This window comes from Cellulosimicrobium sp. E-16, assembly GCF_049913115.1.
Lineage (GTDB): Bacteria > Actinomycetota > Actinomycetes > Actinomycetales > Cellulomonadaceae > Cellulosimicrobium.
In genome coordinates, this window is record NZ_CP183974.1 from 282456 (window position 1) to 337633 (window position 55178).

The following is a 55178-nucleotide window of genomic DNA, read 5'->3' on the forward strand; positions in this document are numbered from 1 at the left end:
TCCTGGGAACACTCTTCGAATCGCTCGTCACGCTCGACGTCAATGTCTACGCAACGCACTCGGAAGCAACGGTCAGCCACTTTCGCGACCTCAACGGTCGCCACGAGATCGACCTTGTCGTGACGGGCAACGACGATCGTGTCGTGGCCATCGAAGTCAAGCTGACCGCGGTACCCACGGACCGGGACGTCCGACACCTTCTCTGGCTCCGCGAACAGATCGGTGACCGGCTTGCCGACATGCTCGTCGTCACGACCGGGGAACATGCGTACCGGCGCCGGGACGGGGTCGCCGTGGTCCCGGCAGCGTTGCTCGGACCATGAGGGCACGATGTCACCCCGAGGTGGTCGCGGTGACGCCCTCCAGCGCGTCGAGCGCCGCGAACGGGTCGTCCGGGCGGGAGGGGTCGGGGCTCGTCGCGACGAGCACGACGCTCGACACCCCGCCCGCGCCGAGCTCGGCGAGCCGGGCGCGGAAGGCGTCGGGCGGCCCGACGATGGCGAGCGCGTCGACCCAGGCGTCCGGCATCGCGGCGGCGAAGGCCCCGGGGGAGTCGCTCGCGTCGCGCACTGCGCGGAAGTCGTCGGCGAACGGCAGCGGGTCGATCTGCGCCGACCAGTCCGCCTCGCCCAGGACGGCGAGGTGCGGCCGGACGATGGCGCGGGCGGTCGCGACGTCGTCGTGCACCGCGCCGAGCGAGAAGGCGACGACGCGGTGCTCCGGCGGGGCGGCGTCGCCGGCGCTCGCCCGCCCGGCGTCGATCGCGGCGCGCGCGACGGCCAGGTACTCCGGGGTCACGGGCATGTCGAGGATCGTCCCGTCAGCGACGCGGCCCGAGACCTCGAGCGAGCGCGGGCCGCGCACCCCGGCGAGCACCGGGGGCGGCGAGGCGGGCGGGGCGTGCAGCGCGAGGTCGTCGACCGACACGTACCGGCCGGCGACGGTGACGCGCTCGCCGTGCAGCAGGGCGCGCACGGCCGACGTCGTCTCCTCGAGCATCGCGAGCGGGCTCGCGGGCCAGACGCCGATCTGCCGCATCCACGCGGGCATGCCGTGCCCGATCCCCAGGTGCAGGCGGCCGGGGTGCAGGGCGGCGAGGGTCGCGGCCTCCATCGCGGCGGTCGACGGCGCGCGCGTCGCGGCGGGGAGGATCCCGATGCCCACGGTCAGCCGCTCGGTCGCGGCGAGGACGGTCGCGGCCTGCGCGATCCCGCCGTGGAACGTGAGGTCCTCGACGACCCACACCTCGTCGAGGCCCACCTCCTCGGCGCGCCGCGCGAACGGCACGATCTGGTCGGCGGGCAGCTCGCGCGGCAGGATCACGCCGAGCGCGGGGGTCGTCGAGGTCGCCATACCGCGACCGTACTCTGACAGCGCTCCCACCTGCGAGGCCGCTCGGGGACGACCCGCAAAGCCCTGGCCGTCGGCGGGGCGCGGCGCCTACCGTCGAGGCATGACCGCGCTCGACGACGCCGCCCTCACCGCCCTCGACGCCCACCTGCGGGCGGCGGCCGACGCCGACGCGTTCTCCGGAGTCGTGCGGATCGAGTGCGACGGAGAGCCGCTGTTCGAGCGCGCGTACGGCGTCGCGTCGCGCCGGTGGGGCGTCCCCGTCCGGACGAGCACGCGGTTCGACGTCGCGTCCGTGACCAAGCTCTTCACCGCCGTCGCGGTGCTCCAGCAGGTCGGGGAGGGGCGGCTCGGGCTCGACGACCGCATCCACGACCACGTCGACCTCGCGGGCACGACGATCCCGCGCGAGGTGACGATCCGGCACCTGCTGACGCACACGTCGGGCATCGCGGACGACGCCGACGAGGAGGCGGGCGAGTCGTACGAGGCGCTGTGGGTGGACCGGCCCATGTACTCCGTGACGCGCACGGAGGACTTCCTCCCGGGGTTCGTCCACAAGGACCCGAACTTCCGGCCCGGCGAGGGGTGCCGGTACTGCAACGTCGGCTTCGTCCTCGCCGGGCTCGCGCTGGAAGCCGTCACCGGCACGACCTACCGCGAGTACGTCCGCGAGCACGTGTTCGCCCGCGCCGGCATGGACCGCTCCGGGTTCTTCCGCATGGACGAGGCCGAGCCCGACGTGGCGGAGGGCTGGGAGCCCGTCCGCGAAGGCCCGGAGGACGAGGGGCCCGTCACCGGGTGGCGGCAGAACATCTACTCCTACCCGCCCGTGGGCTCGCCCGACGGCGGCGCGCACGTCACCGCGCGCGACCTGGCCCGGTTCTGGGCGGCGGTCCGCGGCGGTGAGCTCCTGCCGCCCGACCTCACGCGCGCGTTCCTCACGCCGCAGGTCAAGCACGACGACGGCGACACGGACGAGACGGACGACAAGGACGCGGAGGGCGTGGAGCGCGCGGCGAGCGTGCACTACGGGTTCGGGCTCGAGTTCGAGCTCCTCGCCGACGGCGCCGTGCGCTCCGCGTACAAGGAGGGCATCAACACCGGGTCGAGCGCGATGCTGCGCCACTACCCCGACCCGGTGCCCCCCACGGACACGACCGACGCGCTCCCGCCGGCCGGGGCACAGGGCGTGACGGTCGTCGTCGTGTCCAACGGCGAGGCCGGCGCCTGGGAGCCGGTCCGACGGATCGACGCGCTCGTCCGCGGCTGACCGGGCCGAGCCGGCCGACCGGGTGACGGGCAGCGACGGCACCGACGCCGTTCACGAGAGCGCGGCGACTGCCTTCTCGATGCGGCGCTGCCTGGTCTCGGCGGCCTTCGCCGACTCGACGGGCTCCACGATCGCTCGCTGCCGCGAGAACGAGAGGGCGTCGAACGACTCCCGAACGCCCGCCGCGTCGAGCGCGCGAGCGAGGTCGTCCGGGACGGGCAGGCCCGTCGTCGTGCCGCCGCTCGCCTCGACCGTCGTGGTGATCCGCATGCGCTCCTCCTCGGGGTCGTCCGGGCGCTCCCGGCGCCCCCACGAGACCTCCACACGGTCTCGAACTCATCGGCCCTCGGCCACCCGGTCGCTCGCCTAGGCTCGGGGACCATGCCCTCCGGACTCTCCGCCGCCCTCTCGGCCGCCCTGCCCGCCGCGTCGACGGCGGAGCCCGCGCTCGACGGCGTCGCCGGATGGGCCGTGAACCTCATGGAGACGCTCGGCCCGGTCGGGGCCGCGATCGCGATCGCGCTCGAGAACCTGTTCCCGCCCTTGCCGAGCGAGATCATCCTGCCGCTCGCGGGCTTCACCGCGAGCCAGGGCAGCTTCGGGCTCGTCGAGGCGATCGTCTGGACGACGGCCGGCTCGATCGTCGGGGCGCTCGCGCTCTACGCCGTGGGAGCGATCATCGGGCGCGAGCGCACGCGCTGGGTCGCGGAGCGGCTGCCGCTCGTCAAGGTCGCGGACGTCGACCGCACCGAGCAGTTCTTCCTCAAGCACGGCGGCGCGACCGTCTTCTTCGGCCGCTTCATCCCGATCTTCCGCAGCCTCATCTCGATCCCGGCCGGGGTCGAGCGCATGCCGCTGTGGAAGTTCACCGCGCTCACCGCAGCGGGCAGCGCGGTGTGGAACACGATCTTCGTCTACGCCGGGTACGCGCTCGGCGAGCAGTGGCACGTCGTGGAGGAGTACGCCGGCGTGCTCCAGAAGGTCGTCATCGCGGTCGTCGCGGCCGCCGTCGTGTGGTTCGTCGTGACGCGCGTCTGGCGCTGGGTGCACGACGACGAGCGGCCCGCCCACGCGCGTGGCGGACGGTCGTCGGCGCCGGCGCGCGACGACGCCTGAGCTTTCCCGCCGCCTGAAGGCCCGACGCCCGGCCCTTCGGGGCGGGCGCCCCCGCTGCGTCCCGAGGCCGGTCGCCCGCGCGGTCGGGCTGAGCCTGACGGATGATCGGAGCGTGCCCGACGAGACACCCCGCCCGAGCGCGCCGCCGAGCCAGTCCTCGAGCGCGTCGTCCGGCGCGTCCCGGGGCGCGCCGCGTGCCGCGCTCGTCGCGACCGGTCGACACTCCCCGCTCGCGGCCCAACGTCACCGCGTGCGCGTCCGCCGGGTCGCCGCGACCGTCGTCGTGGTCCTCGCGGTCCTCTCGCTCGTGGGCCTCGTCGCGCGGCGGTTGTGGGTACGGCTCTCCCTCTACCAGGACCTGATCCCGGGGCTCGAGGCGAGCAGCCACGCGTCGAGCATCCTCCTGGTCGCCGTGGTCCTGTTCCTCACGGCGCGCGGGCTGCGCAACGGGCACCGGCTCTCGTGGCTCGTCACGTGCGTGGTCCTGGGGGTGACGGCGGTCGTCCACCTGCTGCACCACCGGCACGCGCTCCCGGCCGTCGTCGTGCTGCTCGCCGTCGGGTGGCTCCTCACCCAGTGGCGCGCGTTCCCCGTGCTGCCCACGCGGCGCGCGGTGCGCCGGGCGGTGCTGCTCCTCGTCGCGATCGGCGTCGCGCTCGTCCTGGTCGTCGTGGGCGTCGCCGTCGTGCTCGCGGCGCGCGACGCGGGCGACGCCGAGCTGGAGAGCGCGGCGCGCGTGCTCGCCGCGGTCGCGACGGTGCTCAACCTCGTGCTCGTGGTGCTCGTGCTCTGGTGGCTGCTCTCCCCGCGGTCGCCCAGGCCCGCGACGCCCGCCGAGCACCTGGCCGAGCGGGAGAAGGCGCGTGCCGTCGTGGCCGTGCACGGTGGTGGCACGCTCGACTACTTCGCCCTGCGCGACGACAAGGACTGGTTCTTCGTCGGCCACGGGGTCGTCGCCCACTCGGTGCGCAACGGCGTGTGCCTCGTCTCGCCCGACCCGGTGTGCCCGGCCGACGAGCGCGAGCTCGTCTGGGCCGAGTTCCTCGACCACGTGGGGCGCAACGGGTGGAAGGTCGCGGTCGTCGCGGCGGGGGAGCCGTGGCTGCCCGTGTACGAGGCGTCGGGTCTGCTCCCGGCCTACCTCGGCGACGAGGCGACCGTCGACTGCCCGTCGTTCTCCCTCGAGGGCAAGGCCCACAAGTCCTTGCGCCAGGCCGTGAACCGCGTCGCACGCGCCGGCTACACGACGACGTTCCACGACCCCACGACGCTCGACCCTGCGCTGCGCAGCCAGATCGTCGCGATGAGCGACGAGTCCCGGCGCGGCGAGGACGAGCGCGGGTTCTCCATGACGCTCTCGCGCCTGTTCGACCCGCACGACGCCGGGCTCATGCTCTCCGTCACCCGGTCCTCGGAGGGGCGCGTGGACGCGTTCTGCCAGTGGGTGCCCGCGAGCGACATCGACGGCTGGTCGCTCGACGTCATGCGCCGCCGCCTCGACGTGCCCGACCTGCCGAACGGCCTCGTGGACGCGACGATCGTCGCGACGATCGCGGGGCTCGTCGCGCGGGGCCAGCGCGGGCTGGGCCTCAACTTCGCCGTCCTGCGCGAGCTCATGGAGGGCGAGCGCGACTCGCGGCTCGACCAGCTCGTGCGTCCGGTCGTCAAGAGGTTCTCCGAGGGCACCCAGGTGGAGACGCTCGCGACGTTCAACGACAAGTTCGACCCGGGCTGGACCCGCCGCTACGTCGTCCTCGACTCGGCGGAGCAGGCGGCCGCGCAGGCGCTCGTCATGGCCGGCGCGGAGGGCGTCACCGAGATCCCCGTGATCGGTCGGTTCCTGCGCGGGGTGGGCGCCGCCCCGGCAGAGTCCGCACCCGCCGCGACGACGGCCGCACCCGCGGCACCCGGGAACGAGGCCCCGTGATCCTGTCGCTGCTCGCCGCCGTCGCCGCGAGCGTCCTGTACGCGGTGAGCACGATCATGCAGGCCGTGGCGACGCGTCGGGCGCACGGCCTCGCGGCCGTCGCGCAGCCGCTCGTCATCGGCGGGCTCGTGGTCGACGGCGTCGCGTGGCTCCTCTCGCTGCTCGCCCTCGACCATCTGCCGCTGTTCGTCGTGCAGGCCGTCGTCGCGGCGTCGCTGGTCGTCGTCGTGCTGCTCGCCCGGCTCGTGCTCGGCGCGACGCTGCGCCGCACGGACCTCGTGGCCATGGGTGTCGTGGTGGCCGGGCTCGTCGTGCTCGCGCTCGCCGCGGGCGAGCAGCCCGCGACGCACCCGCCCGCGGGGTTCGCGACGTGGGTCAACGTGGCCGGGGCCGCCGTCGCGGTCGGAACGGCCGCCGCCTACCGGCGCGGGCACCCCCTGCTCCTCGCCGTGCTCGGCGGGCTGGGCTACTCCGTCGCCGCCGTCGCCGCGCGCGGCGCCCACGCGTCCGGCGACCTGCTCGACACGGTGTTCCAGCCGCTGGCGGTCGCGATCGTCCTCGGCGGCGTCGCGGGCGCGCTCGCGTACCTGCGCGCGCTCGAGCGCGGCGCCGTGGGCACCGTCGCCGCGACCGTGTCCGTCCTCGAGGTGCTCGTGCCGGGGGTCGTGGGGCTCGCGGTGCTCGGCGACGTCGTGCGGCCGGGCTGGGCCGTCCCCGCGGTGCTCGCGACGCTCGCCGCGGTGGGCGGCTGCGTCGTCCTCGCGACGAGCCCGGCGAACGCCGCCGCGGAGGAGTCGGCCCCCGCTGCCGCGACCCCGGAGACGACCTAGGGTGGGCCGGGTCGATCCGCCGAGCTCGGGTTCGCTCCCCACGCGCACCGCTTCCTGAGGAGACGTCCCGGGTTCGGCACCGAGGGAGGAGCACGATGCGCACACCCCTGGACGTCCTCACGCTCGACGAGCTGCGCCGTCGGACGTCGGTGAAGTGGCGGGCGTTCGACCCCGACGTGCTGCCGCTGTTCGTCGCGGAGATGGACGTCGCGCCGTGCGAGGCCGTGGTCGACGCCGTGACGGCGGCGCTGCGTGCGGGCGACACCGGGTACGACGTCGGCGCCACCTACGGCGAGGCGTACGCGCGGTTCGCGGAACGCCGGTGGGGCTGGTCGTTCGACGCGTCGACGTCGCGCACGCTGCCCGACGTGATGCTCGCGATCGTCGAGGTGCTGCGCGTCCTCACGGCCCCGGGCGACGCGGTCGTCGTGAACCCGCCCGTGTACCCGCCGTTCTACGGCTTCACCGCGAACGAGGGACGGCGCGTCGTCGACGCGCCGCTGGGCACCGACGGGCGGCTCGACCTCGACGCGCTCGAGCGCGCGTTCGCCGACGCGACGGGCGCCGCCGCGAACGGGCGTGGTCCCGGGAGCGGGCGTCGCGCCGTCTGGCTCGTGTGCAACCCGCAGAACCCCACCGGGACGACGCACACGCCCGCCGAGCTCGAGGCGGGGCTCGCGCTCGCCGCGCGGTACGGGGTGCGCGTCGTCGCGGACGAGATCCACGCGCCGCTCACCCGCCCAGGGATCGACGGGCGCCCCGCGACGACCCACACGCCGCTCCTCGCCGTCCCGGGATCGGAGCAGGCCGTGGCGATCGTCTCGGCGTCCAAGGCATGGAACCTGCCGGGGCTCAAGGCCGCGGCCGCGGTCGCCGGGCCGGGCGCCGCCGACGACCTGCGGCGGATCCCCGAGGAGGCGAGCCACGGCGTGCAGCACGTGTCGGTGCTCGCCCACGTCGCCGCGCTCGACCGCGGCGAGGCGTGGCTCGACGCCGTCCTCGCGGGCGTCGAGCGCAACGCCTGGCTCCTCGCCGACCTCCTCGCGGAGCACCTGCCGCAGGTCGGCTACCGCCCCGGAGAGGCGACCTACCTCGCGTGGCTCGACTGTCGAGGGATCGACGACGTCCCCTCCTCCGACGGCGTCCCGGCGCCTGGGCAGGACCCGCGCGGCTGGTTCCTCGACCGGGCGCGCGTCGCGCTGGAGGACGGGCGCCGGTTCGGCCCCGGCGGCGAGGGGCACGTGCGGCTCAACCTCGCGACCGGCGTCGACGTGCTCACGGAGGCGGTCGGGCGCATGGGGGAGTCGGTGCGCGCGGCGGTCTGAGCGACGTGCCGGCCTGCCGAGACGCAACCGCCCGATGACTCCGCGCCGCCCGACCGGTCAGCACACCGACCGACGACCCACCACCCTTCCGGAGGACCGCATGCCGTTCGAACCCGTCGCTCTCGACCGCACGTTCACCGCGCCCGTCGGCGTCGACGTCAAGGGCGACACGTGGCCCTGCGTCGAGGTGCCGGAGGCGCGCGAGCTCTTCGGGACGCTGCGGTCCGTGCGGGTCGACGCGACCGTCGACGAGGTGCCGCTGCGCAACGTCGGTCTGATGCCGACCGGCTCCGGCGGCCTGATGCTGTCGCTCAACGCCGCCGTGCGCAAGCGTCTCGGCAAGGACGTGGGCGACACCGTGACGGTGCACCTCGAACGTCGGCTGAGCTGACGGCGCACAGTGATCAGATGACCCCCTGGTGATTCGGGGGCAACTTCCCGACATCGTTGCGCGAAGGCCGGGCACGTACCTAAGATACATTCGATGAATCTGGTCCGCGGCGGTTCCGTCAACGAGGAGGGAGGCCCCGTGCCCGGTCACGACGTCGTCGATGCCCACCACCACCTCTGGGTCCGCTCGCGGACACCCCAGGACTGGATCGACTCGGTCACGATGGCGGCGATCGACCGCGACTTCGTCCCCGCCGACCTCCCCGCCGTCGCGCACGGCGTGAGCGCGGCGGTCGTCGTCCAGTCGGCGAGCCGGTGGACGGAGTCCGCGGAGCTGCTCGCGACGTGCGCCTTGCCGGAGGGGCGCGCGGCCCGGTTGGCGGGCGCCGTCGTCTGGGCCGACCTCATCGCCCCGGACCTCGCCGAACGCCTCGACGCGCTGCGCGCGGGCCCCGGCGGTCGGTACCTCGTGGGCGTGCGCACCATGCTCCAGGCCGAGCCCGACCCCGCGTACCTCGACCGGGCCGACGTGCGCCGCGGCGTCGCCGCCGTGGGCGCCGCCGGGCTCGCGTTCGACCTCGTCCTGCGCGACCACCAGCTCCCCGCGGCGGCACGGCTCGCGGACGCGCTCCCCGACGTCCCGTTCGTGCTCGACCACCTCGGCAAGCCCCGGCTGGACGGCCGGGCCGCGGCGGGACCCGACGAGGACCGGCTCACCGCCTGGCGCCACGACGTCGCCGCGCTCGCCGCCCTGCCGAACGTCACGGCGAAGCTGTCCGGCCTCGTCACCGAGGCCCGCTGGGACGCGTGGACCCCGTCCGACCTGCGGCCCGCCGTCGACCACGCGCTCGACGTCTTCGGTCCGGCACGCCTGATGTTCGGCTCCGACTGGCCCGTGTGCCTGCTCGCGAGCGACTACGGCCGGTGGCTCGAGACCGTGCGCGGGCTGCTCGCGGACCTCGCCGCCGGCGAGCGCGACGCCGTGTGGGGCGCCACCGCGCGCCGCGTGTACGGGCTCCCGGCGGTCGCCACCGCCGGTGCCGTGGCCGACACCCGACCACCAGCACGCACCCGAGACTGAGGAGAGGCTCCCCGTGACACCACCGACCAGCCCGCCGCCCGAGCTCGACGGCGTGCGCGCCGTGGTCACCGGCGGTGCGTCCGGCATCGGCGCCGCGATCGTGACGGCGATGCTCGCGCGGGGCGCGCGCGTCACCTCGGTCGACCGCACGACCGACGGCGTGCCCGACGGTGCCCACGCCGAGGTCGCCGACGTCACCGACGACGCCGCCGTCCGCGCCGCGGTCGACGCCGCCGCCACGGCGATGGGGGGCATCGACGTCGTCGTGAACAACGCCGGCATCGGCGCCCAGGGGACGGTCGCCGACAACGACGACGCCGAGTGGCTGCGCGTCCTCGACGTCAACGTGCTGGGGATCGTGCGCGTCACGCGCGCAGCGCTCCCGCACCTGCGGGCGTCGGACCGCGCCGCCGTCGTCAACACGTGCTCGATCGCGGCGTGGACGGGGCTCCCCGCCCGGGCGCTGTACTCCGCGTCCAAGGGCGCGGTCCAGGCCCTCACGCTCGCGATGGCCGCCGACCACGTGCGCGAGGGCATCCGCGTGAACTGCGTGAACCCCGGCACGGTCGACACCCCGTGGGTCGGACGCCTGCTCGACGCCGCGGACGACCCGGCCGCCGAGCGCGCCGCGCTCGAGGCGCGGCAGCCCACGGGCCGGCTCGTCAGCCCCGAGGCGGTCGCGCACGCCGTCTGCTACCTGGCGAGCCCGCTCGCCGCCGCGACGACGGGCGAGGCGCTCGCGGTCGACGGCGGCATGCACAACCTCCGGGTGCGGCCGCCCGCGGCGTCATGACCATGGAGCAGGCCGGCGCGACCGCGCCGGCGTCGAGCCTGCCCACCCGCCTGGTCCGCGACACCGCCGTGCGGCTGACGTCGCTCGGGTACGGCGCGGCGCAGGCGGGCAACCTCTACCGGCCCACGTCGGACGCCGAGACGGCCGCCGCGGTCGACACGGCGTGGGACCTGGGCGTGCGCTACTTCGACACCGCGCCGCACTACGGGCTCGGGCTCTCCGAGCGCCGGCTCGGCGCCGCGCTGCGCGACCGCCCGCCGGCCGAGCGCGTCGTGTCCAGCAAGGTCGGGCGGCTCCTCGTCCCGTCGCCGGAGACGGCGCACCAGAAGGACCCGGACCTGTTCGACGTGCCCGCAGACCAGCGCCGCGTATGGGACTTCACGCGGGACGGCGTGCTCCGGTCGCTCGACGCGACCCTCGCACGGACGGGACTGGACCGGGTCGACGTCGTCTATCTCCACGACCCCGACGAGCACTGGGACGTGGCCACGCGCGAGGCCGTCCCCACGCTCGTCGAGCTGCGCGACCAGGGCGTCGTCGGGGCGGTCGGCGCCGGGATGAACCAGTCCGCGATGCTCGCGCGGTTCGTGCGCGAGACCGACGTCGACGTCGTCATGTGCGCCGGGCGGTTCACGCTCCTCGAGCAGCCCGCGCTCGCCGACCTGCTGCCCGTCGCCCTGGAGAGGGACGTCGCCGTCGTCGTCGCGGGCGTCTACAACTCGGGCCTGCTCGCGCGCGACGTCCCGCCCGACGACGCCACGTACGACTACGCGCAGGCGTCCGCCGCGCTGCTCGACCGCACCCGACGGACCGCGGCCGTGTGCGCCGACCACGGCGTCACGCTGCCCGAGGCGGCGCTCGCCTACGTCCGTCTCCACCCCGCCGTGGCGAGCACCGTCGTCGGGCTCCGGTCGCCCGACCAGGTGCGCCAGGCGTACGAGCGGCACACCGCCACCGTCCCGGACGCGCTCTGGGACGCGCTCGTGCGCGCCGGGCTCCTGGCCGAGGGCGCCTCGCCCGCGGCGTTCGCGCGTCCCTGACCCCTCCCCGAGAAAGAGGACCTGATGCACCTGCTCCGCCTGGGGCCGCTCGGCCACGAGATCCCCGCCGTCGCCGTGGACGGCGCCACCTACGACCTGCGGTCCCTGACCGCCGACATCGACGGCGCGTTCCTCGCCGCGGACGGCGTCGCGCGCGTGCGCGAGGCGCTCGCCGCAGGGGTGCTGCCCGTCCTCCAGCACCCGGAGCGGCTGCGCCGCGGCGCGCCGGTCGCGCGGCCCGCGGCCGTGATCTGCATCGGGCAGAACTACGCCGCGCACGCCGCGGAGTCGGGGGCCGAGCCGCCGTCGACCCCGATCGTGTTCCTCAAGCACCCGAACACGGTCGTCGGCCCGGACGACACGCTGCCCGTCCCGCCGGGCGCCGAGAGGCTCGACTGGGAGGTCGAGCTGGGCGTCGTGATCGGCCGCGCGGCCAGCTACCTCGCGTCCCCCGAGGAGGCGCTCGCGCACGTCGCCGGGTACACGGCCGTCGACGACGTGAGCGAGCGCGCCTGGCAGCTCGACGAGTCGCTCGGCCAGTGGTCCAAGGGCAAGTGCGGGCCGGGTTTCGCGCCCACGGGCCCGGCGCTCGTGCCCGCGGACGAGCTCGACGCCGGGGACCTGCAGCTGCGTTCGTGGGTCAACGGCGAGCCGCGGCAGGACTCCACGACCGCGGACATGATCTTCGACGTCGCCTACCTCGTGTGGCACCTGTCGCAGTACATGACGCTCGAACCGGGAGACCTGATCTGCACCGGGACGCCGCAGGGCGTCGCGCTCTCGGGCCGGTTCCCGTACCTGCGCGACGGCGACGTCGTGGAGGTCGAGATCGCCGGGGTCGGGCGCCAGCGGCACGCGGTCGCGGACGCCGTCGTGCCGGCCGCCACCCCGGCGGAGGGGGCGCTCGACCCGGCCGTGGTCGCGCGGTGACGGACCCGTGCTGCGCTACCCGCTGCTGCACCCGGGCCTGATCGGCGCGCTCGCGGGCGCGGGGCACGGCTCCCGCGTCCTGCTGGCGGACGCCAACTACCCGCACTCCACGGGCGTGCGTCCCGGGGCGCCCCGTGTCCACCTCAACCTGCGGCCAGGGTTGTTGACGGTCGACCAGGTGCTGGAGGTCCTGCTCGACGCGGCCCCCGTCGAGTCCGCGGCCGTGATGGTCCCGTCGGGGGCCGAGGGGGACGTGCTCGCGCGCGGCGCGGAGGTGCCCGCGCACGCGGGGTACCGCGCCGCGCTCGCCGCGGCGTCGCCGTCGGCCGGGTGGCGGGAGCTCGACCGGTTCGCGTTCTACGACGTCGCGCGGGGTGACGACGTCGCGCTCCTCGTCGCGACCGGGGACGAGCGGGCGTACGCGAACCTGATGCTCACGGTGGGTGTGCGGGAGGGCTGAGCCCCCTATGGTTCGATGAATCATCGGATGTTGAGTGCACTTTGCGGCGATTGAGCACGGGAACTACCGCCACAACTCGCGAATTGTGGCCCAGACTCTTGAAATGCATCGGATGTCTGCGATAGAACTGACCTCGGTCACATCCAAGCAAAGGGGCTTCACGTGAGCACGGACCCGACTCCCGCCGCGCGTGCGGGCGACCCGCCCGCGACGGCGGGGACCCCGCTCCTGCGCGTCGCGGGCATCACCAAGGCGTTCCCCGGGGTCAAGGCGCTCGACGACGTCCGGCTCGACCTGGGTCACGGCGAGGTGCTGGCCCTCGTCGGCGAGAACGGCGCCGGCAAGTCGACGCTCATGAAGCTCCTCTCCGGCCTCCACCAGCCCGACGCCGGGACCATGGAGCTCGACGGCGAGCCGCTCGACGTCCTCTCCCCGCGCCAGGCGAACGAGCGCGGGATCAGCATCATCCACCAGGAGTTCCACCTCATGCCCGACCTCACGGTCGCGCAGAACATCTTCGCCGGGCGCGAGCCGCGGCGCGCCGGGTTCATCGACGACCGCGCGCTCGTCCGCCGGGCCACCGAGCTCTTCCGCCGCCTCGAGATCCCGCTCGACCCCCGCCAGCCCGTCGCGCAGCTCAGCGTCGCCGGGCAGCAGATGGTCGAGATCGCCAAGGCGCTGTCGTTCGACGCGAAGGTCCTCATCATGGACGAGCCGACCGCCGCCCTGAACGACGTCGAGGTGCGCACGCTCTTCCGGCTCATCCGCGGGTTCGTGACACCGAGCACCGGCGTCATCTACATCTCCCACCGCATGGACGAGATCAAGGAGATCTCCGACCGGATCACCGTCCTGAGGGACGGCCGCTACATCGACACGCTCGACACGCCCGGGACCGACGTCAAGGACGTGATCGCGCGCATGGTGGGGCGCGAGATCCGGACCGACGTGCGGCCCGCTCCCGCCCCCGAGGGCCGCCCCGCGGTCCTGTCCGTCCGGGGGCTCAGTACCCGCAAGCTCCTCAAGGACGTCTCCTTCGACCTCCACGAGGGGGAGATCCTGGGCTTCGCGGGGCTCATGGGCGCGGGCCGCACCGAGGTCGCCCGGGCCCTCGTCGGCGCCGACCGGAGCACCGGGCACGTCGAGGTCCGCGGACGTGCGATCCACGTGCGCAACCCCGCCGACGCCGTGCGCCACGGCATCGGCTACCTCTCCGAGGACCGCAAGCGGTACGGCCTCCTGCTCGACCAGGACGTCACCGCGAACGTCATGCTCTCCTCGCTCGGACGCGAGACCCGCGCCGGATTCGTCCGCGACGGGGACGCGCGCCGCGTCGCGACCGAGATGGTCCGCCGCCTCGCGATCAAGACGCCGTCGGTGCGCCAGCGCACCAAGAACCTCTCGGGCGGCAACCAGCAGAAGGTCGTGCTCGCCAAGTGGCTCGTGCGCGACTGCGACGTCCTGGTCGTCGACGAGCCGACGCGGGGCATCGACGTCGGCGCCAAGGAGGAGATCTACGAGCTCCTGCGCACGCTCGCGGACCAGGGCAAGTCGATCGTCATGATCTCGTCCGAGCTGCCGGAGGTCCTGCGCCTGTCCGAGCGGATCGTCGTCATGTGCGAGGGCCGGGTCACCGGCGTCCTCGACAACGCCGACGCCACGCAGCACAACGTCATGGAGCTCGCGACGCAGTTCGGCGGCGCCGAGCACCTCCTCGCCACGACCGGAGACGCCCGATGACCTCGACCACCACCGTCCGCGACTCCCTGCCCGACGCCGTCGTGGCGTCGCGGGGCCCGCGCTACCGCCAGCAGCTCCAGCAGATCCTCGCGTTCGCCGGGCTCGTCGTGATCTTCGCGTTCTTCTCGATCGCCAGCCCCTATTTCCTCGACTGGGCGAACATCAAGGGCATCCTGCTCGCCACGGCCGTCACGGGGATCATGGCCCTCGGCGCGACGTTCGTCATCGCGACCGGCGGGATCGACCTGTCCGTCGGGACGGGCATGACGCTCTGCGCGGTCATGACCGGCGTGTTCCTCACCAACCTGGGCCTGCCGCTCGTGGTCGGCGTGCTCGGCGGCATCGCGGCCGGCGCGCTCCTCGGGCTCGTGAACGGCCTCAACGTGTCGTTCCTCGGCATCCCGCCGTTCATCGCGACGCTCGCGACGATGATGGTCGCGCAGGGCCTGTCGCTCGTCATCTCGGGCACCAAGCCGATCTACTTCTCCGACGTCGCGGGCTTCGGCCAGATCGCGCTCGGCGAGCTGATCCCCGGCCTGCCGAACGCCGTCCTCATCTTCTTCGCCGCCGCCGCCGTCGCGGGGATCCTCCTCAGCAAGTCGCTCATCGGCCGGTACGCCCTGTCGATCGGCTCGAACGAGGAGGCGACCGCGATCTCCGGCATCGACGTGCGGCGCTGGAAGGTCGTCGTCTACACCGTGGCCGGCGTCTTCACCGGGCTCGCGGGCGTCGTCATGGCGTCCCGGCTCAACTCCGCCCAGCCCGGCCTCGGGCTCGGGTACGAGCTCGAGGCGATCGCCGCCGTCGTCATCGGCGGCACGTCCCTGCGCGGCGGCAAGGCCACGATCCTCGGGACCGTGATCGGCGCGCTCATCATGGCCACGCTCACCAACGGCCTGCGGATCATGTCGATCCCGCAGGAGTGGCAGAAGGTCGCCGTCGGCATCGTCATCCTCCTCGCCGTCTACACCGACATCCTCCGGCGCGGGAAGGACGCCTGACCCCCGCGCTCCCACCCCGCAGCACCGCCACCTCCCTCGTCTCCCCTGACGACGACGTCATCCCCGAAGGAGCACCTCATGAAGACCACCCGGGTCGCCCGCCTCAAGTACGTCGGCGCCGCGAGCGCCGCAGCCCTCCTGCTCGCGCTGGGCGCGTGCAGCTCCGCCGACGACGGCGGGTCCGGTTCCGGCGGTGACAGCGGCGGCGACGGCGGGACGCCGTACGTCGCGCTCGTCTCCAAGGGCTTCCAGCACCAGTTCTGGCAGGCGGTGAAGCAGGGGGCCGACGACGCCGCGGAGGAGCTCGGCGTCGAGGTCACCTTCGAGGGGCCGGAGACCGAGACCGAGGTCGACAAGCAGCTCTCCATGCTCCAGACCGCGCTCGACAAGAACCCCGACGCGATCGGGTTCGCCGCACTCGACTCCGAGGCGTCGATCCCGCTCATGTCGGACGCGCAGTCGCGCGGCATCCCCGTCGTGGCGTTCGACTCCGGCGTGGAGTCCGACGTGCCGATCACGACGGTGTCCACCGACAACGAGGCCGCCGCCGCGGAGGCGGCGAAGCACATGGTCGAGCTCATCGGCGGGAGCGGCAAGATCGCGGTCCTCGGCCACGACCAGACGTCGCAGACGGGCCAGCAGCGCGTCTCCGGGTTCGTCGACTACATCGAGGAGAACGCGCCCGATGTCGAGATCGTGGACGTGCAGTACGCGGGCGGCGACCAGCTCAAGTCCGCCGACGCCGCGAAGTCGATCCTCCAGGCGAACCCCGACCTCAAGGGCATCTACGGCACCAACGAGGGCGCCGCGACCGGTGTCGTCAAGGCCGTGCAGGAGCTCGGCGCCGCGGGCACGCTCACGGTGATCGGCTTCGACTCCGGCAAGGCGCAGATGGACGCGATCCGCGACGGCCTCATGGCCGGCGCGATCACGCAGAACCCCGTCGGCATCGGCTACGAGACCGTCAAGGCGGCCGTCGCCGCGATCAACGGCGAGGACGTCGAGCCCGTCATCGACTCCGGCTTCTACTGGTACGACGCGACGAACATCGACGACGAGGAGATCGCCGCGGTCCTCTACGAGTGACGGTGGCGGGGAGACCCGCTGAGATCGACCCGTGTGTCGTGAGATCGCCCTCCTGAGGGTCGATCTCGGACGCACGGGTCGATCTCGTGTGCCGTGCGGCGACCCGCGGCCCGCGAGGTGGAGCCGTGACCACGGCTCCACCTCGGCCGACCAGGGTTCTCCCTCGGCGGAGGTCCTGGCGGGTGGTCAGGCGTCGTCGTCGGGGAGGTCGTCCGGGACGCGGGGGAGGGACTCCTCGACGCCGAGGAGGTGGTTCGCCATGCGCAGGCGTGCTCGCTCGGGGTCGTGCGCGGCGAGCGCGCGCCAGATGGCCTCGTGCTCGCCGTGCGTCCGCTCCTCGGCGCCCTCCTCGTGGAGGCCGCGCCAGAGGCGCTCGCGCACGGTCCGGCTGGCGAGCGACTCGACGAGCGCGGCGAGGACGGGGTTGCCGGAGTGCACGGCGATGATGCGGTGGAACGCGATGTCGGTCTCGATGAAGCGCTCGTGGTCGACGGCCGGCTCGCGCAGGATCTCCTCGACCTGGTCCAGCACGCCGCGCGCCTCGGCGAGGGCCTCGTCAGTGATGTGGGTTGCGGCGAGCCCGGCGGCCTCGGTCTCGAGGATGCGGCGCACGTGGTGGAAGGGGAGCGCGCTGCCGTCGCCCTGGAGGTCGACGACGAACCCCATGGGCGACAGAAGCCGTCGAGGGTCGAGACTCGTGACGTAGGTGCCGTCGCCCTGGCGGGTGTCGACGATGCCGAGGATGGACAGGGCGCGCACACCCTCGCGGAGGGAGCCGCGCGAGACGCCGAGCGCCTCGGCGAGGTCCTTCTCGACGGGCAGCCGGTCGCCGGGACCGAGCTGTCCGTCGAGGATCATGCGCCTGATGCCGTCGACGACCTCATCCGTGCGGGACATGGGTGCAGTATGGCCTATCGCAGCACGGGCGCGGCGGATTCCTCCGATGACTGCGCGACGTGGCCGGGGGCCGCGCTCGCGCGTCGCTCCGTCCAGTACGAGCCGCCGGGGAACCGGTACTGCGCGACGGACGCGGCGTGCATCTGCGTCGAGTACCCGGGGCGTGACGGGAGCACGTAGCCGCTGCCGGCGCCGGTGTCCGCGACGACGCACGGGTCGGTGAAGTGCTCGTGGAGGTGGTCCACGAACTCGGTCACGCGGCCGGTCAGGTCGCCGGCGATCGCGACGTAGTCGAGCACGGACACGTGCTGCACCATCTCGCACAGCCCTACGCCTCCCGCGTGCGGGCACACGGGCACGCCGAACTTCGCGGCGAGGAGCAGGACGGCGACGATCTCGTTGACGCTCGCGAGCCGGCCGGTGTCGAGCTGGCAGAAGTCGATCGCCTCCGCCTGGAAGAACTGCTTGAACATGACCCGGTTGTGGCAGTGCTCCCCGGTCGCGACGCCGATCGGCGCGACGGCACGCCGGATCGCGGCGTGCCCGAGCACGTCGTCGGGGGAGGTGGGCTCCTCGATCCACAGGGGGTCGAAGGGCGCGAGCGCGGCCATCCACTCGATCGCCTGCGGCACGTCCCACACCTGGTTCGCGTCGACCATGAGCTTGCGGTCGGGGCCGATCACGTCGCGCGCGATGGTGAGGCGGCGCACGTCGTCCGCGAGGTCGGCGCCGACCTTGAGCTTGATGTGCCCGTACCCGGCGTCGACGGCCTCCTGGCACAGGCGCCGCAGCTTCTCGTCGTCGTACCCCAGCCACCCGGCGGACGTCGTGTACACGGGGTAGCCGGTGCGCTCGAGGTGGGCGATCCGCTCGGCCTTCGTCGCGGCCTTGGCCTCGAGGAGCGCGACGGCCTCGTCCGCGGTGAGCGCGTCGGAGAGGTAGCGCAGGTCGGCGACGGCGACGAGCTCCCGGGGCGTCAGGTCGGCGAGGAGGCGCCAGAGCGGCTTGCCGGCGCGGCGGGCGACGAGGTCCCACGTCGCGTTGAGCACCGCCGCCACGGAGAGGTGCACGACGCCCTTCTCCGGGCCGAGCCAGCGGAGCTGCGAGTCGGAGGTCAGGGTGCGGTACACGCCTCCCATGTCGGCGGCGAGCTCGTCGACGTCGCGGCCGACGAGCGCGCTCGCCTGCTGGCGCGCGGCCTCGGCGACGATGTCGTTCCCGCGCCCGATGGTGAAGGTCAGGCCGTGACCGGCGAGCGGTTCCCCGGACTCGTCGGTCGTGTCGGTGCGGAGCACGACGTAGGCGGCGGAGTAGTCCGCGTCCTTGTTCATCGCGTCCGAGCCGTCGGCCGTGAGCGACGTCGGGAAGCGGACGTCCTCGATCTCGACCCGCGTGATCCTCGCCATGCGTACCCCTCGCCGTCCCCGCGGGAGACCGCGGAATACATCTGATGACTGGTCACAATCTAGGCAGTTCTCGTCGGAAGGTCAAGGATCCTCCGACCAATCTGCGTCAAGACATCGAATGAGTGGCGCTCACACGGACGCGGTGCGCGCCACGCGTCGGACGGGCCGACGCGGCGCACGGGCCCCGGCCGTGGGGGAGCCGGGGCCCGTGCGCCGTGGAGCTGGTGGGGGCGTCAGCAGTCGCGGCGCTCGATGGCGACGTCGTGCGTCGTCACCGGGCCGTCGGCCCCCGCCCGCGCGGTCACCGTGGCGGTGCCCGCCTCGACCGTGGTCGCCCGCACCGCGAACGACTGGTACGCGTTGGCCCCGGGCTGCACGCCCGTGACCGTGCGCGTGCCGTACGGCGTCTCGAGGGTCACGTCGAGCGGCGCGTCGTCGTCGTTGGTCGCGCGGACCGCGACGTACGCACGGCCGGCGAGGCAGCGAGTCTGCACCTCGACGCTGACGTCCGACCCCGGCTCCCCGGCGTCGAACGCGAGCTCCTGCCACGTCGCGACCTCGTCCGCGGTGAGCGCGCGGGCGAACACCGCGACACGGTCCACGGCGCCGCGCTGGACCTCGCCGCCGCCCTGGTTGGCGCCGACGTGGAACGGGCGCGTCTGGCACCCGTTGATCGCGTCGTAGCCGCCGACCGTGCCGCCCGGGCGGGCGACGCCGTCCACGTAGACCGTGATGGCGCCGTTCTCGCCGAGGGTCACGACGAGGTCGAACCAGCGGCCCGTGGGCACCGTGACCGGGGTCGTGGTGCCCGTCCCGGCCGTGATGACCCGGACGTTGTTCGACGGCGTGAGGTCGACGAGGATGCCGTCGGCGTCCTGGCCGACCGGCTGCGCGTCGAAGAGCCGCCGGTACGACGACTGCCCGGCGTCGATGCGGAACTCGCCCGCGAACGACGCCTGGTAGAGATACCCGAGCTGGAAGGGCTCGCTCGCGACGTAGGTGTTCGGCCCGAGCGTCTGTGCCGACCCCGTCGGGCCCTCGGCGAGCACGGCGCCCGTCCCGACGACGCGCGGGGTGCGGCCGTGCCCGGACGCGTCCGCGAGCGGGTCCTCGCCGAGGTCCCACGCGAGGACGGTGTCGTCCGTCGGCGGTGCGGGGCACGGCGACGGCGGCCGGACGGCGATCGCGGCCCGCCCCTCGACCGTCCCCTCGCCCGCGGTGAGGCGGGCGACGACGGCGGACGTCCCCGACGCGCCGCCCGCGCCGACGGTGACGCGGAAGGAGACGTCGCGCGACTCGCCCGCCGGGATCGTCTCGAGGTCGGCGGCCGCCGGCTCGGCGGACCAGGCCGCCTGACCGTCCTCGACCGCGGGGAGCACGAGCGCGAGCTCGCCGCCCTCGATCGGCGCGTCGCCCACGGCCGACACCCTCGCCACCACGTCGACGACGTCGCCCGTCGTCGCGCTTGCCGGGGCCGTGACGCTCACGGTCGCGAGCGCGGACGCCGTGTACGACGCCCCCGCGGACGCCGCGAACGTCACCTCGGCGCCGTCGCGCGTGTGCTCGACGGGCGACCCGTCGCCGTCGACCAGCGTGTACGCGCCCGACGCGAAGAGCGGGCTGCGGACCGTGAGGTCGCCGTCGCGCGAGGGGTGGACCGTGAGCTCGCGCGCCGCGCCGCCGGTCCAGGCCGCGTCGACCTCGGTGCCACCACGGGCGACGAGCCCGGTGTACGACCCCTCGGCCCATGCCGACGGCAGTGCCGGGAGCACGTCGACGACGGCGTCCTGGCTCTGGAGCAGCATCTCGGCCACGCCGGACGTGCCGCCGAAGTTGCCGTCGATCTGGAACGGCGGGTGGTTGTCCCACAGGTTGTCGAGCGTGCTGCCGGTGAGCTGCTCGCGCAGGAGCTTGTGCGCGCGGTCGCCGTCGAGGAGGCGCGCCCAGAAGTTGACCTTCCAGGCCTTGCTCCACCCGGTGCCGCCGTCGCCGCGGCCGTCGAGCGACACGCGTGCCGCCGCCGCGAGGTCCGGGGACGACGACGGCGAGACGGCCCCACCGGGGAACAGCGCCCAGAGGTGGCTGACGTGCCGGTGGGTGTTGTTCGGCTCGTCGAGGTCTTCCTTCCACTCCTGGAGCTGGCCCCACGACCCGACGCGCAGGCCGGGATCGAGGTCGGCGCGCGTCGTGGAGAGCTCGTCGAGGAACGCGGTGTCGGTCTCGCCGAGCGCCTCGGCCGCCGCGGCGGTGTTGGCGAGGTGCTGAGTGACGATCTGCTGCGAGATCGACGCGCCCGCGGTGAAGTCGCCCTGCTCGGGCGAGTAGCTCGGGGTCACGACGAGCGAGCCGTCGCGCGGGTCCACGACGAGGAAGTCGAACCAGAACTCCGACACCGACTTCAGCATGGGGTAGGCGCGCTCGGCGAGAAACTCCTCGTCGCCCGTGAACAGGTAGTGCTCCCAGTAGTGCTGCGCGAGCCACGCGGCGGCGTCGGGCTGCCAGAACGACTGCGGGTACTGGTGCAGGCCCGTGAAGCCGTACGGGTTGGTCTCGTTGCCGACGACCCAGCCGTCCGCGCCGTACATCGTGCTCGCCGTGACCTCGCCCGGCGCGACCATCGAGTCGACGTAGTCGAACAGCGGGGCGGTCGTCTCGGAGAGGTTGGTCGTCTCGGCCGGCCAGTAGTTCATCTGGAGGTTGATGTTCACGTGGTAGTCGGCGTCCCACGGCGGGTTGTTGACGCGGTTCCACACGCCCTGGAGGTTCGCGGGCAGCGACCCGTCGCGCGACGACGACACGAGCAGGTAGCGGCCGAACTGGAAGTACAGCGCCTCGAGCGCGCGCTGGTTCTCCGGCGTCGTCCCCGCCCGGTAGGCGGCGAGCAGCTCGTCGGTCGGGACGTCGGGCAGCTCGGCGCCGAGGTCGAGGCGCACGCGCTCGTAGAGCTCGTGGTAGTCGGCGAGGTGCGCCTCGCGGAGCGCGTCGACGCCCTTCCCGGCGGCGGCGTCGACGCGGGGCGTCACGACGTCGAGCGGCGCGACGCCGCTGCGGTACGCCGGGTACTCGCCCTCGTAGTCGGTCGCGGCGGAGAAGACGATCGTCGCGGAGTCGGCACCTGCGACCGTGACGCGGCCGTTCGCGCCGTCGGTCCGGGTCCCGCCGTCGGTGAGGACCTGCGCCTGCGAGGCGAACCGCAGGCCGTTGTTGGTCAGGGTCCCGGACGTCGTGATCCGGCCGCCCGCGGCGGCCTGCGCGACGTTCGACCGGCCCGACGGCAGGTCGAGCCGCGCCTCGAAGCCGATCGCGCCCGGCTCGTCGGCCGTGAGCCGCACGACGACGACGTCGTCGGCCGCGCTCGCGAAGTACTCGCGCGTGTACGTGGTCCCGTCGAGCTCGTAGGTCGTGGTGACCACGGCGTCGCCGATGTCGAGCGCCCGGCGGTAGTCGGTGGCGGTGCCGCTCTGGCCGACCATCTCCAGCACCAGGTCGCCGTACGTCTGGTAGGAGCCGAAGTTCGTCTTCGGCTGGCCGAGCACCGCCGCGACCTCCTCGGGGCTGACGCTCCCCTCGGCGTCGATCCGGTCCCGGACCTGCTGGATCGCGTCCGGCCGCGGGGTGGTCCAGTTCCCGAAGTTGTAGCCGGAGGCCCCGGGGCCACCGGTCCACAGGGTCTTCTCGTTGAGCTGGAGCTGTTCGCGCGCGACGCCGCCGAAGACGGTGGCGCCCATCGCGCCGTTGCCGATGGGCAGCGCGCGCTGCTCCCACTCCTGCTGGAGGTTCGACGCCGCCGTGTTCAGGGGTTCGTCGAACCAGATGGTGTCGGGGTCGCCGGGGATCGTCGCGCCGGGTGCGGTCACGGCACCCAGCGTGCCCGACGTCGGGGCGCTCGCCCCGGACGCGGGCGCCGCAAGGAGCGCGAGCGGCACCGCCAGCGCCCCTGCTGCGGTCGCGGCGACGAGCCGGCGGGCGCCGGCGGGTCGCGCGAGGGGTCGGACTCGGGACATCAGTGGCCTCCAAGGGCGGCGCGTCGGTGCGCCGCGGTCGGTCGGGTTCGGCGCTCGGACTACGCCAGGGCCCAGGAATCATCCGATGTGTCACCGACCAATGTGGCGGAAGGGCGCCCTCGGGTCAAGACGAACGAGGAAATCCCTCGCTCTTCATCCAATCATTACGAGACGCCCCTCTCGACGACCGGGATGGGCAGTGCTCCCCATCGCGGCCGACGTGCGCGCCGCGTAGCGTCGGCGTGCGACCGTCCAGACGAGGCTGTCGACACGTGCGCGTGAGAGGACACGCGCAGGTGCTGGGAGGAGACGGCATGAGCGGCATGTGGGGCGCGGACGTCCGGGCGCTGCGCGCGCTCGCGTCGACCCTGCGCGGGGGTGCGGACGCGTTGCGGGCCCACCGGGCGCAGGTGACGTCCGTCGTCGACGCCGCGACCCGCTGGGAGGGCCCGGACGCCGCCGAGTTCCGCAACGACTGGGCGTCGAGCCTCGGTCCCTCGCTGGTCACCACCGCGACGCTCCTCGACGCCGCGGCCGACCAGCTCGCCGCCGACGCCGACCAGCAGGAGTCCGCGAGCAGCGACGACGGCGGCACCCTGGGCGGCCCGGGCGGAGGCCCGACGTCGGGCCCCGGGGGCCAGCAGCCGAACGTCCCCACACCCACCCCGGGCGAGTACGCCGCGATGGACGCGAGCGAGCGCGCGGAGTGGCTCGAGAACGCGACGGACGCCCAGGTCGCCGCGCTCTACGCCCAGATGGTGCGGCTCGGCGTCGACCCCGACTCCCCGGGGTTCTCCGACCTCGCCGTCGCGCACTGGACCCGCGTCGCCGCGGCCGAGGCGGGCTTCGACTTCGCCGACTGGGACCCGTCCGCCGGGGCTTCGGCCAACCGCGAGATCATCGAGGGCGTCTACACGTACTACGGCGAGCTCTACCTCGACAACCCGTGGATGCAGTGGGCAGGCATGGCGGCGATGATCGGGCCGTCGTTCGCCGCCGGGTTCTTCGACCTCGACATGATGCGACAGCTCGCGCAGGGCGTCGCGAGCGGCGCCCAGGCCCTCCCGCCCGGCGTGGACCGCGCGGCGCTCGAGGCGATCGCGACCATGTCCGACGCCGAGCTCGGGTTCTACGAGAACCAGTTCCTCTCGATGCAGCGCGAGATCTTCGTCGACCAGGCCGTCATGCACGAGGCGTACCTGAACGGCGGCATGGAGGAGATGGAGCGGCTGCTCGAGGCCGGCGTCATCGACGACGCCGCGTACCAGGCCTGGTCGGACATCGAGGCTGGGCGAGGCGGCGACGCGCAGGCGCTCGCGGACGGCAACACCGCGCTGCTGTGGCGCGAGCAGAACCAGATCATCGCCGACGACTGGCAGACCATGCGCGGGCACCCCGTCACGGGCGAGGCGTTCACCTACCTCATGACGCTCGTCGGGGAGCCGTCCATCCCGGGCGCGGGCACGTACGCGCAGTACGACCCCTTCACCGTGAGCGTCGAGACTCCCGGTCCGGAGAGCCTCGGCATCCCGTTCACGGGCATCTCGTTCGACAACCCCGTGCAGGGCACGGTGACGGTGGAGACGCCGCTCCCGGGCGGCAACATCGCCGACCAGGGGACCCGCTGGGAGTACATCTCGAACGACACGCTGCCCGCCTACCAGCAGCTCATCACGCAGCATCCCGACCAGGCGGCGCAGATCATCGGCACGGACGTGTCCGACCGGATCGACGACTACCGGCTCACGAACCCCGCACGCATCGGTCGCATCCTTGACAGACTGACCGAGTGGGACGTGGACGTGGACCAGTGAGCCGGCCCGGAGCGGGCGGGCGGCGACGGGCGGCGCGGGCCGCGGTCGTCCTGCTCGCCGGGTCGCTCGCCCTGGCGGGGTGCACGGTGACGTTCGGCGACCCGGACGACGCGACCACGGCCCCGGGCGGGACGAGCACGGCGCCCGGCGGAGCGTCGTCGGGCGGCGAGGCGGGGACGACGACGATCGACGACATCGAGAGGGGCGAGCCCATGCGCTGGGACGTGAGCAGGCCGATCACCGCGGAGTCCGTGGGGCTGGGCGAGTCGCAGGCCGTCGTGCAGGTGCCCGACGGCGCGGCGCAGGTCGAGCTGACGCTCCCCGACGGCACGTGGTCGACCACGGCCGAGGAGCTGACGATCCAGCCGCGCCGCGGCTACGTGAGCACGATCAACGTGTTCCGCACCCTGTCCGGCGGGCAGGCGGTCCACGACCAGCTCGTCGCCGACGCGGACGCCCTCGGCTTCCCCCGGTCGCAGGTCGACCGCTGGCTCGACGAGCTGCCCGCGTCTCTCGACGCGTCGCGCGCGGGCGGGACGCGGGAGCGCACCGGCATCAACGGGTCCAACGGCGACGTCGTGACGTCGGTGCAGATCAGCCACGAGCCCGGGCCGGGCGGCGACGAGAGCATCCGCCTCTGGTACGCGATCAGCCCGGTCACCCCGGACTGAGGCTGCCCCGCGGTCGCGGCCGCCGGGCAGGACGTGAAGAAGCCGGGGACGAACCGGGCCGGTTCGTCCCGAGCGTCCGGGACGTCCGGGGGGTGGGGTAGCGTCCCTCCCGTCCCGAACGGCACGGAGCAGGGGAGCAGCGAGTGAGCAGCGTCGCGCACGACCACGGCCGGACGACCACGCAGGACCGGCCGCACCTCTGGCACCGGGTCGTGCGCTGGGCGAGCGCCGCGGCGCTCGCCCCCGTCCTGGCCCTGCCGCTCGCGGCGTGCACGCCGGATCGCCCGGAGGCGGCGGACGCCGCGGCGGCGCTCGCGCAGGCGATCGAGGCGGGCGACGTGAGCGGGCTGGAGTTCCGCAACGGCGCGGCCGCGGACGTCCAGGGCCACCTCACGGCCGTGCTCGAGCCGCTCGCGCCGTACGAGCGCACGGTCGAGGTCGAGACCGTGGACGTCGTGGAGGAGGGCGACGACGCGGGCGACCGCGCGACGGCGACGCTCGCCTACCGCTGGGAGGTCGCGGGCGAGCAGGCCTGGGAGTACACGACGACGGCCGAGCTGTCGTTCGCCGAGGCCGCCGACGGGGAGGACGGCCCCGGGGCGTGGGACGTCGTGTGGGAGCCGGACGTGCTCGTCCCCGAGCTCGGCCAGGGCGACCGGATCGCCGTGAACCGCGTGGCCGCCGTGCGCGCGGGCATCCTCGGCGCGGACGACGTCCCGATCGTCCAGGACCGGCCGGTCTACCGGATCGGCGTCGACAAGACGCTCGTCGCCTCCGGCGCCTGGGACCGCGCCGCGCGCGAGCTCGCCGGGGTCGTCGGGCTCGACCCCGAGGAGTACGCGCAGCGCGTCGCCGGGGCGGGGGAGAAGGCGTTCGTCGAGGCGATCACCGTCCGCACCGAGGACACCGCGGGCGTGGACGTCGACGCGGCACGCGGCGTCGACGGCGTCCGCGTGCTCGACGACGAGCTCCCGCTCGCGCCGACGCGCGAGTTCGCCCGCCCGATCCTTGGTCGCGTCGGGGACGCGACGGCCGAGATCGTCGAGGAGTCCGAGGGGGCGGTCGCCGCGGGCGACCAGGTCGGGCTCTCGGGACTCCAGCGCCAGTACGACGAGCAGCTCCGCGGCGTCCCGGGCCTGTCCATCGAGATCGTGCCCGGCGAGGGCGACGCGGAGGGGGAGGCGACCGAGGTCTTCGCGGTCGACCCCGTGGACGGCACGCCGCTGAGCACGACCCTCCGGCCTGACATGCAGGTGGCCGCCGAGGCGGTGCTCGCGGGGCAGGGGCCGAGCGCGATCGTCGCGATCCAGCCCTCGACGGGCGCCGTGCTGGCTGCCGCGAGCTCGACGGCGGGCGAGGGGCTCTCGACCGCGACGACCGGCCAGTTCGCGCCGGGCTCGACGTTCAAGGTCGCGACGACGCTCGCGATGCTCCGCGCGGGGCTCACGCCCGACACGACCGTCGCGTGCCCGCCCACGATCTCGGTGGACGGCCGTGAGTTCCAGAACGTCCCGGGCTACCCGACGGGCGCGCTCGGCGACGTCCCGCTGCGCACCGCGTTCGCGAACTCGTGCAACACCGCGATGATCGGGCAGCGGGACACGGTGACGCAGCAGGCGCTGCACGACGCCGCGGCGTCGCTCGGGCTGGGCGTCGAGTCCGAGCTGGGCGCGCCGGCGTTCTTCGGCGACGTCCCGACCGACTCGCAGGGCACCGAGCACGCCGCGTCGATGATCGGGCAGGGCAAGGTCCAGGCCTCGCCGCTCGCGATGGCGACGGTCGCGGCGAGCGTCGCCGCCGGGCACACGGTGTCGCCGGTCCTGGTGCACCCGGACGTGCAGACCGTCGCGGACGAGGAGCCCGCGGGGACCCTCACCGAGGAGGAGGCGACGACGCTGCGCGGCCTCATGCGCGCCGTCGTCACCGAGGGCTCGGCGTCGATCCTCCAGGACCTGCCGGGCGAGCCCGGCGCCAAGACGGGCACCGCCCAGTACGGCGACGGCAGCCAGTCCCACGCCTGGATGATCGCGACCCAGGGCGACCTCGCGGTGGCCGTGTTCGTCGAGACGGGCGACGGCGGCGCCGTCACCGCGGGCCCCCTGATGCACGCGTTCCTCGACGCGCCGAACGCCTGATCCTCGATCTCCTCCGGCGTCCGGAATAGGACCGGGCGCCGGGCGGTTGTCCACGAGCGGGTATGATCGGTTGCCGCGGGCGTCGATCTGCCCGCCTCGTCAGCGAGAACCCACCGTTCCGGGAGAACCTTCGTGTTCGTCAGCGTGCCTGCCTGGCAGCTCACCCAGCGCCGCGACGTCGACCTTCGTCGAGTCGCCAGCGCGCTGTGTCGCTGACCCCCCGTCGCCGCTGACGCCTCTCCGCCTCCGCACACCCGTCAGGACCCCGGGTCGCCCCGCGACCTGAGCCGCTGACGCGCGTGGCGCGCCCCTTCCGTCAGGCCGCAGGTCACCTCCGTGCCCTGTGCCCCTGCCCCCGGGCCGCGCTGCTGCCGGCGCCCCGCGACGACGTCCCGAGCCCCTCTCCCGAGAGCGGGCGCTCGTGCGCCCGCGTCACCCCCCGAAAGGTCCCCTGTGTCCTCGACCCCCTCGTCGGCCGTCTCGAAGGCCGACCCGCAGCAGGCGAGCCAGGCCCCGGCCTCGGCGCCCGCGAAGAAGAAGCGCCGGTTCCCCTCGTTCAGCGTCCAGATCCTGCTCGGCCTCGCGGTCGGCGTCGGCCTCGGTGCCGTCGCCCTCGCGATGGGCCCGCAGGACGCGGCTGGTGAGGTCCCCAACGGCCTGACGACGACGCTCGACACCATCGGCTCGTCGTTCGTCACGCTGCTCAAGGCCGTCGTGCCGCCGCTGATCTTCACCGCGATCGTCGCATCGATCGCGAACCTGCGTACCGTCACCAACGCCGCACGCCTCGCGGGCCAGACGCTCCTGTGGTTCGCCATCACCGCCGCGATCTCCGTGGCCGTCGGCATCGGCCTGGGCCTGCTGTTCCAGCCCGGCAACCGCGCGTCGGTCTCGCTCGACGCCGCGTCCGAGCCGGGCCGCACCGGCACGTGGCTCGACTTCCTCAACGGCCTCATCCCGGGCAACGTCCTGGGCCTGGGTGCGAGCACGCAGGTCGAGGTGACCGACGCCGGTGCGAGCGCCAGCACGTCGGTGAGCTTCAACGTGCTCCAGATCCTCGTCGTCGCGCTGGTCATCGGCATCGCCGCGCTCAAGTCGGGCAAGAAGGCCGACCCGTTCCTCGCGTTCAACCGCTCCGCGCTCGCGATCGTGCAGAAGGTGCTGTGGTGGATCATCCGCCTCGCGCCGATCGGCACCGCCGGCCTCATCGGCTACGCCATCGCGGCGTACGGCTGGACGTCGCTCGCGTCGCTCGCATGGTTCGCCGTCGCGATCTACGTCGGCCTCGCGGTCGTGCTGTTCGTGGTCTACCCGATCCTGCTGCGCACCAACGGCCTGAAGATCTCGAGCTACTTCAAGGGCGCGTGGCCCGCGATCCAGCTCGCGTTCGTCTCGCGCTCCTCGATCGGCACGCTGCCCGTGACGCAGCGCGTCACCGAGCGCAACCTCGGCGTCCCGAGCGAGTACGCGTCGTTCGCCGTGCCGCTGGCCGCGACCACCAAGATGGACGGTTGCGCCTCGATCTACCCGGCCATCTCGGCGATCTTCGTCGCGCAGATCTTCGGCATCGACCTGTCGATCACGGACTACCTGCTCATCGCGTTCGTGTCCGTCGTCGGCTCTGCCGCGACCGCGGGCCTCACCGGCGCGATCGTCATGCTGACCCTCACGCTCTCGACCGTGGGCCTGCCGCTCGCGGGCGTCGGCCTGCTGCTCGCGATCGACCCGATCCTCGACATGGGCCGCACCGCGGTGAACGTCGCGGGCCAGGCGCTCGTGCCGACGATCGTCGCCAAGCGCGAGGGCATCCTCGACCTCGAGCAGTACGAGGCCGCCACGGCCGAGGACCTCTTCGTGGACGAGGACGACGACGCGTCGTCCGAGGCGACCACCGAGGCCACGGCGACGTCCGGTACCGCGGAGGCCGCGCCGTCGGGCACCAAGGAGCCCGTGGGCGCCTCCGCCTGACGCCGGCCGCGCGATCACGCGCCGCCGAACATGACATGGGTGCCGTTGTCCACGCGACGACGGCACCCATGTCGTTCTCGGCGTCAGGGCTGGGGGCGACCCTCGCGCAGGACGGCGAGGCGCGAGCGGTACTCCTGCTCGTCGATCTCGCCGCGCGCGTACCGCTCGCCGAGGATGGCGACCGGGTCGGGGCCCGCCGTCCGCCATGCTCCGGGGCCGCCCGGGCCCCAGCCGCGGCGCGCGCGGCGGGCGATCAGGAAGATCACGGACGCGAACAGCAGGAACCACAGCAGGGGGAAGACGAACCACCACGGCCCGGGCCCCCAGCCGGCGTGCGCCACGTGCGCGACGGCCTCCGTGGGGACCACGGCCCCGGTGAGTGCGGTGAGCATGACGACCTCCGGTGTCGGTGCGCCCCACCGGTCGGCGGGGACGGCCGCGAATCCGGCCGCACCTCCAGGCTTCCCGTCGCCCGACGCCGCGTCGTCACCCGTGCGTGCCGACCCCGCTCGTCCCGTGGTGCCGGTCCGGCGCGTGGCGCGCAGCGGGACGGTCAGCCCGCCCAGCCCGGGCGCACGAGCCCGGACTCGTAGGCCGCGACGACGAGCTGCGCGCGGTCGCGCGCACCCACCTTGGCCATGACGCGCGACACGTGCGTCTTCACGGTCGACTCCGAGAGATAGAGCGTCCCCGCGATCTCGTCGTTCGAGAGCCCGCCAGCGACCTCGACGAGCACCTCGCGCTCGCGCGGAGTGAGCTCCTCGACGCCGCGCACCGGGCCGACGGCACGCGTCGCGTCCGCGACCCGGGACAGCAGGCGCCGGGTCACCGTGGGGGAGAGCAGGGCGTCGCCGCGCGCCGCGACCCGCACCGCCCGGACGAGGTCGACGGGCTCGGTGTCCTTGACGAGGAACCCGCTCGCGCCGCCGCGGATCGCGTCGGTCACGTACTCGTCGAGCTCGAACGTGGTGACGACCACGACGTGCACGTGCGCCGCCGCGCGGTCGGCGACGATGCGCCGCGTCGCCTCGAGCCCGTCGAGGCCGGGCATCCGGATGTCCATGAGCACGACGTCGGGCAGGTGCTCCAGCGCGAGCCGGACGGCGTCGTCGCCGGTCGCGGCCTCGGCGACGACGCGCATGTCGTCCTCGGAGTCGATGAGCGCACGGAAGCCGCCGCGCACGAGCGCCTGGTCGTCGGCCAGCACGACGTCGATCATGGTGCCTCCTCGCGCCCGGACGGCTCCTCGTCGGACCGCCCGGTGGTGCTCGGCCGGGGCATGGTGCCCGGCCAGGGAAAGACTGCCCGCACGCGGAAGCCGCGTCCAGCGGTGCCGGAGCCCGGTCCTCGTCCCGGAGCGGGACCGGGGACCGGTCCCGCCACGAGCGACCCGCCGACGCTCTCGACGCGCTCGCGCATGCCGCGCAGCCCGTAGCCGGGCTCGGGGACCGACGACGCCGTCGTCCCGTCGTCCGTGACGGTCACCGTCACGAGACGCGAGCCTCGGCTCCGGTGAGCCTCCGCGTCGCCCGGTCTCGTGCCGTCGGCCCGCTTCGTGAAACCCTCGACATCGACCCTGGCGTCGACGCGCGTCGCGTCGCGCGCGTGCCGCCGGACGTTCGTCAGCGCCTCCTGGACCACGCGGTAGACGACCCCGGCGAGCCGGTCGGGCAGCCCGGCGGTGGCGGGGTCCACGGTGAGCGCGACCGTGAGCCCGCCTCCCTCCGCCAGCCGCGCGAGCCGGGGGAGCGCGGCGAGGTCCCACGTCGGGACGAGCGGGGCGCCGTCGTCGACCGCGGGGCCGTCCGTGCGCCGCTCCCCGCGGACGACGCCGAGCACCGCGCGGACCTCGTCGAGCGCCTCCGTGCTCGTCGTGCGGATCGCGGTGAGGGCGCTGCGGGCCTGGTCCGGGTCGCGGTCGAGGAGGTGGAGCCCGACGCCCGCCTGCACGGTGATCGCGGAGAGCGAGTGCGCGAGGACGTCGTGGACCTCGCGCGCGATGCGCAGCCGCTCGTCGGCGACGGCGGTGCGCTCCCGCTCCGCGCGCGCGACCTGCTCGGCCTCCCGCGCGGCGGCGATGCGGGCGGACCGGTCGCGGATCGCACCCGCGACGAGCAGCACGACGACGGTCCACGCCGCCCCGCCGAGCAGCGTCGCCCGCGGCGGGGCGTCGGGACGCAGCGCGGCAGCCGCGACGACGGCCCCCGCGAGCAGCACGGCCCCGCCCCACGCCACGCGCCGCGCGCGCTCCGCGGGCCCGCTGAGGAGCACCCCCACGAGCACGCCGACGGGCCCCGCGAGCGCCGGTCCCCACGCGTACCCGGCGACGAGGAACACACCGACCGCCGCGACGGACACCGCGACGGCGACGACCGGGCGCGGCACGAGGAGCACGAGCGCGAGCGGCGACGCGAGGAGCAGGGCGACGGCGGCGAGGTCGAGCGGTCTCGCGCCCGGCTGCCCGTGCGTCGCGCCCACCGATCCGGCGACCGAGACCACCGCGAGCACCACGGCGAGGAACGCCCGGGGGCGGCGACGGTCGAGCGGGCCCATGCGTCGCACGCTACGCCGCGCTCGGCCGGGCCGCGTCCGACCGGCGTGCCGGGCGCCGTCGTCCCGGGGTGCCGTGCGGTCGAACCACGACCCGGCGATCCGATCCGCCCGAGGTGTCACACGCGAGGGCCCGCCGGTGTCTCATGCCCGACACCCCGTCGGCACGACACGAGCACGACACCAGACACGCAGGAGGAAGACATGACGACACGAGTGCCGCCCACCGAGGTCACCGGGCTCTACGGCTCCCTGGTCAAGCGCGCGACCCGCTCGATGTTCGGCGAGGTGCCGGAGTCGATCGGCGTGCTGTGGCACCACCCCGCGGTCTTCAAGGACCTCATGGGTGTGGGGCGCAAGTCCGAGAAGTGGGACCGGCTGGACCCGAACCTGGCGACGTTCGCGCAGATGGCGTCGGCCGCGACGGTCGGCTGCGAGTTCTGCCTGGACCTGCACTACTTCCGGTCGCGCAACGAGGGGCTGGACGAGGTGAAGGCCCGCGAGGTGCCCCGCTGGCGCGAGTCGGCGCTGTTCACGCCCGTCGAGCGGCGGGTCATGGAGTACGCGGAGGGGATGAGCCAGACCCCGCCCGCCGTGACGGACGAGCTGTCGGCTGCGCTGCTCGACGACCTCGGCCCGGCCGGGCTCGTCGAGCTCGCCGCACGCGTCGGGCTGATGAACGCCACGGCCCGCTCCAACGTCGCGCTCGGCATCCGGTCCGAGCAGTTCGCGGCGTCGTGCGGCCTGCCGCCCCTCGCGCCCCGGTCCGTCGCGGCGGCTCCGGCCGTAGGGTCGGACGCATGAGCGACGACCCCTTCGTCCGCCACCGCAGCCTGCTCTTCACCGTCGCGTACGAGCTCCTCGGCTCGGCCGCCGACGCGGAGGACGTCGTCCAGGAGACGTGGCTGCGGTGGGCGGACGTCGACCACGCGCAGGTGCGCGACGCGCGCGCGTACCTCGTGCGGATCGTCACGCGGCAGTCGCTCAACCGGCTGCGGACGCTGGCCCGGCGGCGAGAGGACTACGTGGGCGAGTGGCTGCCCGAGCCGCTCCTCACGAGCCCCGACGTGGCCGAGGACGTCGAGCTGGCGGAGAGCGTCTCCATGGCGATGCTCACGGTGCTCGAGACGCTCGGACCCACGGAGCGCGCGGTGTTCGTGCTGCGCGAGGTGTTCGACGTGCCGTTCGACGAGATCGCCGAGGCGGTCGGCAAGTCCCCGGCCGCCGTGCGGCAGGTCGCGCACCGGGCCCGGGGCCACGTCGCGGCGCGGCGCCCGCGCGTCCGCGTCGACCGGACCGAGCAGGAGCAGGTCGTGGAGCGGTTCCTCGGCGCGCTCCTCACGGGCGACCTCCAAGGGCTCCTGGACGTCCTCGCGCCCGACGTCGTCGCGGTGGCCGACGGCGGCGGCCTCGCCCGCGCGGCGCGCAAGCCCATCGTGGGCGCCGAGCGCGTCGCCGCCTACCTCGTGGGCGGGCTGCGCAAGACTGCCGGCGAGCTCACGGCGTCGACGGTCTCGATCAACGGAGCGCCCGGTCTGCGCATCGAGCTGGACGGTGTGCTTGCCACGGCGGTCGCGGTGACCGTCGTCGGGGGCCGTGTGACGCACCTCTTCGCGGTGGCCAACCCGAGCAAGCTGGAGCGTGTCGACGCCGAGGCGGCCCTCACTCGATGACCGGTCAGGTCACCCGCCGGGGGTGCGCACCGCGGCGAGCACGACGGGGTCGGCGCAGCCGCGCGCGAAGCCCGCGATGCGGTGGTCGACGTCGCGTCCGAGCACCCACGAGCCGACGCGCTCCGCGAGCGGGGCGAGCCAGCGGGGGCGGCACCGGAAGGAGTAGCGCCACGTCGCGCGCGTGCCGCCGGACGGGTCGGGGGCGAACCGCCACCCGCCCGCGAGGTTCTCGAAGAACCAGGACCCGCGGACCATGCGCATCCCGACGTTCGTCGGCGGGTTGTAGGAGACGTACTCGCTCACCATGGACAGCCCGCTGCGGTGCCGGGTGAAGGTGCGCACGCCCTTCGCGGGCGCGGTGGCACCGTCGAGGAAGTGCTGCCGCCGGATGAACGGGTCCCAGCGCAGACGGACGTCGCCGGTCGTCTGCGAGACGGCGAACGCCGTCGCGGTGTCGACGGGGACCACGAGCGAGGACTCGACCACGGGCATGGTCGGATGCTCCCACGGTCGCCGTCACCCCGCTCCGCGCGGGGAGCCGGGTCATCCGTCGCGCGTCACGGAACCGGACGCGCGAACGGCCCGCCCCTCGTGATGGACGGGCCGCCCGGACCGCGGCGCGGGAAGGTCAGGACGCGAAGGCGTACCCGGCCTCGGTGCACTGCGCGCGGAAGGCGTCGAGTGCCTCCTGCTGCCCTGAAGCGTCGATCGTCTCGCCCTGCACGGCAGCCTCGAACGGGGCCTTGATCTCGTTGAGGTTCTCCTGGAGCTCGGGGTCCGCGAAGTTCTGGACCGCGGCGAGGCGCTCGCGCGTGGTGAAGATCGCGGCGGCGGCAGCCTCGTCCTCGGGTGTCTCGAGCAGCGGCGTCGTCTCGGTGACGAGGCGCTCGGCGGAGTACTCGCCGCCGTAGAACATGCCGCACGTGGTGGTCACGGCGACGACGGCGGGCGTCACCTCGGGGGCCGCCTCGGTCGTGGTCGTGGTCTCGGGGGTTGCCGCGTCGTCGCTCGCCGGGTCGGTCGGCGAGGCGCAGGACGCCAGCAGGAGGGCACAGGAAAGCGCCGCGGTAGCGGCAAGAAACTTACGCATGCTAACGATTTCACACTCTCGCGCACGCGGGACGCAAGAAGATTCGCGGACGGCGCCCTCGGGAACGGCGGAATCCCGCGGTTCCCGGGGCAACCTTGTGCCCAGCGTCACAACCTTCCGGGACGGAGGTCCCGGTCAGGGGACGTCGAGGACGACCTTGCCCCGGACGTGCCCGTCGGCGACGAGCTGCAGAGCCTCGGCCGCCTCCGCCAGGGGGAACCGGGCCGAGACCTCGGCCCGGAGCCGTCCGTCCTCCGCGAGCGCGAGCACCTCGTCGAGGGCCCCCTTCGCGTCGACCTTGTCGACGACGCCCGCGGCGCGGGACGCGTCGGACCCGACGATCGTCACCGCGCTCGGCGGGTCGTCGGGGGTGGCGGGCGCCAGGTCCTCGCCCAGCAGGGCGACGGTCGCGGCGACCGTGTCCGCGGAGCCCACGAGGTCCAGGACGACGCTCACCTCGTCGAGGCCGTCCGCCAGCGCGCGCACGGCGTCGACCAGCCCGGCCCCGTACGCGACCGGCGTCGCGCCGAGGCCGCGGAGGTAGTCGTGGTTCGCGGGCGACGCCGTGCCGACGACGCGTGCCCCGAGCGCGGTCGCGATCTGCACCGCCGCCGACCCGACGCCGCCGCTCGCGCCGTGCACCAGGACCACGTCGCCCTCGCCGACGTCGGCCTGCACGAGGGCGGAGAACGCGGTCGCCGCGGCGACGGGCAGCACGGCCGCCTGCTCGAACGGCACGGACGCGGGCTTGCGGCGCACGTGGTCGGCGCGGACGAGCGAGAGCTCGCGCTGCGCGCCGGTCCCGTGCCAGACGACCTCGTCGCCGGCGGCGAGGTCGGGGACGTCGGGTCCCACGGCGTCGACCACGCCCGCGGCCTCGAACCCCAGCACGCCGGGCACTCTGCCCCCGAACGCCCCGGCGAGCCGCTTGAGGTCGGCGGGGTTGACCCCGACGACGCGGTTCGCGACACGCACCTGGCCGGGCCCGGGCTCGCCGACCTGCTCGTCGTCGACCCGCAGCGTCTCCGGCCCGCCGAAGGCCTCGAAGACGACGACCGTGCTCATGCAGACCCCCTGTGGTCTCGCCGTCGGACGTCGGTCGCGCGCCGCGGGGGCGAGACCGCGCGGCGGGCCCGGGGGGAGCCGGGCGGTTCCACTCTTCCATCCGCCGACCGCCGCTGTCATGCGCCCAGCACGGTGAGGACTCCCCGTCCGGGACGGTTTCACCCCCTCCCCGACGTTGAGGAAGCACGATGACGACACCAGGCACCGGTCGAGCACCCGGCCCCGACGACGGCGCGCGCGAGCGCCTGCTCGTCGTGCGCGCGGACGCCGTCGCGCGGCGGGGAACGCTGCGCGCCGAGGTCGCGGGGATCGTCGAGGCGTCGCGCGACTCGAACGCGGACGACGAGCACGACCCCGACGGCGCGACCATCGCGTTCGAGCGGGCCCAGGTGGACGCGCTCGCTCGCGACGCCGCGGCGCGGGTGGAGGAGGTCGACGCCGCCCTCGCCCGCCTCGACGCGGGCACCTACGGCGTCTGCGAGGCGTGCGGGCGGCCGATCGCGACCGGCCGCCTGGAGGCGCGACCGACCGCGCGGACGTGCGTCGCGTGCGCGGCGACCCGCTGAGGCAGGTGGAGCCCCGTCGTCGCGACCGCAGGCACCCTCGCGTCGACCGTCGTACCGTCGGACCACCACTGGGCGTCGGTGGGCGACCCTGACCGAGGGGCGAGCCATGGTCACGAGCACGCGAGGCACCGCGCGTCGAACGGCAGGCGACGGGGACGACCCTGGTCCGCCGGCTGCGGCGAGCGCCGGGGCGCGCCCTCGTGCCGGCGCTCCCGAGGTGTCTCCGTGGGCGGAGACCGTGGCACGGTGGGGCGGGCGCGTGCTGCAGATCTACGCCGTCTGGCTCCTGGTCGGACTGCTCCTGCGGCCCGTCGCGCGGCACGCCGAGCGGCCCGCGGCCGAGGTCCTGTCGATCACCAACATCCCGTCGTACCCGTCGCTGTTCACCGCCGTCGTCGTCGGACTCGTCGCGAGCGGCTTCCTGCGACGTCGACGCGTCGCGCTGTGGTTCGTGATCCTCGTCTGGCAGCTTCCGTCGGCGCTCGTCATGCTGCTCGCGGTCGTGCTCGACCGCGCCGACCCCGCCGCCGGCGTCCTCGACGACGTGCACTGGACCGCGTACGCGAGCGGCGCCGTCGGCCTCGTCCTGACCGTCCTGCTGATCGCCGCCCGCCGCGCCTTCCCGGCCCGCATCGCGCGCGGTGCGTGGTGGGCGGCGGGTCTCGTCCTCCTGCTCGGCATCTCGCTCGCCGCGGCGATCGTCACGGCTCTCCTGTGGGTCGTCCCGTCGAGCCTCGACACCCCGGCGGAGCGGATCGGCTGGGCGTCGAGCGTGTCCGTCGGCCTGTCGCCGCACGAGGAGCCGTTCGCCATCGACGGCAGCGCGCCCGGATGGCTCGCGCTCGTGGGCGGCGTCGTCGCCGGGTCGGCGCTCCTGCTCGCCGTCGTCGTGTTCCTGCGCACCGGTCCGCGGGACGCGCCGCGCGCGCCCGACGAGGAGCTCGCCCTGCGTCGTCTGCTCCTGGAGCACCCGAGCGACGACTCGCTCGAGTACTTCGCGACGCGCGACGACCGCGACGCCATCTTCTCCGTCGACGGCCGTGCCGCCGTCTCCTACCGGGTCGTGAACGGGGTCGTGCTCGCCGCGGGGGACCCGCTCGGGGACCCGGCGTCGTGGCCCGACGCCATCGACCGGACCTTGGTCTTCGCGCGTCGGCACGGCTGGGCGCCCGGCGTGCTGTCCGCGAGCGAGAAGGGCGCGCGCGCCTACCGCGACGCCGGGCTCGCCGTGATCACCATGGGCGACGAGGCGATCGTCGAGACCCGTGAGTTCGACCTCGCTGCACCGTCGATGCGACCCGTGCGGCACGCCGCCGCCCGACCTCGGCGCGAGGGGTACACGGTGCGGCTGCGCCGCCAGCGCGAGATCCCGGCGGACGAGCTCGCGGCCCTGGCGCGCGCCGCCGACGAGTGGCGGCACGGCGAGGACGAGCGGGGCTTCTCGATGGCGCTCGAACGGCTCGGCAGCCCCCGGGACCCGCGCGTCCTCGTCGTCACGGCGCACGACCGCGACGGTGAGCCACGAGGTCTGCTCACCTTCGTGCCGTGGGGGCGCAAGGGCGTCTCGCTCGACTACATGCGCCGCTCGCCGGACGCGCTCCCCGGGGTCACGGAGCTCATGATCTCGACGCTGGCGAGCGAGGGCGCCGGGATGGCGATCGACCGGGTCTCCCTCAACTTCGCGATGTTCCGCGGGCTCATCGAGCAGGGCGAGTCGGTCGCCGCGAACCCGTGGCAACGTTTCCTGCGCCGGCTCGTGCTCGCCGCGTCGCGGTGGTGGCAGCTCGACCAGCTCTACCGCTCCAACCAGAAGTACGAGCCCCGCTGGCGCACCCGCTACCTCTGCTACGCGGCGCCCGCGCAGCTCACCTCCGTGACGGTCGCGGCCGGCCAGGCCGAGGGCTTCGTCCCGCTGTGGCCCGGGGTGCGTGGCGGCACCGGGAGCCGGCAGGTGGCGACGGCCGACGCCGCCCTCGGTGCGGCGGTGCGCGAGCAGGAGGACGCGCTCCTCGCGCTCGACGTCCCGACCCGGCGGCTCACCGACCAGGAGCGTGCGCGCCGCGCGAAGCTCGACGTGCTCGCAGCCGCCGGCATGCCCGGGTACCCCGTCGCCGTGCCGCGCACGCACCGGCTCGCCGACGTCGACGACCTGCTGCTCGGCCACGTCGTGTCCGTCTCCGGCCGGGTCGTGCGGCTGCGCGACCTGGGCGGCGTCTGCTTCGCCGTCCTGCGCGAGGAGAACCACGAGCGCCAGGTGCTGCTCACGGCCGACGGTGCCGCGGACCTCGCGCTGTGGCGGCGGGTCGTCGACCTCGCGGACCAGGTGAGCGTCACCGGCGCGGTCGTGCGGACCCGTACCGGCGAGCTCTCCGTGCACGCGGGCTCGTGGGTCATGGCGTCCAAGTCGCTCAAGGCCCCGCCGGACAAGTTCCGTGGGCTCGCGGACCCCGAGACGCGCATGCGCCTGCGGCACGTCGACCTCGCTCTCGACACCACGGCGTCGGTGACGCTCCGGGGTCGTTCCGCGGCGGTCCACGCGCTGCGGACGTCGCTCGTCGCGCGCGGGTTCATCGAGGTGGAGACCCCGATCCTGCAGCGCGTCCACGGCGGCGCGAACGCGCGCCCGTTCCGCACCCACATCAACGCGTACGACATGGACCTGTACCTGCGCATCGCGCCCGAGCTGTTCCTCAAGCAGCTCGCGATCGGCGGGATCGAGCGCGTCTTCGAGCTCGGCCGCAACTTCCGCAACGAGGGGGCGGACGCGACGCACAACCCCGAGTTCACGTCGCTCGAGGCGTACCAGGCGTTCGGCGACTACACGACGATGCGTCACCTCACGCGCGAGCTCGTCGTCGCGGCCGCGGTCGCGGTGCACGGCGACGCCGTCTCGCGCCGGCCCGACGGGAGCGTGGTCCGGCTCGACGGCGAGTGGCCGGTCGTCACCGTGCACGACGCCGTCTCGCGCGCCGTCGGGGCCGAGGTCACGCCCGACACCCCCGAGCACGAGCTGCACGCCCTGTGCGCGCGGTTCGGCATCGAGGTCGGCGAGGCCGAGACGCACGGCGCCGTCGTCAACGAGATGTACGACCGCCTCGTCGAGGGGCAGACCGTCGAGCCGACGTTCTACACCGACTTCCCCGTCGAGACGTCGCCGCTCACGCGCGTCCACCGGCGCGACCCCCGGCTCGCGGAGCGGTGGGACCTCGTCGGCTTCGGTGCCGAGCTGGGCACGGCGTACTCCGAGCTCATCGACCCGATCGACCAGCGGGAGCGGTTCACGCAGCAGTCGCTCCTCGCGGCGGCAGGCGACCCCGAGGCGATGGAGATCGACGAGGACTTCCTGTCGGCGCTCGAGTTCGCCATGCCGCCCACGGGTGGCCTCGGCCTCGGGGTCGACCGGATCTACATGACGATCATCGGTGCGTCGATCCGCGAGACCCTCGCGTTCCCGTTCGTGAAGCCGCAGCGCCGGTCCTGACCACGAGCGCCGACCCCCTGACCCAGGCAGGGACCCGGCGCTCCGGCGGACGTCCTGCGCGAGCTCGAGCCGACCTGGTCAGAGGTCGGAGAGGAAGTCGCCGCCGATCCCCGCCTGGGTCTCCAGGAGGTCGCCGGTGTCGCCGAGGACCACCCAGTTCGGCCCGGCCAGCGCCGCCTCGCCCTCCTCGCCCGGCTCGACCGGCAGGAGGCCGAGGAACTCGTCCTCGTCGACGCCGTCGGCGAAGACGGCGAGGAGCGTGGTGTCGTCGCACTCGCCGAGCTCGACGTCGGGCGAGCCGGAGTCCTCGGGCGTGAACGACAGGCACGTCAGCCCGGCGGTGGTCGCGGCCTCGTGGAGCGCGTCGAGCGAGTCGTACTCCACGTCCTTCTCGCCCGGACCCGGGCCGGAGCACGCGGCGAGGAGCCCGGCGAGCACGACGAGGCCCGCGAGGGGAGCCCGTACGGGTCGACGGGGCGAGGAACCGGGTCGGGTACGCATGTTCCGATGGTCCGCCGTCGCCCGGGATCGCGCCACGGGAGACGGGCAGGTCAGCGGTCGTCCGACCCAGCGGAACATCCCGCCCTCGGCGGGCCACGCGGAGGCGGGCTCTGCCGCGACGATCGTGAACGACGCGAGGAAGCACGCCGCGGCGAGGAGGGAGGAGAACGCGGACGAGAGCCCGTACTCCGCCTCTGCCGGCAGGCCGCGCAGGCTGACGACCGCGGCGACGTCGAGCATGGTCGGCTCGCCCGAGATCGACCCGCACGCCCGAGATCGACCCGCGGAGGGTCGATCTGGGGCCGCGGGGGTCGACGTCGGCGTCAGGCCCGGAAGCGCTCGGCGCGCTCGACGACGCGGCCCGCCCCACGGCCGTCGTTCGCCGCCGCGTCCCACGTGTAGACCTCGGCGCCCGTGACGAGCACGTGCTCGGCGCGCGACGTCACGTCCAGCGGGTCGCCCGACCACACGACGACGTCGCCGTCGAGGCCCGGGGCGAGCGCGCCCACACGGTCGTCGAGGCCGAGGAACGCCGCCGGGTTGACGGTCAGCGCCCGCAGCGCGGTGTCGCGGTCGAGGCCCTCCTTCACCGCGAGCGACGCCTGGTGGACCAGGAAGTTGATCGGCACGACGGGGTGGTCGGTCGTGATCGCGACGCGCACGCCCGCGCGCGCCAGCGCGCCGAGGTTCGCGATGTCGCGGTTGCGCAGCTCGATCTTGGAGCGCGACGTGAACAGCGGGCCGAAGATGACCGGCACGTCGCGCTCGGCCAGCACGTCGGCGACGGCGGCGCCGTCGGTCCCGTGGTTGACGACCAGCTGGTAGCCGAACTCGTCCGCGAGGCGCAGCGCGGTCGCGATGTCGTCGGCGCGGTGCGTGTGCTGGTCCCAGTAGAGCTCGCCCGCGAGGACGCGTGCGAGGGTCTCCTTGGCGAGGTCGCGGTCGAACGGCTCGCCCTTCGCCTCGGCAGCGTCGCGCTTCGCGGCGTAGTTCTGGGCGTCGACGAACGCCGCGCGGATGACCTTCGCGACCCCGAGGCGCGTGGACGGCGTCTTCTTCTGGTCCCCGTACACGCGCTTGGGGTTCTCGCCGAGCGCCGACTTCACCGAGACCGCCTCGCGGATCACCTGCTCGTCGACCGTGCGGCCGCCCCACGTCTTGATCGCGACGGTCTGCCCGCCGATGGGGTTGCCCGAGCCCGGCTTCACGACGGCGCTCGTCACACCGCCCACGAGCGCGTCGCGGAAGCCCTCGTCCTCGACGTTGATCGCGTCGATCGCGCGCAGGGCCGCACCGTTCGGGTCGGTCATCTCGTTGGTGTCGTTGCCGGCCCAGCCCTCGGCCTCCTCCATGACGCCCATGTGCGCGTGCGCCTCGACGAAGCCGGGCAGCACCCAGCGTCCGCGCGCGTCGAGGGTCGGGACGCCGTCGGGCACGACGACGTCCGCCCCGACCGCGGTGATGATCCCGTCCTCGACGAGGACGGTCCCGTTCTCGATCGGGTCCGAGGCGACGGGCACGACGTAGCCGTTCACGACGGCGACGCTGCGACGCGCGGTGCGCGGGACGGGGCGGGAGGAAGGGGTGGGGGTGGATGAGGTCGTCATGCCCCCATCATCGCCCTGGGCAAGCGTCGTCGGCGGCCCGTAGCCCGCAGGCCGACGCTCCTGAGGTATCCTGGAGGTCGCGCTCAGGTCGCGGGACGCGGTCCTGCGACGATCTTCGGTCCTCAGCATCGAAGCACGACCGTGCGCGCCCGGCAGCAGACGCTGCCGTAGAGATCTCCGCCCACAGAGCGCGGAGCGAGAGCAGAGAGCATCCTTTCTTCCCCATCTGAACGCCCCGAGACCGCTGTGCCGGTCGCGGGTACGCCCGGACCAGACCTGGTGCTGCGCCGCGCCGACGGCGACCTGTGGGTCGCGACGGCGGACGGCGAGTACGCCGGTCTGGTCACCCGACTCCCCGACGGCTTCCACGTCCACGACCGCTACACGCGGCCGGTGGGCGTCGTCGCCGACCTGCACCACGCGAAGCGGCACCTCGTCGCCCCGCGTGAACGCCCGGCGGGCCCTCGCGGGTCCCGCCCCCACGACCGTCGGCGCCCTGCGGGGCGCGACAACCGGACCCGCGCTCGTGGGTCCGTCGCATCAACGAGAGAAGACACCATGGCTACAGGCACCGTGAAGTGGTTCAACGCGGAGAAGGGGTTCGGCTTCATCGCCCCCTCCGACGGCACCGCCGACGTGTTCGCCCACTACAGCGAGATCGCCTCGAGCGGCTACCGCTCGCTCGAGGAGAACCAGAGCGTCTCGTTCGACGTCACCCAGGGTCCCAAGGGCCCGCAGGCGACGAACATCCAGTCGCTCTGACGTCCCACCCGCACGGCGCGCAGCGCCGTGCGGGCGACGACGTCCCGGAGGGCCGTGCAGTCGCACGGCCCTTCGGCGTTCCCGGGCACGGACGAGGTGACGGGTAGCGCCGGGGTGGGCAGGGCGCACTAGGCTCCTGAGCGCACCACCGCACCGCGCGCGAAGGAGCTCGCATGCACGTCGTCGTCGGACTGTTCCGGCTGTTCCTCGTCGTCCTCGCCCTCGTCGGGACGCGCGCCATCTGGCGTGACGGAGACGTCGAGGGGCTGATCTACTTCACGAACCAGACGGGCTTCCTCATCGCCGTCGTGCTCGCGTGGGCGGGCGTGGCGTCGCTCCTGCGTCGCCGGCAGCCGCCGGGGTGGCTCAAGGGCGGCGTGACGCTCTTCGCCGCCATCACCGGGCTCGTCGCCAACCTCGTGCTCGCGCCCGAGGACCCCGACGCCCCGGCCGTGTTCCTCGGGCTGACCGACGGCCAGATCGAGCACGAGCTGCTGCCGCTCGCCGTCTTCGTCGACTTCCTCCTGCTCGACGCCCACCGGCGCCTGCGCGGCCTCGACGCCGCGCGCTGGCTCCTGTACCCGCTCGCGTACTTCGCGTTCACGACGATCCGCGGGTTCGTGAGCCCCGGCAGCGAGTACCCGTACGGGTTCGTCGACCTCGACGCGCTGGGGTGGACCGGCCTGCTCGTCAACGTCGTGCTCTACGGGGCCGGCTTCCTCGTGCTCGGCCTCCTCATCGTCGGGATCGACCGGCTCCTGCCCACCGGCCCCCTGATCGGCCGGTACGCGGACCGCTCACCGTCCGCCGCGTCGTCGGAGACGGCGGGGGCGGCGGGCAGCCCGGACGACGCGCCCGCGTCGCGCTAGGGTGGCCGTCGTGCCCTCCCCGGTCGTCGGTCCGCTGCGCGTCGCCCGCGCCGCGCTCGTTGCGACCCTCGTGCTCGCGCTGACGGCGCTCGCGCACCGCGTGGCCGGAGGCGCCCTCCCGGACCCGCTGGTCCTCGCCGCGCTCGCCGCGTTCACGCTCGCCGGCACGACGGCGGCCGCGCGGCTGCGGTTCACGCCCACCCGGCTCGTCGTGTTCCTCGGTGGCGCCCAGGTGGCGCTGCACCAGGCGCTCGTCGTGCTCGCGCCCGTCGGGTCGTGCGTCCCCGTCGGGGTCACGTCCGGGCACGGTGGGCACGTCGCCTCGGTGGGCGACGTCGTCTGCGCCGCGCCCGTCGGCGCGCCGGTCGACGGCGGGGCGAGCCTCGTGCACCCGGAGCACCTCGCGACGTCGGGCACCACGGGCCTGTGGATGGTCGTCGCGCACGCCGTCGCGACCGTCGTGCTCGCGCTGGTCCTCGCGCGCGGTGAGCGTGCGCTCGAGCGCTTCCTCGGGTGGGTGACGCCGCGCGGCGGCCTCCCGGCGCTCGTCACCGTCCCGCCTGCCGTCCGCCCGCGGACGCCGCGGGACCGCACGGTGCGCGTCGCGTCCCTGTGGCGTGCGCGTCGTGCGCCGACGCGTGGACCGCCGACGGCGGCCGGCCCGTCGGGAGCACTGCTCCGCCCCCTCGCCGCGTCCTGACGCGGCCCCCGACGAGGCCGACCCGGTGACGACCGGGCCACGGGGCACCACCGTGCGGCGACCGCCGCGCCTCGGACGGAAGAACCCTCATGACCCTCTCCCTGCGCCGCCCCCTGTCGGCCGTCCCCCCTCTCCTCGCGCTCCTCACCGCCGCCGCGCTGGCCCTGGGCCTCACCGCCGCGCTCACGACGCTCGCCGCCGCCCCGGCGTCCGCGCACGACCGCATGCTCACCTCGGACCCGGCCGACGGCTCCCAGCTCGCGACGCCCCCGACGGCGATCACGCTGACGTTCAACACCGAGCCGCTCCCCGTCGAGCCGCAGGTCGTGGTCTCGGACTCCGCCGGGACGGTCGTCACGCAGGGCGCGCCGACCATCGAGGGCAGCACCGCGACGCTCGCGCTCGACCCCGCCGTCGCGCTCGGCGGCGACACGTACACCGTCGCGTGGCGCGTCGTCTCGTCCGACGGCCACCCCATCGAGGGCACGTTCGCGTTCACCGTCGCGGCCCAGCCCGAGGCTCCCGTGTCCGAGGAGCCCACGGAGGAGCCGACGCCGGAGGAGACCGCGACCGAGGACGCCACGACCGACGCGGCGGAGGAGACCTCGCCGGAGTCCGCGACGCCCCAGACGACGGACGCCGCCACGGACGCGGAGGACGGCGGCTCGTCGGTCCTGCCCGTCCTCGTGGGGCTCGGCGCGCTCGTGGTCGCGGCCGCGGTCGTCGTCGTGCTCGTCGTGCGCCGCCGCGGCACCGTGACCGACGAGGCGACCGACGAGGGCGCCCCGCACGACCCCGAGGACTGACCGTGCCGGTGCACGCCGTCCTCCCCGGTCCGGGGAGGACGGCGGCCGCCCCTGCCGCGCGCACCCCTCCTGCCGCTAGGGTGCGTCCGTGACGTCGCCCGGAGCAGGGGTGCTCCGCGGCGTGCGGGTGCTGCTGCTCGCCGCCGCGGTCGTCGGGCTGTCCGTCGTCGCGCACGGTCTCGCCGGCGGCACCGATCCCGGAGCCGTCCCGCTCGGCGTCCTCGCCGTCCTCACCGCCGTCGCGGTGCGGCCCCTCACCCGGCGCCAGGTCGGGCTACCGCGGCTGCTCGGGCTGCTCGGCGCGGGCCAGCTCGTGCTGCACGTCGTCTTCGACCGCTGCGCCGCGCTGTCCCCGGCCGACGCGTCCGCGCACGCGCACGCCGCGTCACCCCTGACGATGCTCGGCGCGCACGCCGTCGCGACGCTCGCCGTCGCGCTCGTCCTGCGGTACGGCGACGCCGTCCTGTGGCGCCTGTGGACGTGGCTCGCCGGGCGCCGGGTCCCTGGCCGCCCGCGCGCCGTCGTCGTCCTCGCGGCGCCGCCGACCGTCGGCGCGCTGCCGACGGTCCGCGACCTGCTCGTGCGCGGTGCCGCGCCCGGGCGCGGTCCGCCCGCCGTGGCCTGACCCCTCCCGGACGCCTCGTCGGACACCTCCGCGGCGTCCCGCTCCTGCGCGCCCGCGCGTCCGGTGCACCCCCGCCCGGCCGGCTCCGCCCGGTCGTCCTGGGGCGTACCGTCGTGCGCTCGCGCGCCGGGGCCCACCCTCCTCCTCTCCCCGAAAGGCACCACCATGCGAAAGACCCTGCGCGCCCTCGGCGCGGCCGCCCTGACCACCGGGATCGTCGTCGTCGGTGCGGGCGCCGCGTCCGCCCACGTCACCGTCACGCCGGACACGACCGATGCGGGCGCGTACGCGCTGCTCACGTTCGGCGTCCCGCACGGCTGCGGCGACTCGCCGACGACGAAGGTCTCCATCCAGGTCCCCGAGCAGGTCGTCACCGTGACGCCCACCGTCAACCCCGGCTGGGACGTCGAGAAGGTCATGGCGGCCCTCGACGAGCCGGTCGACGACGGGCACGGCGGCCAGTACACCGAGCGCGTCGCCGAGGTCGTGTACACCGCGAAGGCCCCGCTGCCCGACGGCTACCGCGACGCCCTCGTGCTCTCGCTCAAGCTCCCCGACGCGGCGGGGGACACGCTCGTCTTCCCGACCGTCCAGGAGTGCGCCGAGGGCGAGAGCGCCTGGGTGCAGGTCCCGGCCGACGGTGAGGACGGGCACGACCTCGAGCTGCCCGCGCCGCTGTTCGAGCTGACGGCCGCCGAGGACGACGGGCACGACGCCCCGGCCGAGACCGTCGCGGACGACGCCGACGCCGCGGCGTCGGACGGCTCGGCCGCCGACGGTGCGGCGTCCGCGGAGCCGGCGGACGGTTCCGACGGCCCGCCCGCCGCGCTCACCTGGACGGCGCTCGTCCTCGCGGCGGCGGGCCTGGTGCTCGGGGCGCTCGGGTTCGTGCGCTCGCGCCCGAAGGCCTGACCGGTGGGCCGCCCCCCGGTGCTGCGCCGGGTGGTGGCCGTCGTCGTCGGTGCCGCGGCCGCGGTCCTGCTCGCGATCCTCGCGAGCGGCCCGGCCGCGGCCCACGCCGTCCTCGTGGGCACGGACCCCCGGGACGGCACCGTCCTCGACGCGCCGCCCGACGCGCTGACCATCACCTTCAACGAGCCCGTCCAGGCCGTGACCGGCGGGACGACGGTCCTCGCCGCCGACGGATCGCCCGTCGACGTGGACGTCGTCGCGGTCGACGACGCGCTCGTCGTCACCCCGGCCACGACGCTCGACGACGGCACGTACGTCGTGAGCTGGCGCGTCGTGTCCCTCGACACCCACCCCGTGGCGGGCGCCTTCACGTTCTCGGTGGGTGCGCCGAGCGCGACGTCCGTCGAGGCCCGGGTGGCCGAGCCGACGGCGGCGCTCGTCGCCGTGCGCGCGCTCGACCAGGCCGCGGTCTACGCGGGGACGTTCCTCGTCGCGGGCCTCGTCGGGTTCGAGCTCCTCGTGCTGCACGTCTCGCCGGGCGCCGCGCCGGTCCTGCGGCGCCGCCTGCAGCGCGTGCGCCGCGGTGCGCTCGTCGCCGCGGCGGCAGGGATCGTGCTCGGGGTCCCGCTCACCCCGGCCTGGCAGGCCGGCGGCGGGCTGGGGGCGCTCGCCGACCCGGCGACCTGGGCCGCGGGCCTCGCGACCGACTCCACGGTCGCGGGCGCGCTCGGCCTCGCCGGGCTCGTCGTCGCGGCCCTGCTCGCGCCCCGCGCGGCGCGCGAGACCCGGACGGCGTGGCCCGCCGGCGTCGTGCTCGGCGCGGCGGCCCTGGCGCTGGGTTCGCTCGTGCTCGTGGGGCACACGCGCACGTTCGGGCCGCCGTGGCTCGTCGTCACGGCGGACGCGCTCCACGTCGTGGCGGGGGCGGTGTGGCTCGGCGGCGTCGTCGGGCTCGCGCTCGTGCTCGCGCCCTCCGCGCGCGTCGACGCGCGGCGGGCGGCGGTCACCGTCGCGCGGTTCTCAGCGCTCGGCGCGTGGGTCGTCCTCGCGCTCGCCGTCACCGGGACCGTCCTGGGGTGGCGCATCCTCGGGACGTTCGACGCCCTCGTGTCGACGACCTACGGCCAGACCCTGCTCGTCAAGGTCGGCGTCGCGCTGTGCCTCGTCGGCGTCGCGGCCTGGAACCGCTACCGGCTCGTCCCGGCGGTCGTGGCCGACGGCGGTCCCGGCGGGCGAGGCGCCGGGCCGGTGGGTGGGACGACCGGGGCGACCGCGCGCCGACGGCTCGGCCGGACGGTCGCCGCCGAGGCACTGCTGCTCGTGCTCGTGCTCGCCGTGACCGGCGTGCTCGTGTCGCGCAGCCCGGTCGTGGCGACGGACCCGTCCGTCGAGGAGGCCTCGACCCAGGCGGTCGAGGTGGTCGAGGTGCTCGGCGACGGGACGCTCCGCGCGCGGGTCACGCCCGGACGGGTCGGGGTCAACGCGCTCGAGATCGAGCTGCTCGACGCCGACGGGCAGCCGCTGGAGCCCGTCGCCGTGCCCGAGCTGTCCACGACGCTCGCCGACCCCGCGCTCGGGCCGTTCACCCGTCCCCTCACGCAGACCGGGACGGGCGCGTACGAGGCGACGCTCGACCTGCCGATGGCCGGCGACTGGACCCTCCACGTGAGCGTCCGGACGTCCAAGTACGAGAACCCGATCGTCGAGATCCCCGTGGAGGTGTCCTCATGACCCGTCACCACCGGGCCGCCCTGCGCGCGTCCCGCCTCGTCGCCGTCGCGGTCACCACCTGTGCCCTGGCGGTGCTGGCGGCCGGACCGGCAGCCGCGCACGTGCTCATCGAGACCGTGGAACCTCACGGCGACGGCACGTCGACGCTCACCTTCACGTTCGACCACGGGTGCGACGGCGAGCCCACCGACGCGCTGCGCGTCACCCTCCCCGAGGGCGTCGAGGCGCTCGCGGCGGGCCAGCCCGACGGGTGGACCTCCGACGTGACGGACGACGCGGTGGCGTGGTCCGGCAAGCCCGTGCCGGACGGCGAGCGCGCGGCCTTCACGCTCGACGTCCGGGTCACGGGCGAGGTCGGGCAGGCGTTCGTCTTCCCCGCCGTGCAGGAGTGCCCGTCGGGGGCGTCGTACGCGTGGACGGACACCGACCCGTCCGGCGCACGTCCCGCGCCGACGTTCGTCGCGACGGCGGCGTCGCTCGCCCCGGCGCCCGCCGTCGTGGGGGCCTCCCCGACGCCGACGGCACCCCTCGTCGCGGCCGTCGTGGTCGGCGCCGTGGTGGTCGGGATCGCGGGCGGATGGTCGGCGCGGCGCCGTCTGCTGACGACCTGAGCAGTCCGCAGCGCGGGCGGCGGGCAGTCGGTGCACGTAGTGTGATCCAGATCACTGTTCGTGAACGTCCCGAACATGTGCCCGCCGCCTCTCGCACTGGTGGGGGACGTCGCCGCGACGGGTCACGCGGCGACACCTGGACCGGTGGCGGTCCGCGACGAGAGCTTCGCTGGGGGGAGCTCTCGCGGCGGATCGCCACCGGTTCCTCTGCCTGCGGTACCAACCGGCCCTGGCGTCAGGCGGCGATCCCGACGGCCAGCAGCGTGAACGCCGCGACGAGCAGGGTGATGCGGACGAGGTGGTACCGGTCCCAGCGATGAGCCTGCTCGCGCCAGTCGGCGGGTGCGGTCTCGGGGGTCCACGTCTTGCCGCGGTTGTTGATGGGGACGAGCACGGCGACCGACAGGACGACGCTCAGCGCCAGGAGGGCGGCTGCGGTCCAGGCCGCCCATGCGCCGACCGGCAGCACGAGGGCCGTCGCCGCGGTGAGTGCGAGCGACCCGAAGTACCAGAACGGCATCGCGCGCCCGAGCATCCGCCCGCCGTCGGCCCGGGCGAGCAGGCCGGCGTTCCCCGGCAGCCGGTCGACGATCGGGTTCACGACGAACGCGACCGACACCTCGACCCCCACCATCACGCCCAGGACGACCACGGCGACGATCGGCAACCACTGCATGTCCTGCTCCTTCGATCCAGGGAATCTAGCAACGCTAGGAAAACTAGCACAGACAATCTAGCGGCGCTAGAATCGTGGCATGAGCACACCGGCAGCAGCGCGCAAGGCACGGCTCCTCGAGGAGCGGGAGGCGCAGATCGTCGCGGCGGCGCGCGTGCTCGCCGAGGAGCAGGGATGGGAGGCCGTCACCACGCGCCGGCTCGCGGACGCGATCGGGTACAGCCAGCCCGTCCTCTACGGGCACTTCCCGGAGGGCAGGTCCCAGATCGTCACGGCCGTGGCGCTGCTCGGCTTCGAGGAGCTCGCCGCCGCGCTGTCCGCGGCCCGTCCGCAGCCCGGCGAGGGCGCGAGCGGCGAGGACCGGGTCCGCGCGCTGGTCGTGGCCTACCTCGACTTCGCCGCGCGCCACCCGGCGACGTACGAGGCGATGTTCCACCTGCCGATCGGGGCGGCCTTCGCCTCGGACGAGACGCCGCGCGCGATGCGCGAGGGGTTCGACGCGATCGCCGACGCTCTCCTCGCGCTCGACCGGCCGCCGTCGGACGTGGGGACGGCTGCCGAGGTCGTCTGGGGCGCGATGCACGGGGTCGCGACGCTGCAGCGCGCGGGCAGGTTCTCCGCCGGGAACTACGGGCGTCGCGTCGACGAGCTGGTCCGCCGCGTGGTCGGGTGAGGGCCCGGGCGACTCGCTCGTCGAGCTGCGGTCGTCCTGCGTCATAGCGTGACGCCATGATCTCTCGACTGACGCTCGTCACGGGCGGGACCCGTGGCATCGGGGCGGCCGTGGCCCTCCGGCTCGCCGCCGCCGGGCACGACCTCCTGCTCGGCTACGCCCGGGACGACGCCGCGGCCGCGGAGACGCGCGCCACGGTGGCCGCGCGCGGGGTGCGGTGCGCCGTGGTCCGCGCCGACCTCACCACCGAGCGTGGCGTCGAGGAGACCTTCGCCGCAGCCGCTGGGCTCGGCACCCTCACGGGAGTCGTCAACAACGCCGGCGCGACGCTCCACATCGGCACGCTCGCGGACACGCCGGCCGACGTCGTGCGCCGGGTCGTCGACCTCAACCTCACCGCCGCCGTCCTCGTGGCGCGGGCGGCGGTGCGGGCGATGAGCACCGCGCGGGGCGGGCAGGGCGGCGTGCTCCTCAACGTCTCGTCCGCGGCGGCGACGCTCGGATCGCCCGGCGAGTACGTGCACTACGCGGCGGCGAAGGCCGGCGTCGACGCCTTGACGAAGGGCCTCGCGCACGAGGTCCTCGGGGAGGGGATCCGGGTCGTGGGGGTGGCGCCCGGCCTGATCGAGACCGCTATCCACGCCGACGCCGGCGACGGCGACCGGTCGCGGCGCGCCGCGGCGGCGCACCCGTGGGGGCGCGTGGGCTCGCCCGAGGAGGTCGCCGCTGCCGTGGCCTTCCTGCTCTCGGACGACGCGTCGTACGTCACCGGAGAGACGCTGCGCGTGGCAGGTGGCCGCTGAGCCGAGCGGGGAAGCGGTGTCGCCGACGGTCTCCCGTCCGCGGCCGCGTGCCCGAGGGCCCGTCGTCACACCGCGTCGGTGCGCGCGCCGAGCCAGGGCGCGAGGACGTCGGTGCGGCCGAGCCAGCGCAGGCCGCCGTCGGCGAGCTCGTCGGGCGTCGCGAGCACGTCGCGGAACGCGTCGAGGAGCCGGCGGCGACCGCCGTCGCCCTCCTCGCCGTCCGCGTCCGTCGCCCCGACGATGACGACCCGCGTGTGCGGGTCGACCGGTCGACCCTCGGCGGTCGTCGCGTCGTCCCACGTGCCGAGCGTGCCGATGCAGAGCTGACCGCCCGCTCCGTCCCACGCGCACAGCGAGTCCGGGCGGTTGGCGACGTGGAACACCCCGCGCGACCGGACCCGGCCGGTGCCGAGGTCCTCGATGCGGCGCAGCAGGCGCTCGGGATCGAAGGGCCGGGCAGACCACAGCTCGATCGTCCAGCTCCGGTCGTCGGCCGGCTTCTCGTGCCGGGGCAGCGGGCCCCGCACGCCGAGCGGGTGGGCGCGGCGCTCGCCGGCGGCAGGGTCGTGGGTGTGCCGCGCGAGGTCGTCGGCCGCGAGCGCGTGGAGCCCGTCGACGCGCCGGGAGCCGGCGCCGCGGAGCCGGTCGACGAGCCCGGAGCCGGTGGCCGCGGCCGCGAGGTCCCCGGTCGTCACGACGAGGTCGGCGTGCTCGAGCTGGGCGGCCAGGACCTCGCCGACCGCGCGCTGGTCGTCCTCGGTGAGCCCGACGCCGCGCTCGGTGACGAGGTCGTCGTCGAGCAGGTCGTGCTCGAGCGTGTCGACGTCGGCGACGGCGAGCACGGTCGCGAGGCGGAGGCGCTCGAGCTCGTTGCCGGGCGTGGCCTGCGCGGCGAGAGCCCGGACGACGGGCAGCGACTCGGCGGCGACGGGCAGCGCGAGGACCACGTGGTCCCACCGGCCGTCGGCGGCGAGCCGCCGCAGCGTGGGGACGGCGTCCTCGCGCACCGCGCACGACAGGCACGCGTGCTCGAGCGGGACCACCTCGTCCTCGACGACCCCGGTCGCATCGACGACGACCCGGCGCAGCGCGCCTTCGCTCGCCCGGATGTCGTGCCGGAGCGCGACGACGCGCGGCGCCCCGACGACGAGCCCGAACACCGCGCTGTCGCGCAGCACGGGGTCGATCGTCGCGAGGACGCTCAGCGCGACGCGCAGGTCCCCGGCGTCGGACAGGTCGTGCGCGTCGTCGGGCGAGGCCCCCGACGGGGAGGGTGACGAGAAGGGCATGAAGCGCTCCTATCCGTGGTCTGGGGCGTCCCGCGCGACCTCGCGGTCGGCACCGGGAACAACCTGCTCCTGAGAACTGTTCTCGACAGCGGGTCAGCATAGCGTCTTGACGGGAATGATTCTCACTATCTAGTGTCGTCTCCCGTCGCCCCACCCGACCCCGAGAGGAACTGCCATGTCCGCCGTCTGCCAGGTGCTCGGCACCGCTCCCGGGTTCGGCCACGCGATCTCGCACTCCCACGTGCGGACCAAGCGTCGCTTCGACCCGAACATCCAGAAGAAGCGCTACTGGGTGCCGTCGCTGGGTCGCCACGTGACCCTGCGCGTCAGCGCCCGGGGCATCAAGACCATCGACCGACAGGGGATCGACGCCGTCGTGGCGCGGATCCTCGCCCGAGGGGAGAAGCTCTGATGGCTACCCGCACCGACCTCCGTCCCGTGATCAAGCTCCGGTCCACCGCCGGCACCGGGTTCACCTACGTGACCCGCAAGAACCGCCGCAACGACCCCGACCGCATGGTCCTGCGCAAGTTCGACCCCGTCGTCCGCCGCCACGTCGACTTCCGCGAGGAGCGCTGATGGCGAAGCGGTCCAAGCTCGCGCGCAACGACCAGCGCGTCGAGGTCGTCGCCCGCCACGCCGAGCGCCGCGCGGAGCTCAAGCGCGTCGTCGCATCGCCGTCGTCCTCGTCCGAGGAGAGGGCGGCCGCGGTGCGCGAGCTCCAGCGCCAGCCCCGCGACGCGAGCGCCACGCGGGTGCGGAACCGCGACGTCGTCGACGGCCGCCCGCGCGGCTACCTGAGGAAGTTCGGGCTCTCCCGCGTCCGCCTGCGCCAGCAGGCGCACCGCGGCGAGCTGCCCGGAGTCACGAAGTCGAGCTGGTGACCGCCGCCGCCTCGAGCGGCGGCCGGCCCCGGCCTGTCACTGGCCCAGCAAGGAGACCACTATGAAGAAGGACATCCACCCCGTCTACGGGCCCGTCGTCTACCGCGACAAGTCCGCCGACTTCTCGTTCCTGACCCGCTCGACCCTCGCGGGCGACCACCCGCAGGGCCCGGGCGTCCCGCGCGAGACCGTGACGTGGACGGACGGGAACACCTACCCGGTCGTCGACGTCGAGATCTCGAGCGCGAGCCACCCGTTCTACACGGGCACGCAGCGCGTCGTGGACACCGCCGGCCGCGTCGAGAAGTTCCGCCAGCGCTACGGCGTCCGCGGCGTCCAGGGCGGGGGAGCGCGATGAAGGTCCGCGCCTCGCTCCGCTCGCTCAAGGACAAGCCCGGGGCGAAGGTCGTGCGCCGGCACGGCAAGACCTTCGTCCTCAACAAGGCCAACCCGCGCTGGAAGGCCCGTCAGGGCTGACCCGCGCACCACCACCACCGGAGAGGAGCGGCCGCCCGGACCCCGGGCGGCCGACCACGCATGCACCACACCGCACCCGACCCGACCGACGCCCACGCCGATCCCGCCGGGGCGAGTCCCCACTCCGGTGACGCCCTTCCCGGGGCGCGGGCCCGACGGCGCCCGCTCGCCCTCGCGCTCGGCCTCGCCCTCCCGCTCACGCTCGTCGCGGCGTGCGCGCAGGGGGCGGGCTCCGAGGGCGAGCAGGGCGACGCGACCGAGCCCGCGCCGTCGGCCACCTCCGACGTGAGCGAGGCGGCCGCGCTCACGCCGCGCCTCGCGATCACGTACGACGGCGGCATCCAGGTTCTCGACGCGACGACGCTCGAGGTCGTCGACGACCTCGAGCTCGCCGGCTTCAACCGCCTCAACCCCGCGGGCGACGGGCGCCACCTGCTGGTCTCCACGTCCGGCGGGTTCCAGGTGCTCGACGCCGGCACGTGGGCCGAGCCGCACGGCGACCACGACCACTACTACACCGCGGACCCGATCCTCACGGACGTGACCTACGCGGCGGAGAAGCCGGGCCACGTCGTCGTGCACGAGGGGCGCACGGCGCTCTTCGACGACGGCACGGGCGAGATCACCGTGATCGACTCCGCCGCGGTGGCCGACCCGCACGGCCTCGACGACGCGCGCACCCTGACGACCCCCGAGGCGCACCACGGCGTCGCGGTCGAGCTGTCCGACGGCTCGCTCGTCGTCTCCGAGGGCACCGAGGACGCCCGCACGGGGGTCCGCCTGCTCGACGCCGCGGGCGCCGAGGTCGCGACGACCGACCAGTGCCCCGGCGTGCACGGCGAGGCCGTCGCCGCGGGCGAGGCCGTCGTCATCGGCTGCGAGGACGGCGCGGTCGTCGTCTCAGCCGGCGCGATCAGCAAGGTCGCGGCCCCGGACGCCTACGGGCGTATCGGCAACCAGGCGGGCAGCGAGGCGTCGCCGTTCGTCCTGGGCGACTACAAGTCCGACCCCGACGCCGAGCTGGAGCGGCCGACCCGCGTCTCGCTCATCGACACGCGCGACGCGAGCCTGCGCCTGGTCGACCTGCCCGCGAGCTACACGTTCCGCTCGCTCGGCCGCGGTGACGCGGGCGAGGCGCTCGTGCTCGGCACGGACGGGTCGCTGCACGTCATCGACCCGGAGGCGGGCGCGGTCGTGCGCTCCATCCCGGTCGTCGACGCGTGGGAGGAGCCCGAGGAGTGGCAGGAGCCGCGGCCCGCGCTGCTCGTCCAGGACGGCATCGCGTACGTCACCGACCCGGCCGGCCGCGCGATCCACGCGGTCGACTACGTCGGCGGCGAGGTGTGGAAGAGCGCGGAGCTCGACGTCGTCCCCAACGAGCTCGCCGGCGTCACCGGGAAGCCGGTCGCGGCCGGCGCGCACGACGACCACGAGCACGCCCACGAGGAGGGCGAGCACGCCCACGACGAGCCCGCCGAGGACGGTCACGAGGGCCACGACCACGAGCACGAGGAGGGCTGAGCGCAGACACGCGACGCCCGGAGGCCGCGAGAAGTCGCGCGAAACTCCGCGTGTTCCCTAGTGTTGTCC

General features: G+C 74.5%; 55 protein-coding genes (1 of these 55 only partly in view). 40 read left to right on the plus strand and 15 right to left on the minus strand.

Annotated elements, in window-relative coordinates; translation table 11 throughout:
* Window positions 1–323, plus strand: the 3' portion of a protein-coding gene (locus tag ACN9MS_RS01295; RefSeq protein ID WP_426310372.1) for an ATP-binding protein. Its footprint begins 928 nt before the window's first position; the window shows 323 of its 1251 coding nt (coding positions 929–1251); its start codon lies off the left edge, out of view; the stop codon is at window positions 321–323.
* A 10-nt stretch (window positions 324–333) separates the two neighbouring features.
* Here ACN9MS_RS01295 and ACN9MS_RS01300 read toward each other — a convergent pair whose 3' ends face one another.
* Window positions 334–1353, minus strand: coding sequence for an LLM class flavin-dependent oxidoreductase (locus tag ACN9MS_RS01300; RefSeq protein ID WP_426310373.1), 1020 nt, complete (start codon window positions 1351–1353; stop codon window positions 334–336).
* Window positions 1354–1453: 100 nt separating this feature from the next.
* Here ACN9MS_RS01300 and ACN9MS_RS01305 point away from each other — a divergent pair, with 100 nt between their 5' ends.
* A complete protein-coding gene (locus ACN9MS_RS01305; protein WP_426310374.1) occupies window positions 1454–2623 on the plus strand; it encodes a serine hydrolase domain-containing protein in 1170 nt (389 codons plus the stop codon).
* A 51-nt stretch (window positions 2624–2674) separates the two neighbouring features.
* On the opposite strand, the gene ACN9MS_RS01310 is transcribed toward ACN9MS_RS01305, so the two are convergent.
* Window positions 2675–2893, minus strand: a complete 219-nt coding sequence (locus ACN9MS_RS01310; protein ID WP_426310375.1) for a YdeI/OmpD-associated family protein — start codon at window positions 2891–2893, stop codon at window positions 2675–2677.
* Between the two features lie 111 nt (window positions 2894–3004).
* On the opposite strand from ACN9MS_RS01310, the gene ACN9MS_RS01315 reads away from it, so the two are divergent.
* The 13 genes from ACN9MS_RS01315 to ACN9MS_RS01375 all read left to right on the plus strand — a co-directional run bounded on the left by ACN9MS_RS01315 (window position 3005) and on the right by ACN9MS_RS01375 (window position 16342).
* A complete protein-coding gene (locus ACN9MS_RS01315) occupies window positions 3005–3739 on the plus strand; it encodes a DedA family protein (RefSeq protein ID WP_426310376.1) in 735 nt (244 codons plus the stop codon).
* Window positions 3740–3851: 112 nt separating this feature from the next.
* Window positions 3852–5666: a bifunctional lysylphosphatidylglycerol flippase/synthetase MprF gene (locus ACN9MS_RS01320; protein ID WP_426310377.1), complete on the plus strand. Its 1815-nt coding sequence runs from the start codon at window positions 3852–3854 to the stop codon at window positions 5664–5666.
* Complete coding sequence (locus ACN9MS_RS01325; protein ID WP_426310378.1) at window positions 5663–6496, plus strand: hypothetical protein; 834 nt, start codon at window positions 5663–5665, stop codon at window positions 6494–6496. Before ACN9MS_RS01320 ends, ACN9MS_RS01325 begins: the two co-directional genes overlap by 4 nt.
* 95 nt (window positions 6497–6591) lie before the next feature.
* Window positions 6592–7821, plus strand: a complete 1230-nt coding sequence (locus ACN9MS_RS01330) for a MalY/PatB family protein (RefSeq protein WP_426310379.1) — start codon at window positions 6592–6594, stop codon at window positions 7819–7821.
* 100 nt (window positions 7822–7921) lie between these two features.
* Window positions 7922–8212 (plus strand): DUF1905 domain-containing protein, encoded by a 291-nt coding sequence (locus ACN9MS_RS01335; RefSeq protein WP_426310380.1) that lies wholly within the window; start codon window positions 7922–7924, stop codon window positions 8210–8212.
* Between the two features lie 93 nt (window positions 8213–8305).
* On the plus strand, window positions 8306–9292 hold the full coding sequence (locus ACN9MS_RS01340) for an amidohydrolase family protein (RefSeq protein WP_426310381.1): 987 nt from the start codon (window positions 8306–8308) through the stop codon (window positions 9290–9292).
* Window positions 9293–9305: 13 nt separating this feature from the next.
* On the plus strand, window positions 9306–10085 hold the full coding sequence (locus tag ACN9MS_RS01345) for an SDR family NAD(P)-dependent oxidoreductase (RefSeq protein ID WP_378232994.1): 780 nt from the start codon (window positions 9306–9308) through the stop codon (window positions 10083–10085).
* A gap of 2 nt (window positions 10086–10087) precedes the next feature.
* Window positions 10088–11125: an aldo/keto reductase gene (locus ACN9MS_RS01350; RefSeq protein ID WP_426311792.1), complete on the plus strand. Its 1038-nt coding sequence runs from the start codon at window positions 10088–10090 to the stop codon at window positions 11123–11125.
* A 24-nt stretch (window positions 11126–11149) separates the two neighbouring features.
* Complete coding sequence (locus tag ACN9MS_RS01355) at window positions 11150–12055, plus strand: fumarylacetoacetate hydrolase family protein (RefSeq protein WP_426310382.1); 906 nt, start codon at window positions 11150–11152, stop codon at window positions 12053–12055.
* Window positions 12056–12062: 7 nt separating this feature from the next.
* Window positions 12063–12515, plus strand: coding sequence for an RbsD/FucU domain-containing protein (locus tag ACN9MS_RS01360; protein ID WP_426310383.1), 453 nt, complete (start codon window positions 12063–12065; stop codon window positions 12513–12515).
* Window positions 12516–12677: 162 nt separating this feature from the next.
* Window positions 12678–14255 (plus strand): sugar ABC transporter ATP-binding protein, encoded by a 1578-nt coding sequence (locus ACN9MS_RS01365; RefSeq protein WP_426310384.1) that lies wholly within the window; start codon window positions 12678–12680, stop codon window positions 14253–14255.
* Window positions 14252–15256, plus strand: coding sequence for an ABC transporter permease (locus tag ACN9MS_RS01370; RefSeq protein WP_426310385.1), 1005 nt, complete (start codon window positions 14252–14254; stop codon window positions 15254–15256). Before ACN9MS_RS01365 ends, ACN9MS_RS01370 begins: the two co-directional genes overlap by 4 nt.
* A 78-nt stretch (window positions 15257–15334) precedes the next feature.
* Window positions 15335–16342: an ABC transporter substrate-binding protein gene (locus ACN9MS_RS01375; RefSeq protein WP_426310386.1), complete on the plus strand. Its 1008-nt coding sequence runs from the start codon at window positions 15335–15337 to the stop codon at window positions 16340–16342.
* Between the two features lie 186 nt (window positions 16343–16528).
* Here the strand turns inward: ACN9MS_RS01375 and ACN9MS_RS01380 are convergent, their stop codons facing one another.
* From ACN9MS_RS01380 to ACN9MS_RS01390, 3 genes are all read right to left on the minus strand, one after another.
* On the minus strand, window positions 16529–17239 hold the full coding sequence (locus ACN9MS_RS01380; protein ID WP_204538992.1) for a FadR/GntR family transcriptional regulator: 711 nt from the start codon (window positions 17237–17239) through the stop codon (window positions 16529–16531).
* 14 nt (window positions 17240–17253) lie between these two features.
* Window positions 17254–18645 carry an enolase C-terminal domain-like protein gene (locus tag ACN9MS_RS01385; RefSeq protein WP_426310387.1) on the minus strand — a complete coding sequence of 464 codons (1392 nt, stop codon included), beginning with the start codon at window positions 18643–18645 and terminating at the stop codon, window positions 17254–17256.
* Window positions 18646–18878: 233 nt separating this feature from the next.
* A complete protein-coding gene (locus tag ACN9MS_RS01390) occupies window positions 18879–22649 on the minus strand; it encodes a glycosyl hydrolase family 95 catalytic domain-containing protein (protein WP_426310388.1) in 3771 nt (1256 codons plus the stop codon).
* Between the two features lie 314 nt (window positions 22650–22963).
* Between ACN9MS_RS01390 and ACN9MS_RS01395 the strand changes: the two genes are divergently transcribed.
* The 5 genes from ACN9MS_RS01395 (at window position 22964) to ACN9MS_RS01415 (ending at window position 29237) form a co-directional block, all read left to right on the plus strand.
* Window positions 22964–24463 (plus strand): WXG100 family type VII secretion target, encoded by a 1500-nt coding sequence (locus ACN9MS_RS01395; RefSeq protein WP_426310389.1) that lies wholly within the window; start codon window positions 22964–22966, stop codon window positions 24461–24463.
* The gene (locus tag ACN9MS_RS01400; protein ID WP_426310390.1) at window positions 24460–25134 is read left to right on the plus strand and encodes a hypothetical protein; all 675 of its coding nucleotides are present in this window, start codon (window positions 24460–24462) and stop codon (window positions 25132–25134) included. Before ACN9MS_RS01395 ends, ACN9MS_RS01400 begins: the two co-directional genes overlap by 4 nt.
* 143 nt (window positions 25135–25277) lie before the next feature.
* A complete protein-coding gene (locus ACN9MS_RS01405; RefSeq protein ID WP_426310391.1) occupies window positions 25278–27269 on the plus strand; it encodes a penicillin-binding transpeptidase domain-containing protein in 1992 nt (663 codons plus the stop codon).
* Window positions 27270–27413: 144 nt separating this feature from the next.
* Entirely contained in the window at window positions 27414–27485 is a 72-nt protein-coding gene (locus ACN9MS_RS01410; RefSeq protein ID WP_369799778.1) for a putative leader peptide, read from the plus strand.
* A gap of 237 nt (window positions 27486–27722) precedes the next feature.
* Window positions 27723–29237: a dicarboxylate/amino acid:cation symporter gene (locus tag ACN9MS_RS01415; RefSeq protein ID WP_426310392.1), complete on the plus strand. Its 1515-nt coding sequence runs from the start codon at window positions 27723–27725 to the stop codon at window positions 29235–29237.
* A gap of 83 nt (window positions 29238–29320) precedes the next feature.
* On the opposite strand, the gene ACN9MS_RS01420 is transcribed toward ACN9MS_RS01415, so the two are convergent.
* From ACN9MS_RS01420 to ACN9MS_RS01430, 3 genes are all read right to left on the minus strand, one after another.
* Window positions 29321–29629, minus strand: a complete 309-nt coding sequence (locus tag ACN9MS_RS01420) for an SHOCT domain-containing protein (protein WP_205201353.1) — start codon at window positions 29627–29629, stop codon at window positions 29321–29323.
* 161 nt (window positions 29630–29790) lie between these two features.
* Entirely contained in the window at window positions 29791–30456 is a 666-nt protein-coding gene (locus tag ACN9MS_RS01425) for a response regulator (RefSeq protein WP_426310393.1), read from the minus strand.
* Complete coding sequence (locus tag ACN9MS_RS01430) at window positions 30453–31790, minus strand: sensor histidine kinase (protein ID WP_426310394.1); 1338 nt, start codon at window positions 31788–31790, stop codon at window positions 30453–30455. Before ACN9MS_RS01430 ends, ACN9MS_RS01425 begins: the two co-directional genes overlap by 4 nt.
* A 201-nt stretch (window positions 31791–31991) precedes the next feature.
* Here ACN9MS_RS01430 and ACN9MS_RS01435 point away from each other — a divergent pair, with 201 nt between their 5' ends.
* Together ACN9MS_RS01435 and ACN9MS_RS01440 are read left to right on the plus strand one after the other, a co-directional pair.
* Entirely contained in the window at window positions 31992–32591 is a 600-nt protein-coding gene (locus ACN9MS_RS01435; protein WP_426310395.1) for a carboxymuconolactone decarboxylase family protein, read from the plus strand.
* Window positions 32588–33460 carry an RNA polymerase sigma-70 factor gene (locus ACN9MS_RS01440; protein ID WP_426310396.1) on the plus strand — a complete coding sequence of 291 codons (873 nt, stop codon included), beginning with the start codon at window positions 32588–32590 and terminating at the stop codon, window positions 33458–33460. Before ACN9MS_RS01435 ends, ACN9MS_RS01440 begins: the two co-directional genes overlap by 4 nt.
* Before the next feature lie 9 nt (window positions 33461–33469).
* Here the strand turns inward: ACN9MS_RS01440 and ACN9MS_RS01445 are convergent, their stop codons facing one another.
* From ACN9MS_RS01445 to ACN9MS_RS01455, 3 genes are all read right to left on the minus strand, one after another.
* Entirely contained in the window at window positions 33470–33952 is a 483-nt protein-coding gene (locus ACN9MS_RS01445; protein WP_426310397.1) for an SRPBCC family protein, read from the minus strand.
* Between the two features lie 136 nt (window positions 33953–34088).
* The gene (locus ACN9MS_RS01450; protein ID WP_426310398.1) at window positions 34089–34415 is read right to left on the minus strand and encodes a hypothetical protein; all 327 of its coding nucleotides are present in this window, start codon (window positions 34413–34415) and stop codon (window positions 34089–34091) included.
* 270 nt (window positions 34416–34685) lie between these two features.
* Window positions 34686–35615, minus strand: a complete 930-nt coding sequence (locus ACN9MS_RS01455; RefSeq protein ID WP_426310399.1) for a quinone oxidoreductase family protein — start codon at window positions 35613–35615, stop codon at window positions 34686–34688.
* A 188-nt stretch (window positions 35616–35803) separates the two neighbouring features.
* Here ACN9MS_RS01455 and ACN9MS_RS01460 point away from each other — a divergent pair, with 188 nt between their 5' ends.
* Window positions 35804–36181: a TraR/DksA family transcriptional regulator gene (locus tag ACN9MS_RS01460; protein ID WP_426310400.1), complete on the plus strand. Its 378-nt coding sequence runs from the start codon at window positions 35804–35806 to the stop codon at window positions 36179–36181.
* A gap of 259 nt (window positions 36182–36440) precedes the next feature.
* Window positions 36441–39662 (plus strand): bifunctional lysylphosphatidylglycerol synthetase/lysine--tRNA ligase LysX, encoded by a 3222-nt coding sequence (gene lysX, locus ACN9MS_RS01465; RefSeq protein WP_426310401.1) that lies wholly within the window; start codon window positions 36441–36443, stop codon window positions 39660–39662.
* Between the two features lie 78 nt (window positions 39663–39740).
* Here lysX and ACN9MS_RS01470 read toward each other — a convergent pair whose 3' ends face one another.
* Entirely contained in the window at window positions 39741–40403 is a 663-nt protein-coding gene (locus ACN9MS_RS01470; protein ID WP_426310402.1) for a hypothetical protein, read from the minus strand.
* Between the two features lie 83 nt (window positions 40404–40486).
* Window positions 40487–41770: an amidohydrolase gene (locus tag ACN9MS_RS01475; protein ID WP_426310403.1), complete on the minus strand. Its 1284-nt coding sequence runs from the start codon at window positions 41768–41770 to the stop codon at window positions 40487–40489.
* Window positions 41771–42328: 558 nt separating this feature from the next.
* On the opposite strand from ACN9MS_RS01475, the gene ACN9MS_RS01480 reads away from it, so the two are divergent.
* The 8 genes from ACN9MS_RS01480 (at window position 42329) to ACN9MS_RS01515 (ending at window position 48786) form a co-directional block, all read left to right on the plus strand.
* Window positions 42329–42532, plus strand: a complete 204-nt coding sequence (locus ACN9MS_RS01480) for a cold-shock protein (protein WP_154797190.1) — start codon at window positions 42329–42331, stop codon at window positions 42530–42532.
* Window positions 42533–42705: 173 nt separating this feature from the next.
* The gene (locus tag ACN9MS_RS01485; RefSeq protein ID WP_426310404.1) at window positions 42706–43401 is read left to right on the plus strand and encodes a Pr6Pr family membrane protein; all 696 of its coding nucleotides are present in this window, start codon (window positions 42706–42708) and stop codon (window positions 43399–43401) included.
* Window positions 43402–43411: 10 nt separating this feature from the next.
* Complete coding sequence (locus ACN9MS_RS01490; protein ID WP_426310405.1) at window positions 43412–44101, plus strand: hypothetical protein; 690 nt, start codon at window positions 43412–43414, stop codon at window positions 44099–44101.
* 89 nt (window positions 44102–44190) lie between these two features.
* Window positions 44191–44907: a copper resistance CopC family protein gene (locus tag ACN9MS_RS01495; protein WP_426310406.1), complete on the plus strand. Its 717-nt coding sequence runs from the start codon at window positions 44191–44193 to the stop codon at window positions 44905–44907.
* Window positions 44908–44995: 88 nt separating this feature from the next.
* Window positions 44996–45532 carry a hypothetical protein gene (locus ACN9MS_RS01500; protein ID WP_426310407.1) on the plus strand — a complete coding sequence of 179 codons (537 nt, stop codon included), beginning with the start codon at window positions 44996–44998 and terminating at the stop codon, window positions 45530–45532.
* Window positions 45533–45697: 165 nt separating this feature from the next.
* Window positions 45698–46444, plus strand: a complete 747-nt coding sequence (locus ACN9MS_RS01505) for a YcnI family protein (RefSeq protein WP_426310408.1) — start codon at window positions 45698–45700, stop codon at window positions 46442–46444.
* Between the two features lie 3 nt (window positions 46445–46447).
* Window positions 46448–48175 carry a FixH family protein gene (locus ACN9MS_RS01510; RefSeq protein ID WP_426310409.1) on the plus strand — a complete coding sequence of 576 codons (1728 nt, stop codon included), beginning with the start codon at window positions 46448–46450 and terminating at the stop codon, window positions 48173–48175.
* A complete protein-coding gene (locus ACN9MS_RS01515) occupies window positions 48172–48786 on the plus strand; it encodes a DUF1775 domain-containing protein (RefSeq protein ID WP_426310410.1) in 615 nt (204 codons plus the stop codon). Before ACN9MS_RS01510 ends, ACN9MS_RS01515 begins: the two co-directional genes overlap by 4 nt.
* A gap of 235 nt (window positions 48787–49021) precedes the next feature.
* On the opposite strand, the gene ACN9MS_RS01520 is transcribed toward ACN9MS_RS01515, so the two are convergent.
* Window positions 49022–49462: an anthrone oxygenase family protein gene (locus tag ACN9MS_RS01520; RefSeq protein ID WP_426310411.1), complete on the minus strand. Its 441-nt coding sequence runs from the start codon at window positions 49460–49462 to the stop codon at window positions 49022–49024.
* 79 nt (window positions 49463–49541) lie between these two features.
* On the opposite strand from ACN9MS_RS01520, the gene ACN9MS_RS01525 reads away from it, so the two are divergent.
* Together ACN9MS_RS01525 and ACN9MS_RS01530 are read left to right on the plus strand one after the other, a co-directional pair.
* A complete protein-coding gene (locus ACN9MS_RS01525; protein WP_426310412.1) occupies window positions 49542–50135 on the plus strand; it encodes a TetR/AcrR family transcriptional regulator in 594 nt (197 codons plus the stop codon).
* A 56-nt stretch (window positions 50136–50191) separates the two neighbouring features.
* Window positions 50192–50938: an SDR family oxidoreductase gene (locus tag ACN9MS_RS01530; protein ID WP_426310413.1), complete on the plus strand. Its 747-nt coding sequence runs from the start codon at window positions 50192–50194 to the stop codon at window positions 50936–50938.
* Between the two features lie 65 nt (window positions 50939–51003).
* Here ACN9MS_RS01530 and ACN9MS_RS01535 read toward each other — a convergent pair whose 3' ends face one another.
* Window positions 51004–52227, minus strand: coding sequence for a CobW family GTP-binding protein (locus ACN9MS_RS01535; RefSeq protein WP_426310414.1), 1224 nt, complete (start codon window positions 52225–52227; stop codon window positions 51004–51006).
* Between the two features lie 175 nt (window positions 52228–52402).
* Between ACN9MS_RS01535 and rpmB the strand changes: the two genes are divergently transcribed.
* From rpmB to aztD, 6 genes are all read left to right on the plus strand, one after another.
* Window positions 52403–52639: a 50S ribosomal protein L28 gene (gene rpmB / locus ACN9MS_RS01540; RefSeq protein WP_021483267.1), complete on the plus strand. Its 237-nt coding sequence runs from the start codon at window positions 52403–52405 to the stop codon at window positions 52637–52639.
* Window positions 52639–52806: a 50S ribosomal protein L33 gene (gene rpmG / locus ACN9MS_RS01545; protein ID WP_021483268.1), complete on the plus strand. Its 168-nt coding sequence runs from the start codon at window positions 52639–52641 to the stop codon at window positions 52804–52806. Before rpmB ends, rpmG begins: the two co-directional genes overlap by 1 nt.
* Window positions 52806–53111 (plus strand): 30S ribosomal protein S14, encoded by a 306-nt coding sequence (gene rpsN / locus ACN9MS_RS01550; protein ID WP_426310415.1) that lies wholly within the window; start codon window positions 52806–52808, stop codon window positions 53109–53111. Before rpmG ends, rpsN begins: the two co-directional genes overlap by 1 nt.
* A gap of 61 nt (window positions 53112–53172) precedes the next feature.
* A complete protein-coding gene (locus ACN9MS_RS01555; protein ID WP_426310416.1) occupies window positions 53173–53469 on the plus strand; it encodes a type B 50S ribosomal protein L31 in 297 nt (98 codons plus the stop codon).
* On the plus strand, window positions 53466–53588 hold the full coding sequence (ykgO, locus tag ACN9MS_RS01560; protein ID WP_021483271.1) for a type B 50S ribosomal protein L36: 123 nt from the start codon (window positions 53466–53468) through the stop codon (window positions 53586–53588). Before ACN9MS_RS01555 ends, ykgO begins: the two co-directional genes overlap by 4 nt.
* Before the next feature lie 60 nt (window positions 53589–53648).
* Window positions 53649–55109: a zinc metallochaperone AztD gene (gene aztD, locus ACN9MS_RS01565; RefSeq protein WP_426310417.1), complete on the plus strand. Its 1461-nt coding sequence runs from the start codon at window positions 53649–53651 to the stop codon at window positions 55107–55109.
* Window positions 55110–55178 lie beyond the last annotated feature (69 nt).

Coding starts and splice junctions, on each gene's coding strand:
- ACN9MS_RS01330 (WP_426310379.1), top strand. CDS start 6,592: ATGCGCACACCCCTGGACGTCCTCACGCTCGACGAGCTGCGCCGTCGG.
- ACN9MS_RS01435 (WP_426310395.1), top strand. CDS start 31,992: ATGACGACACGAGTGCCGCCCACCGAGGTCACCGGGCTCTACGGCTCC.
- ACN9MS_RS01440 (WP_426310396.1), top strand. CDS start 32,588: ATGAGCGACGACCCCTTCGTCCGCCACCGCAGCCTGCTCTTCACCGTC.
- ACN9MS_RS01350 (WP_426311792.1), top strand. CDS start 10,088: ATGGAGCAGGCCGGCGCGACCGCGCCGGCGTCGAGCCTGCCCACCCGC.
- ACN9MS_RS01385 (WP_426310387.1), bottom strand. CDS start 18,645: ATGGCGAGGATCACGCGGGTCGAGATCGAGGACGTCCGCTTCCCGACG.
- ACN9MS_RS01445 (WP_426310397.1), bottom strand. CDS start 33,952: ATGCCCGTGGTCGAGTCCTCGCTCGTGGTCCCCGTCGACACCGCGACG.
- ACN9MS_RS01530 (WP_426310413.1), top strand. CDS start 50,192: ATGATCTCTCGACTGACGCTCGTCACGGGCGGGACCCGTGGCATCGGG.
- ACN9MS_RS01525 (WP_426310412.1), top strand. CDS start 49,542: ATGAGCACACCGGCAGCAGCGCGCAAGGCACGGCTCCTCGAGGAGCGG.
- ACN9MS_RS01375 (WP_426310386.1), top strand. CDS start 15,335: ATGAAGACCACCCGGGTCGCCCGCCTCAAGTACGTCGGCGCCGCGAGC.
- ACN9MS_RS01470 (WP_426310402.1), bottom strand. CDS start 40,403: ATGCTCGACGTCGCCGCGGTCGTCAGCCTGCGCGGCCTGCCGGCAGAG.
- ACN9MS_RS01340 (WP_426310381.1), top strand. CDS start 8,306: ATGAATCTGGTCCGCGGCGGTTCCGTCAACGAGGAGGGAGGCCCCGTG.
- ACN9MS_RS01425 (WP_426310393.1), bottom strand. CDS start 30,456: ATGATCGACGTCGTGCTGGCCGACGACCAGGCGCTCGTGCGCGGCGGC.
- ACN9MS_RS01305 (WP_426310374.1), top strand. CDS start 1,454: ATGACCGCGCTCGACGACGCCGCCCTCACCGCCCTCGACGCCCACCTG.
- ACN9MS_RS01315 (WP_426310376.1), top strand. CDS start 3,005: ATGCCCTCCGGACTCTCCGCCGCCCTCTCGGCCGCCCTGCCCGCCGCG.
- ACN9MS_RS01555 (WP_426310416.1), top strand. CDS start 53,173: ATGAAGAAGGACATCCACCCCGTCTACGGGCCCGTCGTCTACCGCGAC.
- ACN9MS_RS01420 (WP_205201353.1), bottom strand. CDS start 29,629: ATGCTCACCGCACTCACCGGGGCCGTGGTCCCCACGGAGGCCGTCGCG.
- ACN9MS_RS01310 (WP_426310375.1), bottom strand. CDS start 2,893: ATGCGGATCACCACGACGGTCGAGGCGAGCGGCGGCACGACGACGGGC.
- ACN9MS_RS01455 (WP_426310399.1), bottom strand. CDS start 35,615: ATGAGCACGGTCGTCGTCTTCGAGGCCTTCGGCGGGCCGGAGACGCTG.
- ACN9MS_RS01520 (WP_426310411.1), bottom strand. CDS start 49,462: ATGCAGTGGTTGCCGATCGTCGCCGTGGTCGTCCTGGGCGTGATGGTG.
- ACN9MS_RS01495 (WP_426310406.1), top strand. CDS start 44,191: ATGACCCTCTCCCTGCGCCGCCCCCTGTCGGCCGTCCCCCCTCTCCTC.
- ACN9MS_RS01485 (WP_426310404.1), top strand. CDS start 42,706: ATGCACGTCGTCGTCGGACTGTTCCGGCTGTTCCTCGTCGTCCTCGCC.
- rpmG (WP_021483268.1), top strand. CDS start 52,639: ATGGCTACCCGCACCGACCTCCGTCCCGTGATCAAGCTCCGGTCCACC.
- ACN9MS_RS01515 (WP_426310410.1), top strand. CDS start 48,172: ATGACCCGTCACCACCGGGCCGCCCTGCGCGCGTCCCGCCTCGTCGCC.
- ACN9MS_RS01475 (WP_426310403.1), bottom strand. CDS start 41,770: ATGACGACCTCATCCACCCCCACCCCTTCCTCCCGCCCCGTCCCGCGC.
- ACN9MS_RS01480 (WP_154797190.1), top strand. CDS start 42,329: ATGGCTACAGGCACCGTGAAGTGGTTCAACGCGGAGAAGGGGTTCGGC.
- ACN9MS_RS01535 (WP_426310414.1), bottom strand. CDS start 52,227: ATGCCCTTCTCGTCACCCTCCCCGTCGGGGGCCTCGCCCGACGACGCG.
- ACN9MS_RS01505 (WP_426310408.1), top strand. CDS start 45,698: ATGCGAAAGACCCTGCGCGCCCTCGGCGCGGCCGCCCTGACCACCGGG.
- ACN9MS_RS01380 (WP_204538992.1), bottom strand. CDS start 17,239: ATGTCCCGCACGGATGAGGTCGTCGACGGCATCAGGCGCATGATCCTC.
- ACN9MS_RS01460 (WP_426310400.1), top strand. CDS start 35,804: ATGACGACACCAGGCACCGGTCGAGCACCCGGCCCCGACGACGGCGCG.
- rpsN (WP_426310415.1), top strand. CDS start 52,806: ATGGCGAAGCGGTCCAAGCTCGCGCGCAACGACCAGCGCGTCGAGGTC.
- ACN9MS_RS01430 (WP_426310394.1), bottom strand. CDS start 31,790: ATGGGCCCGCTCGACCGTCGCCGCCCCCGGGCGTTCCTCGCCGTGGTG.
- aztD (WP_426310417.1), top strand. CDS start 53,649: ATGCACCACACCGCACCCGACCCGACCGACGCCCACGCCGATCCCGCC.
- ACN9MS_RS01335 (WP_426310380.1), top strand. CDS start 7,922: ATGCCGTTCGAACCCGTCGCTCTCGACCGCACGTTCACCGCGCCCGTC.
- ACN9MS_RS01370 (WP_426310385.1), top strand. CDS start 14,252: ATGACCTCGACCACCACCGTCCGCGACTCCCTGCCCGACGCCGTCGTG.
- ACN9MS_RS01300 (WP_426310373.1), bottom strand. CDS start 1,353: ATGGCGACCTCGACGACCCCCGCGCTCGGCGTGATCCTGCCGCGCGAG.
- ACN9MS_RS01390 (WP_426310388.1), bottom strand. CDS start 22,649: ATGTCCCGAGTCCGACCCCTCGCGCGACCCGCCGGCGCCCGCCGGCTC.
- rpmB (WP_021483267.1), top strand. CDS start 52,403: ATGTCCGCCGTCTGCCAGGTGCTCGGCACCGCTCCCGGGTTCGGCCAC.
- ACN9MS_RS01395 (WP_426310389.1), top strand. CDS start 22,964: ATGAGCGGCATGTGGGGCGCGGACGTCCGGGCGCTGCGCGCGCTCGCG.
- ykgO (WP_021483271.1), top strand. CDS start 53,466: ATGAAGGTCCGCGCCTCGCTCCGCTCGCTCAAGGACAAGCCCGGGGCG.
- ACN9MS_RS01355 (WP_426310382.1), top strand. CDS start 11,150: ATGCACCTGCTCCGCCTGGGGCCGCTCGGCCACGAGATCCCCGCCGTC.